Genomic DNA, 50,534 nt, shown 5'->3' with positions numbered 1-50,534 from the left:
CCCTCACCAAATTAAGCTTGATCCTGTCCTACACGAGGCCATGCGTGCGCCTCTTGAACCGACCCACCCACGTGCACCAATCAGTTCCATGCAGCAGGCGACTTTGTTTGCGACTCAATCTGTCGCAGTATCTCAGGATGGCCTGCTGCCCAGTCAGTTCCATGCAGCAGGTGACTTTGCTTGCGACTCAATCTGCGGGGGTATCTCAGGGCAACCTACCGCCCAACCAGTTCCACGCAGCGGGTGACTTTGTTTGCGACTGGCACGCACTGACGGCGTCGCTACCGCGCATTTATCACACAGGGCTCCCCCCTACTCACATCAGACGTGCGATCAATGATCCGTGAATCCTACTTTTGGTGCACGCCAACAAGCGGGCGCTCTTGAAGATTAACCCATGAAGCAAGCCGCGCTTTCATTCGTTCGTAGAATTCCTTTTGCCGTGGAGACATATCCACATCCATCTCCAGCAAGACGGCTTCCACGGTCCAGATAATTTCTTCTATTTCGCGCTCGGTTAGTTTTGTGGAATTAGACATCGGCATTACGTCTCCAGTTGTTGGTTTAGTGGGAAATCATTTGAGCTGCTCTCCGTTTTGCCCGTGGTGGGATCAAGCATCCTGCTCACTTTAGAGTGGAACAGTAAGCAACTCATTTGATTTCCCCCTGGAATTGTGAACGAACCGACTTCAGGTCACCGAAACGTAACCCTATGTTCGGATTTGTGCCCACATTCCGGCCTTATCTTATTCAGGATGCCGATCAATGGCAAGAAATTTTTTATGGTACGGTCATATTGGCTAGGCGCACCCATATTGCAAAGGCTTTAGGAGATTGCGCTTGAAGGTCCTAACCTGAAGAATGCCAGCCGGCCAGCCGGTGGCGTTCCCAAGACTTATCAAGAGTTTCTGCCCGATAGCGTTTCCGTGGCGTATCAAGAGCTTCTACTGGGCAGTTCTGAATTGTGGAGGCTCCCGTGGTTGCGTTGCAGTCTGGGTCTTTTGCCTCGGTCTGTGGCGTTTGACCCATTGACGAGCAACGAAGGGGAGCAACGCACGGCTCAGCGCAAAACGTTAACTTGTTGAAAAAGGCGATCCCAACGACGGGGCTGCACCGAGGTCCCAAAAGAGCATGTGTTGGTACACCTGTTGCCTCTTGATCTTGTCAAAGAATGGAGGTGCGCCTATGAACGAAGCCTCATTGACTCAACTGAACGAGATCCTTCGGGAACATGAGATCGTGCGCGAGATCATCTGGCAACTGGAGCGCCTGGTTGAGGAAGGCGGGCTGGTGGGCCAGAATGTGGAATGGACTCAGCGGCTATGCAATGAGTTGTCGGCGTTCTACAACCATCTGGAGCGTCATTTTGCTCTGGAAGAGCGAGACGGTTACATGCTTGATGTCGTGGCGATGCAGCCGGAGGTATCTGGGCAGGTTGAAGCATTGCGTCAGCAGCATGAACAGCTTTTGCGGATGGTCAAGGAGTTGATTCGCGACGGCGACATGATGGCGTCGGGCTTGGATGTTTCCGTTGTCGAGCTGCGGCAGCGGGTTCAACAGGTGCTGAGTCTGATTCGCCAGCATGAAACCGATGAGAACGCGCTCATTCAACGAGTTTTTTACCATCCGACGACAGCGGTGGATTAGACTCGTTCTCATAAGAGTTTGCTTGTGGGAAGCGATACTCCAATGAACTTGCCCGGCAGCAGCGGCGGCAGCGGCAAGAACGTCAACTCATTTGAAAAGAGCCTTGAAAGAGGCACCAGAGGGCGTCAGATGTGGCGCCCCACGATGATTCAAGATTGTCAGGATGAAACGTTTTTGTGTTAAGGAGGTGAGCTTATGACTTACTTTACCGCAATGGAAGAGCTTGGACATGAGCAGATCGTGTTCTGCCAGAACAAGGATGTTGGATTGCGAGCCATCATTGCCATTCATGATACGACGCTTGGGCCTGCGCTGGGCGGCACGCGCATGTGGCCGTACAAATCGGAGGAAGAGGCCTTGACGGACGCCTTGCGGCTCTCGCGTGGCATGACCTATAAATCGGCTGCCGCCGGATTGAACTTGGGTGGCGGCAAAGCGGTCATCATCGGTGACCCGCGGACGGACAAATCCGAGGCATTGTTTCGCGCATTTGGACGGTTTATCGAGAGCTTGAAAGGCCGCTTCATCACAGGTGAAGACGTGGGCATTGATGTCAATGACGTTGAGTACATGTACATGGAGACCAAGTATGTGTGTGGTCTCTCGCAAGCGCATGGCGGCGGCGGCGATCCGGGGCCGGTCACAGCCTACGGTGTGTTACAAGGCATCAAGGCATGTGTGTTGGAACGATACGGCACAGATTCGTTGAGCGGTATGGCTGTCGCCATTCAAGGGCTGGGCAGCGTCGGTATGCATCTGGCCAAACTGTTAAACGACGAGCGTGTCAAGCTATTCGGCACCGATATTGATGAGGCCAAGGTCAAACAGGCGGCTGCTCAATTGCCGATCGAGATTGTCAGCCCCGATGAGATTTACCAAGTGCCAGCGCAAATCTTTGCTCCCTGCGCGCTCGGCGCCATCATCAACGATCAAACGATCCCGCAGATGAAGTTCACGATCATAGCTGGCGCTGCCAATAATCAGCTTGATGAGCCTCGTCATGGTTTGGAATTGCATCGGCGCGAAATTCTCTACGCGCCGGATTATGTCATCAACGCGGGCGGCCTGATCAACGTGTTCGTCGAGCTGGAAGGCTACGACCGAGACCGCGCGCTGCGCATGACGCGAGGCATTTTCTACAATCTGCGGAAAGTCTTTCACATTGCTCGACGCGAGAATCTGCCTACGTATCAAGCTGCCGACAAGTTGGTTGAAGAGCGAATTGCGATGGTGCGTCATTTGAAAGGCATGTATACTGGACAGCACCTGCATCGCTATCGTTGGGAGATGCGGTGAAAGGTGGTCCTGTAGCAATCAACAATGGAGAGCTCAGATGAATATCGGGATACCCAAAGAGCGACCGGTTTTGAAAGGGCTCGATGAGAAGCGCGTTGGGCTGTCGCCGCCGGGTGTGCGCGAGTTGGTGGAATTAGGCGCCAACGTCTTGGTGGAGGTTGGGGCGGGCGCTGGCGCTGGATTTAGCGATGAAGCCTATCGTCAGGCCGGGGCGACCGTCGTTTATTCTCACGAAGAAGTGATCGGTCGAGCCGATGTGGTGGTGAAGGTCTCTCGGCCGGAGCGCGGCGAATGGGCTTTTTTCAATCGCGGCTCGACATTGATGGCGTTTATGCATCTGGCGGTGGCGCCGCGTGAGTTCCTGCAGATGCTCGTTGAGCGACACATCAGCGCCATCGGGTATGAGTTGGTGCAGGAGGCTGATGGATCACTGCCGATCCTGCGCGCATCCAGTGAAATTGCTGGACAAATGGCTGTGCAAATTGCCAGCCGTTTGCTTGAAACGACTCATGGTGGGCGCGGCATCTTGCTTGGGGGCATCCCTGGTATTCCGCCGGCGGATGTGGTCATTCTCGGAGCTGGCACGTTAGGATTTTATGCCACGCGCGCGTTTGTCGGCACCGGCGCCAGTGTCTCCGTGCTGGATCGAGACATTAAACAACTGATCAAGCTGGACGCGCAGTTCAATGGCATGGTGGTGACGGCGCTGGCGACCAAGAGCAATCTGGAAAAATTTGTGGCGTTTGCTGACGTGCTCATTGGCGCTGTGCTGATTCCAGGCCAACGCGCCCCGGTGTTGGTAACTGAAACAATGGTCAAGAGCATGCGGCCGGGCAGCATTATTATTGATTTTTCCATTGATCAAGGCGGCTGCGTCGAGACGGCCACGCTGACGCCCCATGAGAGTTTCATGTTCACGGCTCATGGCGTGACGCACTTTTGCGCTCCTAACGTCCCAGCGATGGTTGCGCGGACGTCGTCGCATGCGCTGACCAATGCATTGCTGCCATATCTTCGTGAGATCGTGGCGCACGGGCCGGTGCAGGCGTTGAAGATGGATAGCGCGTTACGGCGCGGCCTTTGCGCGTTCAATGGGTTCATCGCGGCGAACGTGTCGGTCAGTGGCGTTGCGCAGGCTGATTTGGAGCCATTGATACTGGAGCGCGCGTAGTGTGATGGATCGCTTCAATGAGGTCTAGGCCCAATCTCGTCGCTGCATTGGATGGCTCGCTGAGACCGTGAGTCTCACGTATCGTAGAGCAGAGTAGACGCCCTGGGCCAGCCGGGCGTCCATGGGTCTTCTCGTCGGGTTACGCGGAGCGAATGTATGAACTGGATGGAAGAATATAAGAAGCGTTGGACCACAGCCGAAGAGGCCGTTGGCGCGATTCGTTCAGGCAATCGGGTCTACCTGAGCGGAAATGCGGCCACGCCCTATGTGCTGATTCGCGCGTTGGCGGCGCGCAAAGATGAGCTGGAACACGTCCAGATACTAAATGCGCTGATGATCGGTGACGACCCGTTATCCAAACCGGGTATGGAAGGCCATTTTCGCTACAATTCGTTGTTCGTTGGTTCAGCCATTCGCGACGCCGTCAATGATGGTCGCGCTGATTACGTCCCGGTCTTTCTTCACGAGATTCCGCGCCTGTTTTCATCGGGCCTCATTCCTCTGGACGTGGCCATGATTCATACATCGCCGCCGGACGAACATGGGTTTATGAGTTTGGGTGTGGAATCATTGATGACGCAAGCGGCAGTCAACGCCGCCAAGATTGTCATCGCGCAAGTCAACGACAAAATGCCTCGCACGTTGGGCGATTGCTTCGTGCACATTTCGCGCATCCACAAACTGGTTGAGGTGTCGGAAGCGTTGCCGGAGCTGGAGAAATCGGGCTTCACCGAGGTTGAGAAACGGATTGGCGAATACATTGCCGAACTGGTTAGTGATGGTTCGACGTTGCAACTGGGCATTGGCGGGATTCCCGATGCTGTGCTGGCCTCGCTCACTAGCAAGCGAGACTTGGGTATTCATACCGAGATGGTTTCCGACGGAGTGATGGAAGCGGTGGAGGCAGGTATCATCACGGGCGCGCGCAAGACGCTGCATCCGCGCAAAGTGATTGCCACGTTTTCACTGGGTAGCCGTCGGCTCTATGAGTATCTGGACAACAACCCGCTCTTTGAGTTTCATCCGAGCGATTACACCAATGATCCGTTCGTGATCGCTCAGAACGAGAACATGGTGGCGGTCAATTCGGCGCTTGAGGTGGATTTAACCGGTCAAGTTTGCGCCGATTCGATTGGCACACGAATCTATTCAGGGTTCGGCGGGCAAGTTGATTTCATCCGCGGCGCAGCCCGCGCCAAAGGCGGCAAACCGATCATCGCCTTGCCGGCGACGGCGCAAGGGGGGCGCGTCTCTCGCATTGTGCCGATGCTCAAACCTGGAGCCGGCGTTGTCACGACTCGCGCCGACGTGCATTATGTCGTCACTGAATATGGCGTCGCTTATCTGCACGGAAAGAATTTGCGCGAGCGAGCCGAAGCGTTGATCCGCATTGCTCATCCGGCTTTCCGCGAGGAATTGACCCGCGCCGCCCGCGAAAGGAAATTGCTTCCAACAGTGGTGGGCTTTGGCGAACCGTGAGGCTGCGCGGTCTTGATCTGCGCGTCTAACGCTGTTAAGCGTTCTCCATCTCAGTCCGCGAAGGAGTGGGGATGACGCACATCCAGACGTTGCACGTCTAACTACCCGCTGGTGGCGGCTGCCGCCGGCGAAGTAAATGCTGCGTGAAGATCGCAGCATCGCGCCCAGTCAATTCGGTTCCGGGCATGCTTTTGGGTTTCACACGCATGGTCTTTTTCTCCACGAGTGGTGCAAGGAACGTGCAGGAGTATTAACTGAACGGGCTTCTTCAAAGGCAACTGATAAGACTTTTCCGCGCTCGGTGGCTTTGCTAAAATGGCGGGCGTCTTGTAACAGTCAATTTTTGCTCAAGGAGGAAAATAATGAAGAAAGTGGTCTTGATCGGACTTCTCGTCTTATCGTTTCTGTTGGCGAGCTGGCCTTTGCCGACCACGGCTACGGCACAAGGACCGGTGGAGTTGGAGGGAACGCTTCATGGAGCGCCTTACAAGATTCGCGTGCCGGCCAATTGGAATGGAACGCTGCTGGTCTTCGCGCACGGTTATACACGTCGGCTGGAAGCTGCGCCGGGGGGCACGCCGGTCGAAAATGCGTTACTGGCGCGTGGGTATGCGCTGGCCGGCTCAGCGTATCTGACGGACGGCTGGGCGGTCAAGGAAGGCATTGCTGACACGCTGGCGCTGGTTTCGTTCTTCAAAGGACGGATCGGCGAGCCGCAATACACGATTCTCTGGGGCACTTCGATGGGTTCAGTCGTCGCTTTCAAGAGCATCGAGGATTACCCCAATGTCTACGATGGAGTGATTCCGGGCTGCGGGCTTGGCGCCGGCACACCACGGAATTTTGACTTGACCGGAGCGATTGCGTTGGCTTATGACGTGACGTTCGGTTGGCCATCGGCGTGGGGCGCGCCTGAAGACGTGCGCGATGACCTGAATTTCCAGAGGGATGTTGTGCCTGTGCTGCTAGCTCAGGTGCGTGACCGAGCCAACTTCGGCCGTTTCGAGTTCATTCGATTGGTGCTGGGTGGACCGGCTGAGGATTTCTACACGGGTTCAAATTGGCTCTTCCAGGACTTCTTCTTCGTGACGGAAGCGCGCGCTGAGCTGGAACGACGCGCTGGCGGTCCAGTGGTTCAAAACCTCGATCATGTTTATCGGCTGACGCCTCAGGAAAAGGCCTATCTGGCCGCATTGGGCGTTGATGCGGATTCGTTGCTGGCTCAGATGAATGCCAGAAGAAATTTCAATCCCCCGCCCAAGGCGCGCCGCTATCTGGAGAACTATGCCGAGTACACCGGCCAGATCACCCGGCCCGTGCTGACGCTCCATACGAGGATTGATGGCCTTGTGCTGCCGGCCAACATGTCGGCTTACCGTGAGACCGTGCGGCAAGCTGGCCGAGAGGAGAACCTGCTGCAAGTTTATACCGATTCAGTCGGGCACTGCACTTTCACGGTTGCCCAGCTTGTTGCTGTCGCTGAAGCGATGGACTCTTGGGTTAGAACGGGCATGCGACCGTCGGCCTCAGCTTTCCCCGAAGCGCTTGGCTTTTTGCCAAACTTCGTCCCACCGCCCTGGCCACAGCCGTAGTATTTGAGAACTAACGCTGGAAGACGGAGGATCGAAGATGAGAAGAGACAATCTTCGATCCTTCAATTTCAATCCGTGTGCTCAATCTATCTTGGGATTGGACAGGGAGAGTGTGGTTGTTGGGTGCTCGATTCTTCAATTTGAATCCGTGTGCTCAATCTATCCGCCGGTGGTATTTCACAAGTCGGCAGCGACGCAGCCGCGTCAGCAACCGAATAGGTTTCGGTAGGCTTCTCAAGGTCCTGCGCGGTGATGCTGACTGAACAAGTCGGTAACCACGGAGCCACGCGAGCGATTGCCGTGGCGCGGTGTTGTGATTGGTTCGTTGAGTTTCAGGACGAGACAGCAACCATAGCCGCCTCACCGGCCTATGACTTTTAAGCAGATTGTTGCGAGCCTGCATTCCCAGATGCCACCTATTGCCAGATTGAGCGTCCGATGTTCGCCAACCTGTGTAAATCAAACTTGGCTTGCCCTCCTTGGTTTGCTAGAATCGCGCGCAAGGAGGGAAACCAGTATGTGCGAAAGTTCATTTTCTTCCATCATTGTTCGCTTCAGTCATTGCTTAGTGCTCTTGGTTATCGTGTGTTCCATGCCACTTGCGGGGCGCGCACAAAGCTCGCAGTACGGGTGTGCGCCTTCGCCGAAAGTCAAAGCTGCGTTGGATAAGCTGCCCCACGATGACGATGAGCGAATTCCTTCTCAGGAGATCCAAGAGCAGAGGTTCAGACAGTTGCGCGAGCTGCTGAAGAAATATCCTGACGACCTCTTTGTTCATCGCGAGTATCAAGACGCGCTCAGCCATGAGGAGGACCTGCCGCGTCTGATCGCTGAATATCAAGCCCGCATGGAAAAGCGCCCGAATGATCCGACCGCGCTCTATCTGTACGGACGGTTGCTTAGCCGACGCAATCCCGAAGAAGCCCTTCCGGTTGCGGAGAAAGCCTTGAAGCAATCGCCCTTGTTTCCGTGGACGCATCTGTTACTAACCAGCATTTACTTCTCTCTGGACCGGAACAAGGCACGCACACATCTGGCCGAGTTCATGAAGCTCTGCCCGGACGCGATGGAGGCCTATCGTTACGCCTCGTTGATCACTGACCAACAGCAATTGCGGGAGCTAACGGCTCGGTTGCGGGCGCGGATTCAAGGAAAGAAGGATATTGAGTCGGTGACAGCCTACGAACAGCTCTGGGAATTAGAATTTCGCGCCCGGCCGGTGCCGGAACACGCTGCGCTGCGCCAACAAGTAGCAGAAGATGTGAAACGCTTACGGGCGCTCAACCTGACTTCCGAGCGCCAGTGGTTCTGGACGCTGTATCAGGGGTACAAATATGTGAACGACACGGAAGGGCAAAACTGGGTGGAAGAGCAAATGCGGCGTCTCTATCCTTACTACAGCACAACCCGGTGGATGATTGACGAGCGTTGGCGCGCCAAGCATCCGTATCCCGAGCGGAACGCCACACCAGAAGAGAAGCAAGCGTACTTTCAAGCCCTCTTGCAGCATGCTGAGCAGAAGCTTCGCTTGCTCCCGGAGAGTGTCGCTGGCTGGCTTGATCACTTTGACGCCGTGACCAATTTACAAGGTAGCACTGATGCCGATGTGCTGGCAGCGGCAGACGGGTTACTCAATGCCTTGAAGAAAGACCCCAAGCGATTCTTGAGCACTCCACCGTTTTCCATCCGCGTGGCCAGCCAATACGTGAAGCGGAATCTGCGCATTGAGCAGGTGCCGTTGCTGATTCAGGAAGGGATCAACGAGGTTGAACAGCGAGCCGCTCGAGCTTCACACTCTAAACAGTTGAGAAAGATAGAGGAGCACAATCTGAAGTACACGCGCTGGGTGGCGTGGCCGCTGTTGGTGGATGCGTACCTGCGACTCAATCAGCATGAGAAAGCACGGGAAGTGCTCGCTCAGATGAACGCGGCGCTGGTCGAAGAAAAGCCCGATGAAAAAGCCAAGCCCGGCGAGCATCGGTTGTATGCTCAACGGCAGGCCACCGTCTGGAAATGGACCGGGCGATTGGCTGAGGCAGAAAATCGCAAGCTTGATGCGATCGCATTTTATCAACACGCGCTGCGCACGCATCCGAAGGAATGGCCACTTGACGATGAAGGCTCGGACAAGCTCCCGGAGAAGGTGCGACGGATGTGGACGGAGTTAGGCGGGACGCAAGACGGCTGGGCAGCCTGGAACGCGATGCTCGCCGCCGATCGGTCGGTCGCTGAAGCAACAGAGGTCACGAACTGGGAGAAACAAGACAAGGTTCTCCCCGACTTTGAACTAAGCGATTTGCAAGGCAAGCCGTGGCGGCTGGCCGATCTCAAAGGCAAGGTCGCCTTTATCAACGTGTGGGCCACCTGGTGCGGGCCGTGTCGCAAGGAGCTGCCCCACGTGCAAAAACTCCATGAACAGATGAAGGACCGACAAGATGTGTTGGTGTTGACCTTCAATGTAGATACGGCCATCGGATTAGTCGAGCCATTCGTCAAGAAGAATGGCTATACGTTCACGGTCATTCCCGCTCAGGCGTATGTCCAGGATTTGGTTCCCGTGCTCGCTATTCCGCGCAACTGGATCATCGGACCAGACGGCATTTTGCGGCTGGAGCAAGTCGGCTTCGGCGGTGATGGTGACAAGTGGATTGCCCAGGTCATAGAAGCGATTGCGAAGGTGCAGTCCGGCCAAGATAAGTGAAGCCGGTGCATAAATCCGCCGCGTGGGCGGTGCAGTGAATTCAGGTTCAAAGTCGGCAACGGCATAGCAACGATCACATCCCGTCGCGCGAGCGACGATTGAACGGTGCTCATCCACCACGATACCCGCTGCTGACGTGACGAACGACTGGTGATGCCGCGCTCACCGTGCACTCAAGGTCACGGCTAACGTCAATGAGCCGCTGTGCGGCCAAGCATGCTCAAGCCTAGGCCGATTGCAGGTTGAAAACCAGCGATGGCCGCTCGGTAAGGTCATCTCCTGCCATCCTCTCTGCTTCGTGAAACGTGGTCTTTTGCAGGCCAATTAGCATTTATGCATAGTTTTTAATTATCTTCGTAGGCCCTGATGTGCTGCAAGCCCATCGCCGTGTGGCGATGAGCTTGCGCCCCTGTGCTGTGATGGATCAAAATTCAAAACTGAGGAGTGGTTATGAGGATGCGAAAAATAACATGTTGGATTTTGGTGCTGTCCGTAGTAGCACTGCTGCGCGGGCCTCGGCCTACTGCAGCGCGCGCGGATGACGTTACACCTTCGCTCGAGCAGTTGGTCCAGCAATCCTACTTGCAGGTGTTGGATATCGCGCCCACACTCACGATTCGACCGGCAGAAATCGAGGCGTTCAAGAAAAAATTGGAGAGGGAAAAGAAGGCCGAACAGACGCGCCTGAAGGACCAAGAGCAAGCGCTGGACCGGCAGATCAAGCAAGCCCGACAGGAGTTGGATCGCCTGAACAAGAGCGCGTCGCGCGATGATGCCGAGATGGCCAAGCGGCGTCAGGAGCTGCAATGTCAAATTTTGAGATTTCGAAAGAAGTCTGCCCGAACCAAGGTTGAACGCGAACACGGGCTTAATGTGCTCTATGATAACAGACTGGCCAAGCTCGACCTCTTGAGAGAGTGGCCGGGCGTCAAAGCCGAAGTCGCTCAGACAATCGCTTCGGGCCGGGCGCGACAGCGTAAGCACGGCGATGTTGAGGACATCGGCTTCCGGGAGTTGGGCGAGGGGCAGGAGAAAGACATCAAACGAGGTGAGGAAGCAGTCAAAGAACTGCATCGGTATGGCCTGCTGCCGCCTGAACTGGAGGACGAAACCGTCAATACGTACATTCGCAACCTTGCTGAGAAAATTGGAAACAACTCTGACCTGAAAGTGCCACTGCGGGTCAAAGTGCTTCGCACCGACGAGATCAACGCCTTTGCCTTGCCCGGTGGGTTCCTCTACATCAATTCAGGATTGATTCTAAAAGCGGAGAACGAATCGGAGTTGGCCGGCGTGTTGGCGCACGAGATTGCCCACATTACGGCGCGCCATTCAGCCCGATTGATGACACGCGCCACCATTGCCAACATTATCTATCAAGCCGCCCAAGTCGCTGCGTTGATCTTCACGGGCGGTGTGGCCACGGTCGGCGTGTATTATGCTCTGCAATATGGGTTCTACGGGTTAGGCCTGGCATTGAGCCTCGCGTTGCTTGGTGTCAGCCGCGCGTTTGAAGTCGAAGCTGACCAGTTGGGGGCGCAGTATTTGTGGAAAGCTGGCTATGATCCCAGAGGCTTTGTGAGCTTCTTTGACAAGATGGCGAGCGAGAAGGGCTATATCCGGAGCGTGAGTTTCTTCCGCACGCATCCGCCGTTTTACGACCGGATTGTGAGCACCTTCCGCGAAATTGCCTTCTTGCCGCCGAAAGAGAACTACATCACCGACTCGCCGGAGTTCCAAGAGATCAAAAAACGACTCAAGGCTGTCGTCGAAGAAGAAAAGAAAAAAGACCCGAAAGCCCCTACGCTCAGGAAACAGCTCGAATGCCCTGAGGATGAGGAGGAACCAGCCGAAGAATCAAAGCTGTGGAGTCCACTCCCTGATTCATGCTTAGCAGGAGGGTGACGGGTTAATGCCTGCGCCTCTCGCGCCAAGAGAGCGCAGAGCCGATAGCCTTAGAGCGATTTTAATTTGCCTTTGGCCTGCAGGCCACGCATCTTGCGAGCTAATGTGCACGCTGCGAGCGGGCGCTCCCAGAGTCATTCGCAAACCGCTCTAGTCCGAGCGTTGACGCGCTTCTCATCACATGAACAAACTCAGCTTAGTGTGAGCAGGCGTAGGGCGAGCGTTGACAGCTTGAGCGTTGATGCACTTTGGCAACGGATGTTCACTCGTCACGGTGCTCGCTGGCTCGGTGAGCATTTGTTCTCTTCTTTTCGAGCGTCATAAGCGACCCTAGTGCCTCTTTAGGAATCCGAACCCCTGCGGGGAAATCCGAAGCACCAAATCCGAAACAAATTCCAATGACCAAACTCCAAATGTGATACCAAATGCCGAAGCGAAGATCGCAGGTTCGCGCTCTGTCAGCCCAGGTTCGGCCATGCTGTGCGCAAATCGCTGCGATATACGACGTTGCACGTCAAGCGTCGCGCTCTGTCAGCTCAGGTTCGGCCATGCTGTGTGACTCCACAAACGTGGTCTTTTTCGCCGCCATTGGTATAATCAAGCGCGACACATTGGCAGACTTCCACCCATTCGTCACTCAACGCGCACCAAGTATCAACCGACATTGACCTGGACTTGCACATCCATTCTGCAGCACATGCTCTGGCTCACCTCTCCGTAGTGCTCAAAGAGGCCAGGCAGTGCCGCGCGCGCCTGCTGTCGGTGGGATCAGCTTCGTAGCGATGGTCACCTGAACCTCGCGATGAAGTCGTCAACCTTCAACCTTCGTCTTATGCTCCGTCAATCTCTCCGACGCGCTGCTCGTGCTAATCACCAGGCGATCAGCACCTGATAGTTTTTCGCCACCAGGAAGATTGCTACAGCCAACACAAAAGCTGCGAATCCTTTGTTAAGCCGTTCCGCCGACGTGTTATGCGAGAATGTCACGCCCGCCAGCATACCGATAGCCGCCAGCGTTGCCACCAAAATTGTCATTCCCATGTCGAAGTCGCTGCCATGCTGCATCTGCCCCAGCAATCCGGCGGCGCAGTTAATGGCGATCACCACAAGCGATGTGCCGATGGCCTCCTTCATCGCCAGCCCACCAAAGAGCCTCATTGCCGGCACCACGAGGAAACCGCCGCCCACGCCAAGAAAACCTGTCAATGTGCCGACGCCTACGCCGGCCAAGATGGCCTTGCCAAAACTGAACTGCCGCGATCCGTTTCCGTTGACTTCGTGTGGCTTCTTTTTCAACATCAGTAGCGCGATCACTATCATCAAGGCGGCAAACAGCAGCAGCAACGCCCCCGGCGAAAACAGATGTGTCAGCCGCGCGCCGAAAAATGCCCCGAAAATCCCGGAACCGCCGAAAAGCAGACCCGTTCCCCAACGCACCGTGTCGCGCCGCGAATGAAGGACCGCACCGATCAGGCTGGTGACACCTACCACGGCAAGCGACATACCTATGGCCTGATGCGGCTCGACGCCGATCACATAAACGAGCACCGGCACCGTGATAATCGAGCCGCCGCCACCAATCAATCCCAGCGATAAACCGATGGCCGCGCTCAGTAACAATCCAAGAATCACGTTCAAACCCACCGCCATTCTTTCAACCGTCTCTTCACTGCTATGCTATGAATCCTGCCTCTCCGATGTTAGAAATGCGGATCATCAAAAGAAGATACACTATAGAGGTTTGACGTGATTCCCCACAATCTGTTTTGGAGATTCGATGTGAAAGCTTTGAGCAGCAAAGGCGCGACAGCGAGGTCAATATCGTTGGGCTTTCGATCCGTTCTGTATCCATAATGGCCTGGACCAGGCTGGTAGTTTGCTGCACATCATTGAGGCCAGCTTGAGAAAAACAGCGCCAGTGTATCCGTATCCCCGCACAATGCATTTATCACGTGTGGATCAGCGAGAGGGAGGAAGAAAAAGGATGAGCGTAGCCGCTGGACCGAGTCTACCTCGGCTGGGTGAGCCGGCTCCGGCCCTTGAGGCCGAGATAACGCACGGCCGGGTGGGGCTTGGAGACTTCAGTGGGGATTGGTTGCTATCGTTCTCGCAACTGGCGGATTTGACTCCGGTGTGTACCACCAAGTTTCTGGCGGTCGCTGAGATCACGCCACAACTGAAAGAGCACGGCGTAGAATCGCGGGGTCTGAGCAGCGACAGCGTCTACGTTGATGAGCAGGCCGGCCTGTCTTTGATCGCCTCAGCCGGACGGCTACTCAGTGAGCCTGGATAAATGATGGAGGATTTCATGTATGGCTGTTAGTGAAATGAAAGTACGCACATTTCCGGCGACAGGGAAGTCAGATGCGGCTCGCATGCCAAATTGGCTGAAATGGGGCGCGTTGATTGGGCTCGTGCAGATATTTGCCATCGCCACGGTCGCACCCCTTGGCGTCTCAACGGCCTATCCGCAGTTTGTTGGATTGGTGCTTGATCGCCTCTTCCCCGGTTTCGCCGCGCAACAGCTCTATCTACGCGAGATCGGAACTGGAGTCACCTGGGAGGTGATGCTCCTGGCGGGGTTATTTACGGGAGCATTGCTCTCTTTTCTTTTAGGCCGCATGAAGGGAGGGCTTCACAGCCAGCCGGCCGTTGCGCCCGTCTGCGTGACGGGTTTCGAGGGCAGCCGGATGCGGCGCTACGTTCGCGCCTGGCTGGGCGGGTTCCTCTTCATCTTCGGAGCGAGGCTCGCCGGAGGATGTACGACCGGGCACATGTTGAGCGGAATGGCACAGATGGCCATTAGCGGACTGGTTTTCGGAGCCGTGGCCTTTGGTACCGGGATGCTCTTCGCCAAGCTTTTGTTCCGAGAGCCGTCCCGGTAATTCGTCAAGGAGGGAATTGAGATGACCACGACGCTACTTTTAGGATTCCTCACGGGCATCGGGTTTGGATTTGCGCTGCACCGGGCCGGATTCAGCCGGTGCAATCTCGTGCATCGCGGTCTTTGGCTGAGAGATTTCACGATGCTCAAGGTGATGCTGACGGCCATCGTGGTGAGCTTGATCGGGATCGCAGCGCTCAGCGCGTTGTCGCCAGAGCTGGTTCATTGGAAGATCAAACCGTTGTACCTGTGGGGTGTAATCGCTGGCGGGTTCATTTTCGGAGTCGGCATCGCGCTCGGCGGGTATTGTCCGGGGACCGCCGTTGTGGGCCTTGGCTCTGGCATCGGCGAAGCGATCTTGGCCGTGGTGGGAGGACTGATGGGCGCATTGGCGTTCATCGTCGTCTATCCTTGGCTGAAGCCGATCCTGATCGAACCGGCAAACCTGGGGAAGATCACGATCCCTTCTGTGTTGGGGTTGCCCGTTCTGCCGGTGGCTCTGGCATTTGCCCTGATGTTAGTGGGGGTCATCTGGTGGCTCACGCGACTAGAGCGAAGGATGCGGGAGCGCGCTAAGGCGCCCGTTCAGAATTGACCTGGGCGTTCAGGCCAAACTGATGGAACACATACTGAGGGTCAAGGCGATGTCCGATCCTGCAAGATCGCCTGCCGACAGGCCTCCAAGGCCGCTCTGAGCTTTTCCTTCTCCTCTGGCGGAATTGTCATCTTTTCGTCGGCGGCATAGCTTCGACATAGTTCGATCGTTTTCCGCAGCGTATTGACAAACGCCACGCATGGGGCACAGTCTTGCAGGTGGCGCTCAATGCGCTGACACAGCTTGGGGCGGAGTTGGCCGTCTAAGTATTCGGAGAGCTTCTGGAGTATATCACGGCAGGCCGACTTGCTTTCTTGCGGAATACTAGCTCGTTTGAGTTCAATCCTTTGATCCAGCCCTTGCCTATGAGCGAGGAAGTATCCCTCCAGTTCCCGCCGCAGAGCAAGCCGGGCGCGATGCAAGCGAATCTTAACGTTGTGCTCGGAGATGCCCAATACTTTGGCTACATCTTTCGTTGAAAGCCCTTCCATATCTCTGAGCACCAGCACTTTTCGGTAGTTCGCTGGCAAGGCTTGCGTCGCCCTGTTTACGGCTTCCTTGATCTCGTTTTCGAGCAATCTCTCTTCGGGGATATTCGACCAATCGGGGATTTCAAGGGTTTTCCCATCGTCTTGGCCGCCTGGGATGAATTCGTCAAGTGAGAGTTCATGCTCGGGTTCGAACTTGCCTTTGCGTCGCATCATCAGGCAGGCATTCACGGCCACTCTGTAGAGCCACACGTTCAAGGCCTTTGGATCTTTGAAGTCGAGCTTAGGAAGCGATTTGAACATCGAAAGCAAGGTCTCCTGCAACATGTCATAAGCGTCCTCCAAGTTGCCGCAGACCCTCTTGCCGAAGGATGAAACTCGCGCCTTGATGAGCGCGAAGAATTGATCGAGAGCCTCGGAATCACCCGACTTAGCGCGGTGAAAGAGTTCCAGTAGACTGTCAGATTGCCCGCCTTCGATGTATCCTTTGGCCTGGTTTTGCATTTCTTGGAATGTGACGATAGTAGCATAGAAGGGAGGACCAAACAATGAATGAGATGAGCACAACGATACAGAACGTTCGCAGTGTCACACCAGAACAGCTCATGCGCGAACTGGCTCTGGGAGAGAAACCATTCATCCTCGATGTGCGCAACGAGGATGAATTCCAGCAATGGCGCATCGAGGGCAAGGACGCGGTGGAAACACTTCACATCCCATACTTCGATTTCTTGGAAGACCCTGAGGTCAACATCGGCAAGGTTCCCAAGGGTCGTGAGATCACGGTCGTATGCGCAAAGGGCGGGTCTTCCGAGTATGTTGCTCAGTTGCTCAGTGAGCGTGGCTATCAGGCACGGAATCTGGCGGGTGGGATGATTGCATGGGGCAATGCCCATCAATTCACTGAGGTGTCAATGGCCAAGGAAGGGCAGCCTGACATTGTGTTCTATCAGATCAACCGGTTCGGCAAGGGGTGCCTCTCGTACCTGATCGGTTCGGCGGGTGAGGCCATCGTCGTTGACCCGTCACGTCATATTGACCAGTACATCAACCTAGCCAATGAAAAGGGGCTGAAGATCAAGCATGTCTTCGATACCCACCTGCATGCCGATCACATCTCAGGTGGAGCGGCGCTGGCTGAGCGCGTGGGAGCCACTTACCACATTCGGATGGCGGATGCTGAGGGAGCCCGCTTCCCCTATGAGTCGCTCCGGGATGGTCAGCGGTTCGACGTGGGCAATGTGACGTTGCGCGTCATTGCTCTTGAGACACCGGGACACACGCCCGGCAGCACGACGTTCCTCATCAACGACAAGTTCCTGCTGACCGGCGATACGATCTTCGTTTTAGGCGCAGGCCGACCGGACCTGGGTGGTCAGGCCGAACCCTGGGCACGCGATTTGTATCGCACCCTCTTCGAGAAACTTGCCCCTCTGCCGGATGATGTGTGGGTTCTACCGGCGCATTTCTCTTCCGCGGATGAGCAGAGAGAGGATGGATTGGTGACGGAAAGGCTTGGGGAGATTCGCCGCACCAACGCGGTCATGCAAAGCAGAAGCGAGGAAGAATTCATCCGATCCGTGCTGGCCAGCCTTTCCGAGCAACCGGCCATCTACGGCAAGATCCGTAAGGCCAACCTCGGATGGATTCAGGCCGACGAAGATGAGGTGACCGAGATGGAACTCGGCAAGAATCAATGCGCGGCGAGCGCGATTCCAACTGGGAGGTGAATGAACGATGACAGCGATAAATTTTGACAGAGTGCTGGACGCGCGCGGGCTTTCTTGTCCGCTGCCCATTATCAATGCGCGTCAGGAGATAACCACCTTAGAACCCGGTCAGGTGCTCAAGGTACTTGCCACCGACCGCGGGTCAGTGAAAGACTTTCAGGGTTGGGCCAAGACGGCAAAGAACATCTCGCTGGTGAGCCAGGCGACCGAAGTCATTGACGGCAAGGAAGTCTACGTGCACTACGTGCAAAAGATTGGCTGAGGGTCAACGGCGCCCAGCGGGAGAAAGTCGGTCGTTCTCAACCATGCTTAGAGCGAGAAGGAGAACAGCCTATGGAACCGTTGGTGAAAACTGAACGAGAACAAGTAGTCGAAAGCACGCTCGACGACAATGAAGAGTCCGTTTCCTCCGGCCAGTTGCCAGCCCACATTGCCGAGAGACTGGCAGCCGTTGAGCAGAAGCTTGCTGAGCTTGAAGAGCGTCTACCGGAAGACCGGGTGTCGGTGGTCGTTTTCTCCGGCGACCTGGACAGGGTGCTCGCCGCCTTCATCATCGCCAGCGGAGCAGCCGCGCTGGGCCAGCAGGTGAGCATGTTTTTCACGTTCTGGGGACTGAATGCGCTGCGGCGCAAGAAAGTCACCGAAGGGAAAGAGCTTTTCGAGAAATTGATGGCGCTGATGTCGCCGGCCAATACGCACGAATTGCCGCTGTCGCAGATGAACTTCTTCGGCATCGGAGCGAAGATGCTGCGCGCCATGATGAAGCGGAAACAAATCAATTCGCTTGAGGAGATGATCGCCCTGGCGCGCCAGTTGGGCGTGCGCTTGGTCGCCTGCGAGATGTCGCGTGACGTGATGGGGATTAAGGATGAGGAGTTAATTGAGGGCCTAGACATAGGCGGCGTCGCCACGTTCCTAGGTGATGCCCTCAAATCGCGGGTGACCCTGTTCGTGTGAAACTAGGGAAGAGAGTCAATGAGCGCAAACGTGGAAACAAATCCTTTCGTCAAAGCCATCTTTGGCGTCAGTCGGGTGAGCGAGGTGGTGAAGCTGGTGCCCGGCGTTGCCCTGGCCGCAACCGTTATGCTGGTGGCGTTACCGCTGGCTAACATGGTCGGGAACTGGGTTTTGAGTTTTCAAGGCATTGACCCGACCGGAAAGGCCAGCCCGGTTTCCGGCGTATTGATGGCCATTGTCATCGGCATGCTTCTGCGCAATGCCATCATCTTGCCGGAATGGATCAAACCCGGTATTCAGTTCAGCGTCACCAAGATACTGCGGTTGGGCATCATCTTTGTGGGCATCAAGCTCAGCTTGGTTGATGTCCTCAGGCTGGGTGGTTGGGGAGTGCCAATTGTCTTGGTGGTGATTGCCTCAGGCCTGGTGTTCGTGAGCTGGTTCAACAAGGTGCTCCGCTTGCCGGAGCGCTTAGGAACGTTGATCGCTGCGGGCACGGGAATTTGTGGCGTGACGGCCATCGTCTCGACGGCTCCCGCCATTGAAGCAGAAGACCGCGAAGTGGCGTATGCCGTGGCCAATATCACGCTCTTCGGCCTGATGGCCATGTTCCTGTACCCGTACATTGCCCACTTGCTCCTGCACAGCTCGGAGCAAGTCGGCCTGTTTTTGGGAACTGCTGTGCATGAGACTTCGCAAGTCGTCGGCGCTGCGCTGACGTACAAAGAAGTGTTTAATGACGACACGGCATTTAAGGCCGCGACGGTGACCAAGCTGACGCGCAATCTGTTCCTCGCTGCCGTGGTGCCTGCGTTATCTTTGTATTATCTGCGCAACAACCGAAGCGGGCAGGGCCGCAGCACCCGCGTGAGCATCACCAAGCTCTTTCCGCTGTTCGTCGTTGGCTTCATCGCCATGGCGGTGCTGCGCTCGCTGGGCGACGCGGGGGTGCAAAGCGGCGCTGCGTTCGGCCTTTTTGACGCCTCGGCGTGGAAGGCCCTGACCAAAGAGATCGGCGATGTATGGGGCTCACAATATCTGCTCGGCACGGCGATGGCGGCTGTCGGGTTAGGGACCAGCTTCTCGGTGTTCAAGGGCGTAGGCCTGAAACCCTTTGCCGTGGGCCTCGCTGGAGCTTTATTCGTCGGTCTCGTTGGCCTCGCTCTGGCCCTGACGCTGGGACAGTACGTTCATCTGTGAACGCGCCCATGCCCGAATGGTGCCTACGCGTTTCCTTCGATCCTCAGAGGGTGGAAAGAAAGCGGATGAAAATGGCCATTCACATCACCAAAAGGCGATGTTCGAGCCGGGCCACGTGGATGAAAGCCGCCATTTTTTGCGCGAATATCGGCTGAGGCAGTTGATGGCTTTTCTGGGAATTGGAGGACGACGATGCCTTTGGCTTCAAAGATGTTTACCCGGCGAGAGCTTCTACGGTGGACCGGGAAGCTGCTCGGCTCAGTAGCGGCGATGAAGCTCGTGAACGTCAATCCTCATGGACATTCAGGTGAGGAGAGGCCTATGGCTTACGAAGCACGTAATTACGATCATCTACTTGGAACAGCCGGGTTCAGCGACCGGCTTTTGAAGAATCACTTCGCCCTGTATCAGGGCTATGTGGCGAACACCAACAAACTCGCTGAGGCTTTGACTGGTATGGTGAAAGAGGGGAAGACCGGGTCGCCTGAATATGCCGAGTTGAAACGCCGATTCGCGTGGGAGTTCAACGGCATGCGACTGCACGAGTACTACTTCGGCAACATGCTCAAGGCAGGAAGGACGCTCGAGAAAAATTCCCCGCTTTTCAAAAAGTTGGTCGCGGACTTCGGCTCGTACGACAATTGGGAGAAAGAGTTTAAGGCTGTGGGAGCGATTCGCGGAATCGGCTGGGTGATTCTCTGCCTCGATCCCATCGCCAACCGAACCTTCAATACCTGGATCAACGAGCATGATCTTGGCCATTTGGCAGGAGCTGTTCCACTGCTTGTGATGGATGTGTTCGAGCACGCTTATATGGTTGACTATGATCTCCGGCGCGGTGAGTACATCGAGGCCTTTTTCAAGGCCATAGATTGGACGGTGGTTCACCAAAGGTTCGAGCATGCGCCGAAGCTCACATGAGGCCGGCAGCTTGAGCAAAAAGATCAGAGTCGCCAAACTCTGGTGAGCAGGGTGAGCCACGATCAGGAGACGAAGTCTGTCGGTCGCTCCTATGTTTCTTGGTCTTAGACCTTACGCCCACAGAGCACCGAAGACCGCTACGTGTGACGTTTCGGTCCTGCTGGCCATCTACCTTCATCAGATAGGGCCTTTCTTCGGACGATTGGCCTTACCTCTATTATTTCTGATGAGCCAAACGAAGGATGCAAATGACGTCTGTAGGCGGAGTGCCCTCTCGCCATAGAGTCGTCTTCCCGATTACCGCTAGGCCCAATCCGATCGCGGTTTTGCTCGATGACGCAAAAACCTATCCGCTTCCAAAGCAGCAATCGCGCCTTCCGCCGCAGCGATCACGGCTTGTCGAATCTCTTTGCACACCACGTCACCCACAGCAAAGACGCCGGCGATGCTCGTTTGTTTGGTCTCTGGATCAGTTCGCAGACAACCCTCAGAGCTCAGCGCCAACTGACCTTTCACGAAATCGGTGACCGGTCGGTTGCCGACCAGATAAATGAACACGCCGGCGACCGGAATGCGTTCCTGCTGTCCGGCGTGCTCGACTCTCACCGCCTCGACGTGATTTGTTCCTTCAATTGCCGTCACACGCGTTCCCAGTCGCCACACCACTGTGGGGATGGCCTTTGCTGTCGCCACTGCTTCTGGACGCGCTCGCGGTTCCCGATGCGGAGAGAGTAAATACACCGTGCGAGCAAATCGAGCGACGAAAGCCAATTCGTCCAACGCTTCATCATTATCGCCCAGAACGGCCACATCTTTTCCGCCAAAGAAGGGCGCATCACACACGGCACAATAGCTCACCCCACGCCCAATCAGTTGCGCTTCGCCGGGAATCGAAGGTTTGTGTCCCATCGCTCCGGTGGCAATGATGACCGCGCGCCCGTAGAAATTTCCTTCGGTGGAAACAACCACTTTCGGATCCTTTTGAAGCTCCACGCCCGTCACCTGTGCCTGCCGATACTCTGCCCCAAACTGCGTCGCTTGTTGGCGCAAGATGTCTAATAACTCGGCGCCACTCAAGGCATACGGGATGCCAGGATAGTTTTCAATCCGGCTCGTCAATCCGAGCGCTCCCGTAAGAGGATGCTTATCGAGCACGAGCGTGCGGAGTTTGGCCCGTGCGGCGTAGATGGCTGCGCTCAATCCTGCCGGTCCGCCGCCAATGATGATGACATCGTAAGGTTCTTCCTCTTCCGGTAAGTCCAGCCGAAATTCAAGACCCATCTCCTCGGTCATATCCCTCTGCCTCCTTCATGCGGAAGAAGCTGGGTGGATCACCCGCCTTCGTATTCATCATGGTGATCGCGCATGGACTTGATCTCGATGCTGCCGCCACCGGATGAATCACTCACCTTCGTGTTCGTCATGGTGATGATGGTGCTCGTGTTCTTCCGCTTCGCTTAATTCCGACAACTGGCGCATCTGCTGCTCGACTTGAGCGAGTATGGTCGCTTCTTGGCTTGTCAGTTGGTCAGCCGCCTTGAGCAGATAAAGAGCAAAGAGGTGCTCCGGCAGCGCCCCTTCAAAACTGATCGTCTCGTTGATAACGGCCTTCGGCACGCCCAACACCTGGTAGCGTTGGGCCAGATCAGGAAACTCGTTGGCTTCCACCATGTCGGCGCGAATGTTCGGATTCTCCAAAGCGAATTTATGCGCCGTCCGCACCGCGCGAGGACAATACGGGCAGGTCGGCGTGACGAACACTTGAATGTGCGTCGGCGTGGTGATGGCGCCAATGCGCTGGCGCACCTGCGCGTCTATGTCCGTCGTCCCGCGCGACACATCCATGATGTCTTCCACCAGCGACGTGAACTCAAAACCGGCTGGAATGCCGTAGTACCGAACACCCGTCTGATCCTCACCCTGGGCCGTGACGATGAGGGCGGGGATTTTATCCACCTGATACCGCTCGGCCACCTCCTGCTCGCGATCGAAATCGTGAATCTCCGCCTGGATCAAGGGTGAGAGCTGCGAGAGCGTCTCTACCAACTCCTTCGTCTCCCGACAGAACTGGCAAGGCTGGCTCCACTCAGTCCAGAGAAGAAACTGCTCTTGCACAAATAACAGCAGTCTTACCGGACGCACCAACTTGCTGCGGAAAAAGCTCTCCAATCGCTTTTTGTCTCGTTCGCTCAGCAACATCATATTTTTTCCCTCGTTTTTTCCCTCGCATCAAGTATCAACTGACATTGACCTGGACTTGGACATCTATGCCGCGGCGCACGCTCTGGGTCACCACGCAGTAGTCCTCAAAGAGCTCCAGGCAGCGATGAACGCGCTCTCGGTCGGCCGGATCAATTTCAGGAGCGATGGCCACGCGAATGCCGCCGATACGCAATCGCCCCTGTTCATTGCGCTGAAGCGAGGTCGTCACAGTTGTTTTCATGCCTTGAACACCGATCTTCGCCTTGCGCAAACAGAAGAGTAGGCTCGCACTGAGACAGTTGCCGACCGCTGCCGCCAGCACTCTGGCTGCATCCGGCCCCTGTCCGTTTCCCAGCGGCGGTGATTCATCCATGAGCCATGTGCCGCCATCCTGTGGGTCGAATCTCACGACGAACTCATAATCTTTCTTCTGTTCAAGCGTAATAGTCAGCTCTCCATCCATACAATCTCTCCTGGTTTTGAGTCTGCGCCAGCTTGCTCGTGGCTAATCATCGTCAGAGCGTGGCAAGCGTGCCGGCGCGCGACGCGCACCGTCGTTGTCCCGCCCCCATGTCCGAGAGGCGCTATGACCATTTTTCGCTCAATTGCCTCATGCTCTTCATGTATCCTCCCGGCTTAAGCGCCAAGCTCAAATCGCGTTCGAATGACGCGCATCATCTGCTCGCGGCTGAGCAAGCCGAGCACGTGTCCATCACTGACAACAGGAACCTGATTGACGCCCTGATCATCCATCAGCCTCAGCACATCCGCCAGCTCCATGTCGGGCGGCACGGCGTGAAGCTCCGCTATCGGTATCGCGATGGAGCCAAGCGGTGTCATCGGCCACTCATCGCGTGGGATTTTTTTGATCTGATGAACCGTAACCAACCCAACAAGCCGATTCTCGTCAGTAATCACGGCACAGCGTCGGCCTGTTCGCAGCAGATGTTCCTCAACCAGCTCGGCAACGCTTTCCCCGCGAGGCATCACCAGGCAATCAGTCGTCATGACATCCTTGGCGCGAATCCCCGCCAGCATTCGCCGCACGTCCAATTGAGCGACCGTCGCTTGCGCCGCATTAAGCAGGAAAAAGCCAATGAACCCAAGCCAAAGCCCGCTGACAAAGTTGCCGGTGAAGGCGATCCAGACGCCGCCAAGGATGAACAAATAAGCGATCATCTGGCCGCTAGCTGAGGCGATGCGCGTGCCTTGCTCGTAGTTGTCGGTGTATTTCCACATGAGCGCGCGAAAGACGCGACCGCCGTCCAATGGAAATCCGGGAATCAGATTGAAGGCGGCCAGCATGAAGTTAATCCGTCCGAGCCACTGACTGAGCGTGCTGACGGCCTCGCTCATGGTCACCGTGCCGGCTGACAGCACATAAAAGAGTCCAGCCAGCAGAAAGCTCACCATCGGCCCGGCAATGGCGATGTGAAACTCATCCGTTGGGCGACTCGGCTCGCGCTCGATTTGAGCCACGCCGCCAAAAACAAACAACGTGATCGCGCGAACCGGAACACCTTTCCGCAGCGCCACAACGCTGTGACCTAGCTCGTGCAGCAGAACCGAAACGAAGAAAAGAACGGAAGTCGCAAGCCCTACAGCGTAGTGTTCGGCTCGGCTCCAGTGCGGATGGCTGGCGGCGAATTGTGTCACCAGCGAGAGCGTCACCAAGACAAACACGATAAACCAGGAATAGTGTAGTCCAACTGGAATCCCAAGCAGTTTGCCAAGTTTGATAGACTGAGTAAACATAGCGCACGTGGTCTACGTTCTGGTTCTGTGGCGTGAGCAATTACCTCTCTGGAGTGAGTGCCTCTGTTACATCCGACCCGACCGGTGACGCGCAACGCGCCGTCAAGGTGGGGCAGGGAGCGCGTGGTTGTCTCTCTCCACCACGGTCTCTGCCCCAGGCAGCATCAGTTACTCCACCACTCATTCATTCGTCATTGACTGATTCACTTCACTTCCAATAGCACTTGCTTCGGCTTGGCTTCTTCGACCTTCGGCAGATGCACTTCCAGAATGCCGTCTTTGAAGCTGGCCTCGGCTTTATCCGTTTTGACTTTCACCGGCAGCCCAATGGTCCGCGAGAACTTGCCGTAGGCTCGCTCGCAGCAATAGTAGTCAGCTTCCTTGACTTCCTCTTCGCGTTTCAGCTCACCGGAGAGCGTCAGCGTGTCTTCGGTCAGCTCCAGTTTGATGTCCTCTCTTCTCAAGCCGGGCAGCTCTGCCTTGACGACGATTTCGTCTTTCTTGTCATACATGTCAATGGCGGGCGTCAAGACGCCGGCGCGAGCGATTTCTCGAGCCGGACGCCACAGCGACCATTCCCGCCCGAAGAAATCCTCAAACAAGCGATCCATCTCCCGACGAAATGTCTCGAGCTCTTGAAATGGTCTCCATCGCACAATCGCCATAGAATCTTCTCCTCCTTATCGTGAGATTTCTTGGAACCTCATGGCTCAGGCTGTGTGCCTGGTTCCATGCGATATGATCCAAATCAACGAAAAAGGATTCAGTTACTTCTTCCTGGCCTGATGGGCTCGGCGCAGCCTTTCCCCAGATCCTCGTGATGGGCATCAAGAGGATTTGGGTGAAGGGGTCGCACTCGCTCCATGAGTTCAACCCTTTCGGGTTGGACTGGACGAGGCTGCCATTTCGGTGGAGTTGCCACCGGCTATTGAAGCGGTCTCCTTCGGGGACTTCTTCTCCACATACAATCAAGAACATCGGAGACGGTCGCGTAGGACGTTCTGCTGGCTATGTCGCTTCATTAAACCTGGTCTTTCTCTTGAGTATTCTATGGTACCAAATGCCGAAGATCGCATACCAATTGGCCTGCGAAGGGCGGCGTTCCACCAAGGAGAGAGCACGGCAGGACACGAACTTGCCGAGCGGCCGCCGCCGGTCTTCAATCCGCAATTGGGAGCAGATTCCCGCTCGGTCGCTTCGAGTCCTGCCATGCTTCTGGTCCCATGAACGTGGCCTTTTGCTCTGCGATCGGTAGTATTCTCGGGTTTTCCAGCCTGCCGGTTAAGTCTCGCCTAATGTCATTCTACCTCGGTGGCCGACCGAGCTGAGCATCTCTCACCTGCAATTTCAACCGTTGCGGACTGAGTTTCATGCCCATCGTTGGGGCAGATCACCCAGTCTGGTGCGTTGTTACACCCAATGGTCTCTCACGCCTGATGCGACGCAACACAGCAAACCCGTTGATTTCGTTGCGCAGGAGGCTGCAAAGTGGCTGGCATAAGGATTGCCTCTGTTGGCTCATAGGCAGTTTTGAGTTGAGGTGAGTTTATGAGGCAAAGTATAACAATTGACGGCAATGAAGCGGTTGCTTCCATCGCGCATCAGCTCAATGAAGTGATCGCCATCTACCCGATTACGCCCTCGTCGCCGATGGGCGAATGGTGCGACCAATGGTCGGCGGAAGGCAAAACGAACATCTGGGGCACTGTGCCGACGGTCATTGAGATGCAGAGCGAAGGCGGCGCGGCCGGCGCGGTACACGGCGCACTGCAAGCCGGCGCCCTGACCACGACATTCACGTCATCGCAGGGGTTGTTGCTGATGATTCCTAATATGTACAAAATTGCCGGCGAACTGACGCCGATGGTCATTCATGTGGCAGCGCGTTCGCTTGCCGCGCAGGCGCTCTCCATTTTCGGCGATCACAGTGATGTCATGGCCGTGCGGCAAACGGGATTTGCCATGTTGGCTTCTTGTTCGGTGCAAGAAGCGATGGACTTCGCGGCCATTGCGCAGGCAGCGACGTTGCGCGCGCGCATCCCGTTTGTCCACTTCTTCGACGGGTTTCGCACATCTCATGAGGTCGCCAAGGTTGAGCCGCTGACCCCTGATGATCTTCGCGCCTTGATTGATGAGCAGCTTGTGCATGCCCATCGCGCGCGAGCGCTTTCACCAGACCATCCATTCATTCGCGGCACTGCGCAGAACCCGGATGTTTATTTTCAGGCGCGCGAAACAGTCAATCCCTATTACCGAGCGTGTCCAACCATCGTGCAAAATGTGATGGACTTATTCGCCGAACGAACCGGGCGCCGCTATCATCTTTTCGATTACATCGGCGCGCCGGATGCCGAGCGGGTTATCGTGCTGATGGGGTCAGGCGCCGAAGCTGTGCAAGAAACGGTTGATTATTTGGTCGCGCGTGGCGAAAAAGTGGGCGCAGTGAAAGTGCGACTCTACCGGCCATTTTCTGCTGAATCGTTCGTTGCAGCGTTACCCAGCACAGCGCGCGCCATCGCCGTATTGGATCGCACAAAAGAACCCGGCAGCGCCGGCGAGCCGCTCTATCTGGACGTTGTCGCCGCCGTGTATGAAGCGATGGAGCGCGGCGCGGCTCCGCTTGTGACAACGCCGCGCATCGTCGGTGGACGTTATGGCCTCTCGTCAAAGGAATTCACGCCGGCGATGATCAAGCGCATATTCGATGAGTTGGCCAAAGAGAAACCGAAGAATCATTTCACCATCGGCATCCATGACGACGTGACGCACACAAGCCTCGATTATGATCCGACCTTCTCGACCGAAGACCCAGCGACGGTGCGAGCCATTTTCTATGGCCTCGGCGCTGATGGCACCGTCGGCGCCAATAAGAATTCGATTAAGATCATCGGCGAGGAGACCGACAACTTCGCTCAAGGTTACTTCGTCTACGATTCGAAGAAATCCGGCTCAGTCACCATCTCTCATTTGCGTTTCGGCCCCAAGCCGATTCACTCGACATATTTGATCAGTCAAGCGAATTTCGTCGCCTGCCATCAATTCACATTTCTGGAGCGCATGGATGTGCTGAAAGCAGCCGAGCCGGGCGCGACCTTTTTGCTTAACAGCCCGTATGGGCCGGAACAAGTGTGGGACCATTTGCCGCGCAAAGTGCAACAGCAGATCATCGAGAAGAAATTGCGCTTCTTCGTCATAGACGCCTACAAAGTCGCGCGGGAAACTGGCATGGGCGGGCGCATCAACACCATCATGCAAACCTGCTTCTTTGCCATCAGCGGCGTGTTGCCGCGCGAAGAAGCGATTGAGGCGATCAAGACATCCATCGAGAAGACGTATGGTCGGCGCGGCGAAGCCGTTGTGCAGAAGAACATCGCTGCCGTTGATAGCACGTTGGATCATCTTTATGAAGTGACCGTTCCCGACCGTGTCACCAGCACGTTCGATCTGTGTTCACCTGTGCCGCCGCAGGCGCCGGAGTTCGTTCAACGTGTCATTGCCCCGATCATCGCTGGCGAAGGCGACCGATTGCCGGTCAGCGCGTTTCCCGTTGACGGCACATACCCGTGTGGCACGACGCAGTGGGAAAAGCGCAACATTGCTCAAGAGATTCCCGTCTGGGATGAGAACATCTGCATCCAGTGTGGCAAATGCGTGCTTGTGTGTCCGCATGCTGTCATTCGCGCCAAAATCTATGATCCGGCGCTGTTGCAACAGGCGCCTGCGACGTTCAAAGCGGCTCGCGCGCGCTGGGTCGAATTTCAGGATCGAGTCTACACGTTGCAAGTGGCGCCGGAAGATTGCACCGGCTGCGCGTTGTGCGTTGAAGTCTGCCCGGTGAAAAACAAAAAAGAAGTTCGCCTCAAGGCGATCAACATGATGCCACAGGCGCCGCTGCGCGAGCAGGAACGCCAGAATTGGGACTTCTTCCTGACCATTCCGGAGACTGACCGTCGCCACTTGAATCTGAGTCATGTCAAAGACTCGCAACTGCTGCTGCCTCTGTTTGAGTTCTCGGGCGCCTGCGCTGGCTGCGGCGAAACGCCCTACATCAAGTTGCTGACGCAACTGTTTGGTGACCGCGCGCTGATTGCCAATGCGACCGGGTGTTCGTCTATCTACGGCGGTAACTTGCCGACGACGCCATACACCTGTAATCAGGAAGGACGTGGTCCGGCGTGGTCCAATTCGTTGTTTGAAGATAACGCAGAGTTTGGGCTGGGCATGCGATTGGCGCTGGACAAGCAGGCCGAGTATGCGCGTGAGCTGGTGATGCGATTCTCGTCAGTTGTGGGTGAGGAATTGGCAGAGGCGTTGCTTAACGCCGATCAATCAACGGAGGTCGGCATTCAAGAACAACGTGAGCGTGTGCGGCGACTCGTTGAGAAACTACAAGGCGTAGACACACCTGAAGCGCGCGATTTGCTCAGTGTGGCCGATACGCTGGTCAAAAAGAGCGTATGGATCGTCGGCGGCGACGGCTGGGCGTATGACATCGGCTATGGCGGACTCGATCACGTGCTTGCTTCGGGGCGCAATGTCAACATCCTTGTGCTCGACACGGAGGTGTATTCGAACACCGGTGGGCAAATGTCCAAAGCCACGCCTCGCGGCGCTGTGGCGAAGTTCGCCGCAGGTGGCAAGCCAACGCCGAAAAAAGACCTGGCCATGCTGGCCATGACGTATGGGAACGTCTATGTGGCGCGCGTAGCGATGGGCGGCAACGATGCGCATACGATCAAAGCGTTCCTCGAAGCAGAAGCCTACGATGGACCATCGCTGATCATCGCCTATTCGCATTGCATCGCGCATGGTTACGATATGGTGCACGGCATGGATCAGCAGAAGCTCGCCGTGCAGACAGGCTATTGGCCGCTATTGCGTTACAATCCTGAGTTGATCAAACAAGGCAAGAATCCGCTCCAACTCGACTCGAAGCCACCGTCGCTGCCGCTGCACAAATACATTTACAACGAAACGCGCTATACGATGTTGGCGCACAGCCATCCACAGGCGGCGCAAGAGCTGCTGGAACAAGCGCAGGAGGACGTTTGGAAACGCTGGCGATTCTATGAACAATGGGCGGCGATGCCGGCTGCCGAGACCAAGAAGGAGGATGAGCATGATTGATCTGACAACAACCTATCTCGGGATGACGTTGAAGAACCCACTGGTCGCATCTCCGTCGCCGCTGTGTGAAGATATTGGCAACATTCGTCGTATGGAAGACGCCGGCGCGGCTGCCGTCGTGCTTCACTCGTTGTTTGAGGAGCAGATTAACCTGGAGAGCGAAGTGCTGGATCGGTATCTTTCATACGGCGCGGAGAGCTATGCCGAGGCGCTCTCCTATTTTCCTGACCTGAGCGCATACAAGTTGGGGCCGGAGGGGTATCTGGAGCACATTCGTAAGGCCAAAGAGGCCGTCAGTATTCCCATCATCGGCAGCCTCAACGGTGTTTCGACCGGTGGGTGGATCAAATACGCCAAAAAAATTGAAGAGGCCGGGGCCGACGCGCTCGAATTGAATGTCTACTACATCCCGACCGACCCGCAGTTGAGCGGCCTGGAGGTCCGGCAGATGTATCTGGATTTGGTGCGTGATGTCAAAGCGTCGGTCAACATTCCGGTGGCTGTAAAGCTCGGCCATTTCTTCAGCGCATTTGCCAATATGGCCTATCTGCTCGATCAAGTCGGCGCTGACGCGCTGGTGATGTTCAATCGTTTCTATCAACCCGATTTTGATCTGGAAAATCTGGAGGTCGTGCCGACGCTGACGTTGAGCAATTCCTACGAATTATTGCTACGCATTCGATGGGTGGCCATTTTGTACGGACGTATCAAGGCTGACATGGCCGTCACGGGTGGCGTTCACACGGCGCAAGACGTGCTCAAAGCGATGATGGCCGGCGCGAAGGTGGCGATGATGACCTCGGCCTTGCTCAAACATGGAATTGATCATCTGCGCGTCGTGGAAGCCGATTTGCGGCGCTGGATGGAAGAGCACGAGTACGAATCCATTCAGCAAATGCAAGGCAGCATGAGTCAACGCGCCGTTGCTGAACCGGCGGCGTTCGAGCGAGCCAATTATTTGAAGGTGCTCAGTTCCTATGCCGCGCGCAGGTTGCGACGGTGAATGCGCTGACAACTATCGGCCGGCGGCGTTCCATTAACGGGCATGATAGTTGTTACGCGCTTTGACCGTTGATAAGCTGAGGTTGTTCATTTCAAAACTGAGGGAGGCGTGTTTATGCGGAGATTCTTCAAAGTCTCGACGTTGGTGGTCTCTTTTTTTGTTTTGGCGATTGTGCCCGGCGGTCCCAACCGAATTGATCAGGCGGCGGACAAGCCGGAAGTGGCCGGAGGCGTTGTGCTCGCCTCAAGCGCCAAAGGCCCGGCCTGCATCGCCTGCCATCGAACGGTGACGCCCGGCATTGTTTCAGATTGGCAGTTAAGCAAACACAGTCAGAATGGCGTTGATTGCGCCATCTGTCATGGCGACGGGCACATGTCTGCCGATGACGTGGCCAAAGTGCAAATTCCTACACCGGATACTTGCGCGATGTGCCACGAAACGCAGGTGCAGCAGTTCAAAAGCGGCAAACATGCGTTCGCGTGGGCGGCGATGAAGGCAATGCCGACCACCCATGCGTTGCCTGTAGCGATGCGAGAGGGATTGAAGGGATGCGGCGGATGCCATAAGATCGGATTAAAGACAGAGGCTGAGCTGAAAGAACTGAAGGCAGCAGGCGGTGGATTCGGCGTGGCTTCCTGCGATGCGTGCCACACCCGCCATCTGTTCTCGGTGAAGGAGGCTAAGCAACCGCAAGCCTGCCAGACTTGCCACATGGGATTCGATCATCCGCAGTGGGAAATGTATTCATCGTCCAAGCACGGCGTGCGATATTTGCTCAAGCAGAATGGAACGCTGCCGGAAAGCGTCGCCGCCCCGACCTGTCAGACTTGCCACATGCAGGACGGCAATCATGCTGTCAAAACGGCTTGGGGATTCTTGGCTGTGCGTCTGCCGCTGCCAGAAGATAAACAGTGGGCGCAGGATCAGACGACGATTCTTCAGGCGCTCGGCGTGCTCGATCCTGCCGGCAAACCGACAGCACGACTTGATGTCGTCAAAGCCGCTGATGTCGCCCGACTCACACAACAGGAGTGGCAGAAAGAGCGCGACAAGATGGTAAAAACGTGTAGTCAGTGCCACTCGGCCAATTTTGCTCGCGGTGAATTGGAGAAAGGCGACCAGATGATCAGAGAGACGGATCGGCTGCTGGCCGAAGCCATTCGCATCGTGGCCGGGTTGTACAAAGATGGTGTTTTGCAGAAGCCCGCGTCTTACGCGCATCCATTTCCCGACCTGCTGACCTTCCACGATGCGCCGACACCGATTGAGCAGAAGCTGTTTGTAATGCATCTGGAGCACCGAATGCGGGCGTTTCAGGGCACGTTTCATGCGAACCCGGATTACGCGCTCTGGTACGGCTGGAGCGAAATGAAGCGGGACCTGGCCGAGATCAAAGCGATGGCTGAAGAGCTGCGCCGAGCCCATCAGGCCAGGAAGAAGTAACTGAAGACTGCGCAAAAATCATAAGCGTGATCATGCTCTGGCCGCGTAACGGCTCGCTGACTTTAGGCGGGTCTTTCATGGCCTGCGCCGTCGGCCACACTGCATGCCCCGCGCGTCAGCGACGTTGAAATCAGCGTTCAGTCGTCGCTGACGCGACGTCAGAGTCGCTCTGTTGACGTGACTGCGGGACTTGCGAAAGACCTCGGCTAAATTCACCGATCGCTGGCGCGATCAAAAGTGTGGATACTAGGCACCCGCAGGATGCGTCTCAGAAACCGACGGCGCCCCCGCATGCTGGCTCATGCCTGGTGGAATCATCCATGAACTCCGCGCACGCCACGGAAAAAGAAACTCTTTCGCTGGGTTGATCAACTCGACCGCGGGCGCCTGATTTGTTATCATCGTCCTCGGCTTGAAGAGCGAGAGGTGATCATCAGAATCAAACATCACTTCGCAGCGACCTGTGGCTTGGCTTTTGGTAGCGACTTGTGGCTTCGTTGTGGAGGGCATTTTTGAAGGGATCGTCCATGGGAGACGTCACGAGATGAACGAAGAAAACCTGGGAGCGTGTTCTCAACAATCATCCGAAGGGCGCGCGTTCCTAAGCATTTTTTAAGGAGGGAATAATATGAGTCAGCATAAGCGTGAAGTTGTCATCATCGGTGCTGCCCGCACGCCGGTGGGTTCGTTTCTGGGTTCGCTCAGTGCGCTGCCGGCTCCCAAGCTCGGCGCAGCGGCGATTCAGGAGGCACTTAAGCGAGCCGGTGTGGCCCCGGCAGATGTAGATGAAGTGATCATGGGCAATGTGCTGCAAGGCGGCGTAGGACAAGCTCCGGCGCGGCAGGCGGCCATCTTTGCCGGCCTGCCCACAAAGGTCGAATGTATGACCATCAATAAAGTCTGTGGCTCCGGGCTTAAGTCGGTCATGTTGGCAGCGCAGGCCATCGCGCTCGGTGACGCTGATGTGGTTGTGGCCGGCGGCATGGAGAGCATGAGCAACGCGCCGTACCTGCTGGAGCGAGCGCGGCAAGGTTACCGGCTTGGTCATGGCGAAGTTGTTGACAGCATGATCAAAGATGGGCTGTGGGATGTCTATAACAATTTTCACATGGGCCATGCCGGTGAGTTGTGCGCTCGAAATCTCAATATCTCGCGTCAGGAGCAAGATGCCTTCGCTGCTGAGAGTTATCGGCGGGCGCTGCGAGCGCAAGAGCAAGGCTGGCTGGCCGAAGAGATCGTCGCGGTGGAAGTGCCTCAGGCCAAGGGCACTGCGCTGGTCAGCGAAGACGAAGAACCCAAGCGCGTCAATTTCGACAAGATGTTGACGCTGAAGCCGGCGTTTCAGGAAGGCGGTACGATCACACCCGCCAATGCTTCCAAGATCAATGACGGCGCCGCGGCCGTGGTCGTCATGGCCAGAGAACGGGCCGAGCGGCTAGGGTTACAACCGATGGCTCGGATTGTCGGCGCAGTGGCAGCCGCGCGCGCCCCTGAAGAGTTCACGGTCGCGCCGGTTGACGCGATCAAGAAAGTGCTCAGCAAAACTGAACTGACGCTCGGCGCCATTGATCTGTTTGAAATCAACGAAGCGTTTGCAGTAGTAGCATTGGCTGCGATCAAACAGCTCGAACTCGATCCGCAGAAGGTCAACGTCAACGGCGGCGCGGTTGCGTTTGGTCATCCGATTGGAGCCAGCGGCGCTCGATTGCTGACGACGCTGCTATACGAGATGAAACGGCGGCAGGCGCAGCGCGGATTGGTGACGCTCTGCATTGGCGGCGGCGAGGCCGTAGCCATGGTGGTGGAGCGGGCATCCTGAAGAGCAGTTGAACGGCTGGTCTGCATCATGCAGGCGCTCTGCGCCCCATACGTAATCGGCAGCGCCAGCGCCGTCGCGTTGAACGGCCGGTCTCCATTGTGCAGTCGTTTTGTCAACGAGCGACATTGGTCGAGCCGAGACAGTGTGTGGCATGCGCGTGGAGTGCCCGATGCGAGCGTATCAGCAGGGATCATCCACGCGAGTCATGACGACACGCCGTGGCACGGCTGGCGCGACATGTAACGAGATTTAACGAAAGCAAGACCGGAGCGGAGGCCATTCAGAAGGCATCTCAGGCCAGTAGTCAAGTCGTGTTGTTCTGTTTCTCCTGACTAAGGCGCACCGGATGCGGTCAGCTCAACGAGCCGTCGGTTACTGTCTCGATATAACTAATCCCTATGACGACGGCTACCGGATGTCGTCGGCTTCTGTGGTTCATCGGTGGATGGTGTGGACCGATCCTCGGTCTCACATACAGGTGAGGCTCAGGTCGGCACGCCCAGCTTGGGCAGCACGACGCGCATGAGCACCACGTAAGCGACCGCCACTAAAATCATCAGGAGAGCATCGTTCATCATCTCCTCCTATTATCATTGCCGGCTCATGCCGCTTGTTGCGTCTCGGCGACGCGGATGTCAGGTTGAACCCGCACCGTCGTCTTAATTGAATTGGAGATCAGGCAATGTTTCTCGGCCTTTTCCAAAATTCGCAGCGCGCGCTCCCGGTCGCTCTCGCGCGCGATGGTGAGCTGTGGCTCAATGACGATGTTGGTGATTTGAAATCCCTGACCTTCGACCTTATCCAGTTGCCCGCGAGCTTGCGAGCGGAACTTGACAAACTCCAGCTTTGACATCTGGGCGATTGCTAGGAATGTCGTCATCAAGCAGGAATTGACAGAGGCGACGTAGAGGTGCTCCGGTGACCAAATCCCCTCGTGGCCTTGAAATTCAGGTGGCGTGGCGACCGTCAATGTCGGCAGGTTCGATGCGCTGAGCAGCCCCTTGCGCTCGCCCGTCCACTCAACGATTGTGTCATAGTAGTATGGCAGTTGTTGCGTCATCGTATGTTCTCCTACTGTATGATTGTCATCCATCCTTCTTGATCCAAGATCGCCGAAAAGGGTTCACGGCTTGCTCAAATCACCGACACACCATAGACTGTAGCCGCGTATGGACGAACGTGAGCGCATGCTGGTCGAGGCATTGAAGTCCGGCAAGCAGGAAGCTTTTGAGGAATTATTCAACACCTACGGAGCTCGTCTATACAGTTTTGCCGCGCGGATGTGTAAGAATGAGGAAGACGCCAAAGACGTCGTTCAAGAGACGCTCATCAGCGTGTTTCGATCCCTGAAGGATTTTCGCGGCCAAGGGTCGTTTCGCGCGTGGTTCTTCACGATTGCCGCCAACGCCTGCCGCAAAATGAAGCGGAAGGGGAAATTTGAGCCTGAGCATGAACTCTCGTTGGATGAACTGATCCCAACGCCTGCCAGTGAAGGCCAGAAACCGGACATTGCTGATTGGTCGCAGAATCCTGACCAGTTGTTTCAACGCGCTGAACTCAAGACGCAGGTGGAGCAGGCCATCGCCGATCTACCTCCCCCCTATCGTGTTGTGCTGATCTTGCGGGACATCGAACAACTGAGCACGCAGGAAACAGCCCAATCGCTTCATCTGTCGCCGGAGGCCGTTAAATCACGGCTGCACCGCGCTCGATTGTTTGTGCGCGACCGCCTGACGCAATACTGGCAGACCGAGGCTGAATCCTTTGTCGGGAAAATGGGTCTATGAATCATGAGGCATTTGACATGATGGAATGCAAGCAGTTGGTGACATTGCTTTCAGAATTCATTGATGGCCAGCTTCCTGCCCATCTCTGTCAGGAGATTCAAGCCCATATCGCTGATTGCGCGCCCTGCGTCGCGTTTGTCAATACACTGCGAAAGACTATCCAGATGTGCCAAGAGCTTCCCCACCATCCCTTACCCGATGAGATGAAAAATCATCTCAAAGAAGTTCTGCAAAACGAATGGAGCAACTGGAAGCCGCATGCTTCATAATGTGTTGCTCGATCGAATGCGCGAGAGCGCGGTCGGCACACTCATCATTTTGAAATGATCGCTCATGCGTTAAGAACCCCCAGAAGTTAACTTCCGAGACGCTTTCGCTGTGGGGACGACGGGCCTGCGTTGCGCAAAACCGCTACATGGAAACAGACCAAAGACGGGTGGTGAATCCTTTTCGTTCGATTTGGATCGTACAGGTGCAGAACAACGATGAAGGAGGATCACGACATGACAGTTGAGCGATACTTACGACTGATTGCAGGCAGTTTTGTATTGGCCAGTGTGTTGCTTGGTTACTATCACAGTCCATACTGGTTTTGGTTTACCGGATTTGTGGCCGTCAATTTGATTCAGTCGGCGTTCACGAACTGGTGTCCGATGATGACGATTCTGCGCCGATTGGGCGTCGGCTGTGAGGAAGCGGCCACGGTCGCGCGACATGCCTGAGAGGGCCAGCGAGCGTGACGGCTCGATGCCGCCAAAGGAGTGGTGATGCAACTGTTTCAATCGAACTTGTTTCTCGTGCCGACTGACTTCAGCGAGATTGCCACCGGGGCGTTGCAGTATGCCGGGAGTCTGGCTGCCCGTTGTGGCGCGCGATTGCAGGTCATTTTTGCTGACCCGTTTCTGCCGCCGCCTTATTTTTCGACGCGGCAGGCTGAAGACATTGCCGCTGTCTTAGAGCAGTCCAAACGCCTTGCTCGCGAGCAACTGGATCGTTACGTGCACGAGCACATCGCTCAGACTGTGCCGGCGGAAGCGCGTGTCGTCGAAGACTATCCCGTTCGCGCGATTATGACCACGGCTGACCAATACAACGCGGACATGATTATCATGGGCACGCATGGGCGGAGCGGCTGGAGCCGGCTGATGCTTGGTTCGGTCACCGAGAAAGTGCTGCGTGAGACGCGCCGGCCTGTGCTGACGGTGCGCCCACAATCAACCGTCGCCCCGTCATCTGGCCTGACGATTCAACGCCTGCTCTGTCCCGTCAACTTCACCGACACGTCAGCGCGGTCGCTCGAGCATGCCAGCGCGCTGGCTGCTTGTTTAGGCGCGGAGCTATGGGTCTTACACGTGATCGAATCGCCGAGCAGTCCGCCCAGCGAAGAAGAAGAGGTGGATCGTCTTTGTGAATGGGTTGCGCCAGATATTCGCGCGCGCTGTCGCCTCCAGGAGACCGTGGCGCGGGGTGAAGCAGCCGAGCAGATTCTCACAACCGCGAGTTCACTCGGTTGCGACATGATCGTCATGGCCGCTCAACATCGGCGTTTCTTGAACACGACCGTGCTGGGCACGACGACCGTGCGTGTGAATCGGCACGCGCCTTGTCCGGTGCTGACGGTGGTCAGCGAGTCAGCGTCGTGAGGCCGGTCATGAATAATCGGCGTTGAAATCCGCCAGTGAAATCAGCTCGTCTTTTCAGCGCCGTGAGGCCGGTCATGAACAATGGGCAGGTGTTCCTCTTCCGCCGTTTGTTATGGGCGTTGGCGTTTGTATTTTCCCATCAGCTCGCCCTGTGCCAGGATGTGTCCCTTGATGGCATCCATCAGTTGCTGCTTACTCAAGCCCGGTTCAAAGGTGGTGGGAATCGCCACGGCATAGAGTTTGAAGAAGTACCGGTGCGGCGCGCCCGGCGGCGGGCAGGGGCCGCCGTAGCCGATTCGGCGAAAATCATTGATGCCCTGCCGAGCCTGGCCCAGCACTATTTTGTCTGGAGGAATGCCTTCGGGCAAAGATGTCGTCTCCGGGGGCAATCCATAGAGCACCCAGTGCACCCATGTGCCGGCGGGCGCGTCAGGGTCGTCGCAGATCAACACCAAACTTTTGGTATCGCGCGGCGGGGCTGTCCATGCCAAGGGCGGCGAGAGGTCCATGCCGTCGCAGGTGTGTTTGATCGGGATTGTCCCGCCATATTGAAATGCGTTGCTACTGAGTTGCAGGTCCATATCCACTGCCTCCTGTGGTGAAGTGGGCGGCGTTGGCGACGAGCGTTCTGGTTGGCAACCGGTGAGGATGACCAGAACCGCGAGCGCCAAAGATAAGTGCAACCATCGTCGCATGGTTACATCCTTACTTGTGAGAAACAACCTCACCCCGTGGGGCGAGAGCAGACATGATACACCAAATCGGTGACACATCTCCAAGAGATAACATTGGCTGAATCTTTTGGCGTGAAATTGAATCATAGTTGCTTGGTGAGTGATGAGAGGTGGGTTGATGACCGGGAATAACTGGCTCGATATGCTAAGCGCATCAAGCGGGCAAGACATAATAGGTGTGTAGGAGAAGCACTATGGACGATGCACTAGCCATTGACAGATTCCAATTTGCTTTCACCGTCACGTTTCACTACCTGTTTCCTCAATTAACGATGGGATTGGCGCTGCTGATCGTGATCCTGAAGACGATAGCGATCCGTCGCAATGATGAGCGATATAATCAGGCAGCGCGTTTCTGGGGGAAGATTTTTGCTATTTCCTTTGTCTTCGGTGTTGTGACCGGCATTCCAATGGAGTTTCAATTCGGGACCAACTGGGCGAAGTTCTCCCGTTTTGCCGGCGGCGTGATTGGCCAGACGCTGGCCATGGAGGGCGTGTTTGCTTTCTTCCTGGAGTCATCGTTTCTTGGTCTGTTTTTATTCGGAGAGAAGCGGCTTGGGCCGCGTGGGCACTGGTTGGCGGCCTTCCTTGTGTTTGCCGGCTCATGGTTGTCCGGCTACTTCATCATTGCGACCAATGCGTGGATGCAGCATCCGGTCGGTTATACGATCGCTGCTGATGGCTCGGTCCATTTGAGCAGCTTCTGGGCGCTCTTGTTGAACCCGTGGGCGATCTGGCAATACCTACACACCATGGGTGGTTCGGTCATCACAGCTTCGTTCGTGATGGCGGCGGTGGGCGCTTTTTACGTGTTGACCAACAGAGAGCCGGAGCACGGACGACTGTTTCTCAAGCTCGGCGTGAGCGTCGCTGTTGTGGCCAGTGTGTTGCAGTTGTTCCCAACAGGAGACAAGCAGGGGCGCATGGTGGCGCTGCATCAGCCGGCGACGCTGGCGGCGATGGAAGGATTGTTTAAGACGGAAGCGGGCGCGCCGTTGGTGATTATTGGCCAGCCGAATACGGCCGAGCAGAAATTGGATAACCCGATCATTATCCCGCGACTGTTAAGCTTTCTGACCTACCGTCGCTGGAATGTGGAAGTCAAAGGCTTGGATGCCTTCCCCAAGGATCAATGGCCGGACAACATCCCGCTGCTATATTACAGCTATCACATCATGGTTGGATTAGGGACCATCTTCATTGCCATCACGCTGGCTGCCGCCTGGTTGCTCTGGCGGGGCCGGCTTTATGAGTCAAAGTGGATGTTGTGGATTTTGATGTTGAGCTTTCCATTCCCTTACATTGCCAACACGGCCGGTTGGATGACCGCTGAGCTGGGTCGTCAGCCTTGGTTGGTATATGGCTTGATGCGCACCAGTGAAGGGTTCTCACCGACCGTATCGGCGGGCAATGTCATGTTCACGCTGCTTGGCTTCATGGGCATGTATACAGTGTTGGCCATTTTGTACCTGCTGCTGATGTGGCGCGAGATCGAGCATGGCCCGAAACTGCTGGCGGCTGAAGCGTCGAGCATGAAGACCGGCCAAGTTGTCGCCGGCGTTGGCGCTCACTAAATGAGGAGTTGTTCATGTCGTTAGCCACGACGCGAGAGAAACGATGAAAACGCCACAGGCGGGAACGCCTGTGCCACTTTTTCTGAGCAATCGCCCATGAACTTACGTTCACCGCGAAGCATGAAAATGGCGCACAGGTGGGAACGCCTGTGCCACTTTTTGAGGAGGAATCCAGATGGAGACGCTATGGTTCGTGCTGGTTGCTTTTATGCTGACTGCTTACGTCGTGCTGGACGGGTTTGATCTGGGGGCAGGCAGCTTGCATTTGCTGCTGGCCAAAACGAACGATGAGCGGCGGGCGATTCTGCGCGCGATCGGTCCGGTATGGGATGGCAATGAAGTCTGGTTGTTGGCGGCGGGCGGCACGCTTTATTTCGCCTTTCCGGCGCTCTATGCATCCAGCTTCAGCGGTTTTTATCTGCCGTTGATGATTGTGTTGTGGTTGCTGATGCTGCGCGGCATCGGCATTGAGCTGAGGTCGCATGTGGATGATCCGCACTGGCGCGCCTTCTTCGATGTGGTGTTTTCGGTATCCAGCTTGTTGCTCACTCTCTTCTTCGGGGCTGCGTTGGGCAACGTGATTCGTGGCGTGCCGTTGAATGCGGAAGGCTATTTCTTCCAGCCATTGTGGACAAACTTCCGAGTGGGCGCGCATCCGGGCATCCTCGACTGGTACACGGTGCTGACCGGCGTGATGGCGCTGGCCACGTTAAGTTCGCACGGCGCGCTCTACATCGCCGCGAAAACGGAAGGGGACCTGAACGCGCGCGCCCGCCGCCTCGCTGGCCGGATGTGGTGGCTTGTCGCCGCGTTGACAATCATCGGCTTGATCGCAACCTTGAGCGTGCGTCCGCAGATGCTGCATAACTATCGGCATCCGGCTGGCCTCATTTTTCCCGTGATTGTGTCAGCAAGTTTGATCGGGATGTTCTATTTTCGCGCGAAAGCGCGGGACCATGCCGCTTTTCTTTCATCGTGCGCATACATTGTTGGGATGTTTGGTGGCATCGCCTTCGGGATGTATCCCACCGTGCTGCCGGCCAGCACAAACCCAGACTACAGCCTCACCGTGCACAATACCGTGACGGGTCGTTATGGTTTGTCGGTGGGCGTCGTGTGGTGGAGCATAGGAATTGTCTTAGCTCTGGGCTACTTCATCTATCTCTACCGCTCGTTTCGCGGGAAAGTGCGTCTGGATGAGCAGGAAGGCTATTGATGCGCTGCCAGCACTGGCTCAGGTATGATCCCGGGCGATTTGTAGAAACACGGAGGAAGGCATGATGAAACATCGGTCATCACATATCGGTGTGAAGCTGAGTGTTGCTCTCGTTTTTCTTGCAGCACTCGGTTGGGTGACAACGGCATCACCGTTGCCACAACAGCCGACCGGCGAAGATGCACCTGTGCAGCAGGCGCTGCAACAGGCGCGTCGGGTAGCTAATGAGTTAACAGAGAAAGTTCGCGGCCTGTTGTTCAAGGAGCTGGAGAAAGGCGGCTATGTTGGCGCAGTGCGCGTCTGTTCAGAGGTCGCGCAAGAGATTCCACGCGAATTTACCGCGCGCACAGGCCACTATGTTCGCCGCGTCAGCTTGGGATATCGCCATCCCAAGGACGTGCCCGATGAATATGAACGGCAGAAGCTCGAGCTGTTTGATCGCCTCAATCGCGAAGGTAAGTTGGAGAGTGAGTATTACGAAGTGGTTACCGAGCAAGGAGGCCGGTATCTACGCTATCTGAGGCCACTGCTCACTGGGCCAATGTGCCTGACTTGTCATGGCGAGAAACAGCAGATACCCGCTGACGTCAGAGCGATTTTGGAAGAAAAGTATCCTGACGATCGCGCCACCGGCTATCACACCGGTGACGTGCGCGGGGCCGTCAGCGTGAAAATTGCTTTGCCGTCACCATCGGAGCCGAAGTAGAGTTGCCTGCCGATGTGCAGAGTTTGAATCAGGAGGCGGGCAATGCTTCGCTTGGATTGAACAAGTCATGACCTGTTGAGACTATTAGGTCTCACGAAGTAAATGACAAGCCAGGGTGCTTACTTTGGCAAGGCAAAGCTCACAAGTAGGAGCGTTGTCCGGTTGGCGATCCGGCCACAAGCCCGTCAACATGCTTCTCGGTGCGTACATTCTGTTCGCAGTAGTTCCGACATTCGGAATGCTGATTCTGGTGGCTGTATGAGACCAATGGGCTGACAGTTGCTACGCTTGAGTTTCAAAGGTGGCTCAAAAGTGGCAAAAGCGGGCTAGTCAGCGCATGCACCCGACACGCTTCGCCTTGCTGCGCTCGGCTCGCCTCAATGTCTGGTCTGTAACAGTCACCCGTGGCCATTGCGCTTTGGGTGTTCTAAGTAGGTGGTTTGCCGGTCAGGCTCTTGTGGCCGCCTCGTGGAGTGATCAATCGGTGTGGAAAGTAGGTTGATGTAGGTTTGGTTTGGATTTTGACACGATGAGTACCCTAGCCCAACTCAATGCGCGCCCTAGCTCAACTCATCCAGACTGGCGTGGTCCGAGAGATAGCTCAGTTGGTATGGAAGGCGCGTTGAGCTGGGTTTGATTTGGAGTTTAACAAGATGAGTACCCTGGCTCAACTCATCCAGGTTGGCGTGGTTCGATGTGAGGTGAGGGATCGTCAGCTCATGCCGACGTTTGGCGTGCCGGCCATGATTGAGATACTTGAGCCTTACAGAGAAGGGCTGCGCCACCTGGAAAAACACAGCCACGTTTGGATTCTGGCCTGGTTGCATGAAGCAGATCGCGAGCGAGTGCTAGTGACGCCGCGTGGCGTCGCTGACACCAGTGAGGCGGCCATGCACGGCGTCTTTGCTGTTCGCTCGCCGACGCGTCCCAATCCGATTGCGATGACGGTGGCGCGGATTGTAAGCCTGCAAGGGAATTGCCTCCACGTGGATCGCCTTGACTTGATTGACGGGACGCCTGTCATTGATCTGAAGCCGTATTTTCGCAGTCGGGATATGATCTTTTCCGCGCGGAATGAGCAGATCGGCAAACCGGCCAGCCGCGCGGCGATGCTTGAATCATTGCTCTATCAAGCTGAACAGTTCCACGGTGAGCGGTGCGCCGGCGTGGCCCTCGGCGCGCGCGTGATCGAGCACTGGCGGTCGAGTTATTTTGAGTTTGCCGAAGTGATCGGCGCGACGGCTCATGTGCCGGAAGATGCCGGCTGCTTGATTGACGCAATCATGGCGCTGGTTGGCGCAACGCCGGGCCGCGCGACGTTGCAAATGCACAAAGGCAACGCGATCGTGCTTATCAAAGATGGTGCGCGGTATGACTATGCGCTGTGCGAACCGGAGCGTGAGCAACCAAGCTGGCGCCAGATGCAGTTCGAGCACATCCTGGCGCTGCCGGACTCGGCGCTGTTTCATGTGTCCCGGCATGAATGACGGCCGCATCGGAGCATCCCGCTGGGATGAGGCTGACGCTTAGCAACCTGTTAGCTCACCTTCTCGGTACAGACGCTGCTGCACGGTGACGTGCGCTCTTTCTCTGATCGTCAAGTGTTACGGATGTGGTGACAATGGGGCTGGTTTTACCGCGACGGCGCCGTCAAAGAAGGGCTTGAGAATGACGGATGAGCAGAGATTCTGAATCCTTTTGTTTTGTGTTGGATCATAGGGGTTCAGCGAACAACGTTTGGAGGTTGCATGCAAGACAAAGGCGGTGGTGTGAGGAGCAAACTGGTGATCTGGCTCGTTGTGCTGAGCGTGTCCGTCAGCGTGATGCCAACTTCTTCTGTTCACGCTCAAACTGACACGACCCAAGGATTGACGTTGCCGCTGGCAGTGGAGCTGGCGCTGCGCAACAATCCGATGATGCGCGCTGCCGCGTCAGGGCGCCAGCAGGCCGATGCTCAACTGGATGAAGCGCGCGCTGGCCGATTGCCGGTGGTGCAGTTCACCGAGACGTATACCAACAGTAATAATCCCGTGTTCGTGTTTGGTTCTTTACTGGAGCAAGGACGGTTCGGCCCGCAGAATTTTGACCTGAATGCGTTGAATAGCCCTGACCCGCTCAACAATTTTCGGACAGCACTGACAGTTCGGTTGCCGGTGTTTGATCAATGGCAGACAAGCTCACGCATTGAGCAGGCCCGACTCGGTCAGCAACAGGCTGATAAACAGAAGGAATTTGTCCAGCAGCAAATCCGGTTTGAGGTGCTGCGAGCTTACTATGGCGTATTGGTCGCGAACGCGCGCAAAGACGTAGCCGATGAAGCCGTCAAGACGGCGTCGGCTGATGTCAAGCGGATTCGCGATTTGTACGAAGCCGGCGTCGTTGTGCAATCTGATTTGTTGGCCGCTGAAGTGCAATTGGCCGAGTTTCGTCAACAGCAGATTGAAGCGGCTGGCGCCATTGTCGTGGCTCAGGCGGCGCTCAATACAGCCATTGGGCTGCCCGTCAACACGCCGCATCGAGTGGAAGGCGCATTGGTCGAAAAAAGGTTTGACGCGGTTGATGCAGAGGAATTATTGAAGTTGGCGTTGCTTCATCGTCCCGATTATGCGCGCGCGCAACTGGCCGTGCGTTCGAGTGAGCAGGGGGTGCGCCGCGCGCGTGGCCAATGGTTGCCGCGATTTGATGTATTCGCCTCGGTTGGTGGTAGCCATCGCGGGTTCAATGGCAGCGCCGATTACGCAGTTGGCGCAACTGTGACGTTTGATCTGCTCGATTTCGGTCGCAGCGCCAGGATCAAGCAAGCGGAGGCCGCAGAATCGTTGACAGACGCTGAGCAGGCGCGGCTGGCCGATCAAATCCGCTTTGAAGTGATCCGGGCGCATCAGCAATTTGTCTCGGCTCAGGCGCGGTTGGAAGTTGCCGCCCGCACTGTGGATCAGGCTGCGGAAGTGTTGCGCATCGTCCAAGACCGCCATCAGGAGGGATTGACAACGATCACGGAAGTGCTCCGGGCGGGGACGGCGTTGGTGCGGGCGCGGCTGAACCTGCTGGCGGCCCGCTATGATTACTATGTCGGCTACGCGCAGGTCTTGCTAGCCAGCGGGCGATTGAATGATGTTCATCCGTTTGTGTCATGAAAGAGACGACCATCAAGACGCCAGCCATACCACGCGCGATGACCAAACGGCGCTGCACTCAATGGTGGCTTGGTGGCGGCTGTTTGAGGGAATGGCTATGAAGAGGACAATCGGTTTGATTCTCATCAGCGTGCTCGCCGCCGGCATGACAGCCGCTTGCGGGAGGCAGCAGAAGGCGGCCCAGACGCGACCCGTTGTGACCGGCGTCAAACTTGAAGTGATCAGCCCGTCGCCGGTTGACGAGTACTACGAAGCCGTTGGCACCGTCCGGTCAAAGACGAGCAGTGTACTGTCGGCGAAGGTTGTTGGCAGCGTGACGGCTGTGCACGTGCGTGAAGGCGACCGCGTGCGACCCGGTCAGGTGCTGGTGGAGATTGACAACCGCGACACGACCGCGCAATTGAGAAGAGCGCAGGCCGGAACGAGCGAAGCAGAAAACGCCTTGCAGGAAGTGGAGAGCGCCATTCGCGCGGCCGAATCAGCCGTGGCAGCCGCCGAAGCAAACAAGGCCCTGGCCACATCAACCTACAATCGGTTTCAGGCATTGCTGGAACGCCGATCGGTCAGCCAACAGGAATTCGACGAAGCGCAGGCCAAATATCAGGCGGCTGTGGCCGAGGTCGAGCGGCTCCGTCAAGTGCATCAATCATTGCTCGCCAAAAAGAATCAGGCGCTGGCCAAGATTGAACAGGCCAAAGCCGAAGTGACAACAGCGCAGGTCATGGTTGGTTACGCTCGTGTGACAGCGCCGATAGCCGGCATCGTCGTCGCCAAGCACGTTGACGTTGGCATGCTGGCGGCGCCGGGCGTGCCGTTGCTGACCATTGAAGATGGCGCTCAATATCGCCTGGAAACGATCGTGGACGAATCACAACTCGACAAGATTCGTTCAGGCGATCGCGCGGATGTGCGAATTGACGCCCTTGGCGATAAGGAACTGGATGGCAGAGTTGTGGAAATCGTGCCGGCCGCCGACCCGCGTAGTCGCACTTATACGGTCAAGATTGATTTGCCGATGCAGTCCGGGACGCTTCGCTCAGGGCTTTACGGTCGAGCGCGATTTAAGATTGGTCAACGCTCGGCGATCACCATTCAGTCATCGGCGATTGTCCGGCGTGGTCAACTGGTCGGCGTCTATGTCGTGGACTCATCGGGGATCGCCCGTCTGCGACTGATTCAACTGGGCAAGTCCTATGGCGAACGGGTGGAAGTGCTGGCCGGGTTGAACGAAGGGGAGCGCATTGTGGTGGAGAACGTCGCGGCTGTCACGGATGGGTCGCAGGTCCAGTGAGCCGGCCGTGCCGTGTGAACGAATGCGCGTATGATGCACGAGGAGAAAGCAATGACTCATCAACGAGGCTTAGCGGGCAAGCTGGCGCAGGCGTTTATTGACTCAAAATTGACGCCGCTGATCATCACGGCTTCAATTCTGTTGGGTCTGGGAGCCGTGCTCATGCTGCCGCGTGAGGAGGAGCCGCAAATCATCGTCCCGATGATTGACATCTTTGTGCAGATGCCCGGCGCGTCTGCGCAGGAAGTCCAGGAGCGCGTCACCAAACCGATGGAAAAACTGCTCTGGGAGATTCCCGGCGTCGAATACATTTATTCGACCTCCTCGCCCGGTTACGCCATGGCTGTTGTCCGGTTCTACGTGGGTCAGGACGAAGAAAACAGCATCGTCCGGCTCAATCAAAAGATGTTTGCCAACTTCGATCTGATTCCTCCCGGAGCCAGTCCGCCGCTGATTAAACCGCGCTCGATTGACGATGTGCCGATTCTGGCGCTCACGTTGTCGAGCGACCGCTACGATCACTTCGCGCTACGGCGCATCGCGGCGCAAGTTCATGACCAGATCAAACAAGTTCACAACGTTTCCGAGGTCACCATCATTGGCGGTCAGCGGCGACAGGTGCGCGTAACCCTTGATGCCGGGCGCATGGCGGCCTATCACGTCGCGCCGGCGCTGATTGTGCCGATGCTGGAGCAGGCCAATCGGCAATTGCAATCGGGAAGTTTTTCCGCCGGCAATCGCGAATTCTTAGTGGAGACCGGCGGCTTCTTGCAAACGGCTGAAGATGTGGGCAACGTCGTGGTCGGCGTGTTTGATGGCCGGCCTGTGTACCTGCGCGACGTGGCCACGATCGAAGACGGCCCAGAGGAGCCGGCCAATTATGTGCTGTTTGGCACAGGTCCAGCTCACGCAGACCATCAGGCCGCCGGCGCGTCTGGGTTGTTGCCGGCCGTGACCATTGCGGTCGCCAAACGCAAGGGCGCCAACGCAATTGACATCGCGGAGCAGGTTATCGAAAAGGTCCATGCGCTGAAGGGATCGTTGATTCCCGCCGATGTACAGCTCACCATCACGCGCAATTACGGAGAAACAGCCGAGGAAAAATCCAACGAGCTGCTCTTTCACATGCTGATCGCCATTGTGTCGGTTTCGGCGCTGATCTGGTTGACGCTCGGATGGCGCGAATCGGGCATTGTCGCCATCGCTATCCCTGTCACATTGGCGTTGACGTTGACGGTGTTTTACCTGTATGGGTACACACTGAATCGCATCACGCTGTTTGCGCTGATATTTTCCATCGGCATTCTGGTGGATGACGCCATTGTCGTGGTCGAAAACATCGTGCGTCATTATCGCTTGCCGGGCAATCGCGGGCGTTCCATCGTGGAGATTGCCGTGGAGGCCGTTGACGAAGTTGGCAACCCGACGATCTTGGCGACGTTCACGGTGATTGCCGCCATTATTCCAATGGCGTTTGTCAGCGGCTTGATGGGGCCGTATATGCGCCCCATTCCGATTGGCGCGTCGGCGGCGATGGTCTTTTCATTGTTGGTCGCCTTCATTGTCACGCCGTGGGCCAGCTTGCGATTGCTCAAGCGCAACGGTGAGAGCCACCATGCCGAGGAAGGCTGGTCAACCAAACTCTATCGTCGCGTGATGTCGCAATTGATTCATCAGCGGCGTTGGCGACATGCGTTTTTAATCGGCGTGGTGCTGTTGTTGCTCCTCTCCGTCTCGCTGTTTGCCATCAAAGCGGTTCGGGTGAAGATGCTGCCGTTTGACAACAAGAGCGAGTTTCAAGTCGTGATTGATATGCCTGAAGGCTCCACGTTGGAGCAGACAGCGGCAGTGACACGCGAGATCGGCGATTACCTGGCAACCGTGCCGGAGGTCACCGATTATCAACTCTACATCGGGACGGCATCGCCGTATAACTTCAACGGGCTGGTGCGTCACTACTTTTTGCGACGTGGGCCGCACGTGGCCGATATTCAGGTGAATCTGGTTGGCAAAGGTGAGCGGGACGCACAAAGTCATGACATCGCCAAGCGTGTGCGCCCGCCGATTCAGGCCATCGCTGCGAAATACCAAGCGCGAGTGAAGATCGCCGAAGTGCCGCCGGGACCGCCGGTGTTGCAAACATTGGTCGCCGAAGTCTACGGTCCCGACTATGCCCGTCAGATTGAAGTGGCGCGTCAACTGCGTGACATCTTTGATCGAACCGATGGCGTCGTGGATGTGGATTGGTACGTGGAAGACGATCAACCGATCTATCGCTTCGTTGTGGACAAACAGAAAGCGGCTCTGCACGGCATCTCGGCCGAGCAGGTCGCTGCGACGCTGCGCATTGCCGTCGAAGGCATGAGCGTCGGCTTGTTGCATCAGCCGCAGGAGAAGGAAGACGTGCCGATCATGCTGCGCTTGCCGCGCCAGCAGCGTTCGAGCGTAGAAGATTTGAATCAGATCAAACTGATGGGGCAGAACGGGCAGTTAGTGCCGCTGGGTGAGCTGGTGCAGGTCGAGCAGCGGATCGCTGACAAAAGCATCTACCATAAGAATCTGATGCCCGTCGTTTACGTCACCGCTGATGTCGCTGGTCGTGAAGAGAGTCCGGTCTATGCGATTCTCAAGCTCAACCAGGCGATTGATCAAATCGAGTTGCCTGAAGGTTACCGCTTGGAACGCTACGTCGCGCAACAACCGCCGCTCACTGACAAGCTGGCCATGAAATGGGATGGCGAGTGGCATATCACCTACGAAGTGTTTCGTGATCTGGGATTGGCCTTTGCTGCTGTGTTGATCTTGATCTACATATTGGTGGTTGGTTGGTTCCAGTCGTTCAAGACGCCGATCACCATCATGGCGGCGATCCCGTTTTCGCTGGTCGGGATTCTGCCGGCTCATGCGGCGATGGGGGCGTTTTTCACGGCGACCTCGATGATCGGTTTTATCGCCGGCGCGGGGATTGTTGTGCGCAATTCAATTATCTTGGTTGACTTCATCGAGCTTCGATTGAAGCAGGGCATGCCGCTGGCTGAAGCGGTGGTGGATGCCGGCGCCGTGCGATTTCGTCCGATGATGTTGACCGCGGCTGCCGTCATTGTTGGCTCGGCGGTGATCCTGTTCGACCCGATCTTTCAAGGCCTGGCCATTTCACTGATGGCTGGCGAAGTCGCTTCGCTGCTGCTCTCACGCATGACCGTGCCGATTCTTTACTATTTGAGTGAACGTCGCCATCATGAGCCGCCCCGTGAGACTGGTATTGCCCCGACCTTGCGCCAGCCCGAACATCAAATCGGATCGTGAAGGCAACTGCTAACCGATCGGCGCTCCCCGGCGCTGTGTTGATCTTGGCTCTTGGTTGATTTGACCCATCTGGGTGATTTAGCCGCATCGTGATGTGTTGATTGGCTGAGCATCAGTCAGCTTACGAATTGTTGTCGCGCAAGATAACTCGCCCCTGGGAAAGGCTCAGTGATGGTATGGTGTTTGCACCGATCATTGTTCGGCTCATTGCACACAGTGGAAAAATTCTACGAGCCGGAAAGGAGGTAGCGGTATGTTTCCGTTCAAAAAGATTCTCTGTCCCACGGATTTCAGCGAGCCGTCTTATGAAGGCCTGAAGTGGGCACTTCAATTGGCGCAACATTTCGGCGCTGAGTTGTCCATCATACACGTCATACCGATCTCTCCCGCCCTTGGTGAAGCCGCTGTGACGTTCCACGTGGCCGAGTATGAGACATCCGCGCGCGCTGATGTCGAGCATCGCTTCCAGGAATTATTTCAGCAACGCATTCCCGCCGGGATGCAGGTGCGTCGGATCATCAGTCATGGCGATGCTGCCACTGAGATTGTGCGCGTAGCCAGTGAGGAGCAGATGGATGTGATTGTGATCGCCACACACGGGTTGACCGGCTGGCGGCATCTGGTCTTTGGCTCGGTTGCTGAGAAGGTCGTGCGATTGGCCACGTGTCCGGTGCTGACGGTGCGGGCACCGCAGCCGCAGTGACGCCGGGCGCGGGGGACAGGAAACGGACATCGTCCGGTCTTCGGTCTGCCGTTTCGGAGCTATTTTCGTAAGCATTCGTCCATGAGCTGATGCTCGTCACGAACGCTGAAGTCGAAATTCTTTCGCGTCATTGGCATGTTTCATGAGCTAAGCAACGTGACAAAAGTTCGTGGCGTTTTTGGAGTGCTGCGACGTGTCGCAGCTTTGGCCAGAAACCGGTGACGCGTCACTCCAAAACTTCCGTCCCAAGCGGTGCTCTCCGATTCTCTGTGGGCATTTATGACGTCGTCATGATGTGGGTCACGCTCCAGAGGCCGCGCAAGCGGCGGGTAAGAAGATAGCCAGAGGTGAAACGTCTGGAGCGGAAAACGTGCAAGGTCAGCTTGCGCTGGAGGCGCAATCAGCAGGTACCCAGACGTGAAACGTCTGGAAGCGCAGATCAAATGATCGCGTTGCCGGGGGCCGCGCAAGCGGCGCGTAAGAAGGTAGCCAGAGGTGAAACGTCTGGAAGCGCAGATCAAA

The 50,534-nt window shown here is 56.3% G+C and carries 41 protein-coding genes; 31 read left to right on the top strand and 10 right to left on the bottom strand.

The features are described 5' to 3' along the window. Window positions 1-350: 350 nt before the first annotated feature. Complete coding sequence (locus NZ823_17490; protein MCS6806922.1) at window positions 351-539, bottom strand: hypothetical protein; 189 nt, start codon at window positions 537-539, stop codon at window positions 351-353. A gap of 646 nt (window positions 540-1,185) precedes the next feature. Between NZ823_17490 and NZ823_17485 the strand changes: the two genes are divergently transcribed. From NZ823_17485 to NZ823_17455, 7 genes are all read left to right on the top strand, one after another. After that, complete coding sequence (locus NZ823_17485; GenBank protein MCS6806921.1) at window positions 1,186-1,647, top strand: hemerythrin domain-containing protein; 462 nt, start codon at window positions 1,186-1,188, stop codon at window positions 1,645-1,647. A gap of 195 nt (window positions 1,648-1,842) precedes the next feature. Then, window positions 1,843-2,943 carry a leucine dehydrogenase gene (locus NZ823_17480; protein ID MCS6806920.1) on the top strand — a complete coding sequence of 367 codons (1,101 nt, stop codon included), beginning with the start codon at window positions 1,843-1,845 and terminating at the stop codon, window positions 2,941-2,943. A gap of 37 nt (window positions 2,944-2,980) precedes the next feature. Then, window positions 2,981-4,114 carry an alanine dehydrogenase gene (locus tag NZ823_17475; GenBank protein MCS6806919.1) on the top strand — a complete coding sequence of 378 codons (1,134 nt, stop codon included), beginning with the start codon at window positions 2,981-2,983 and terminating at the stop codon, window positions 4,112-4,114. A gap of 165 nt (window positions 4,115-4,279) precedes the next feature. Further along, window positions 4,280-5,593 (top strand): 4-hydroxybutyrate CoA-transferase, encoded by a 1,314-nt coding sequence (locus tag NZ823_17470; protein ID MCS6806918.1) that lies wholly within the window; start codon window positions 4,280-4,282, stop codon window positions 5,591-5,593. Between the two features lie 362 nt (window positions 5,594-5,955). After that, window positions 5,956-7,185 carry a DUF6351 family protein gene (locus NZ823_17465; GenBank protein ID MCS6806917.1) on the top strand — a complete coding sequence of 410 codons (1,230 nt, stop codon included), beginning with the start codon at window positions 5,956-5,958 and terminating at the stop codon, window positions 7,183-7,185. Between the two features lie 517 nt (window positions 7,186-7,702). Next, on the top strand, window positions 7,703-9,886 hold the full coding sequence (locus tag NZ823_17460; protein ID MCS6806916.1) for a redoxin domain-containing protein: 2,184 nt from the start codon (window positions 7,703-7,705) through the stop codon (window positions 9,884-9,886). Window positions 9,887-10,342: 456 nt separating this feature from the next. Further along, the gene (locus NZ823_17455; GenBank protein ID MCS6806915.1) at window positions 10,343-11,791 is read left to right on the top strand and encodes a M48 family metalloprotease; all 1,449 of its coding nucleotides are present in this window, start codon (window positions 10,343-10,345) and stop codon (window positions 11,789-11,791) included. 870 nt (window positions 11,792-12,661) lie between these two features. Here NZ823_17455 and NZ823_17450 read toward each other — a convergent pair. Further along, window positions 12,662-13,441, bottom strand: a complete 780-nt coding sequence (locus NZ823_17450) for a sulfite exporter TauE/SafE family protein (protein MCS6806914.1) — start codon at window positions 13,439-13,441, stop codon at window positions 12,662-12,664. 334 nt (window positions 13,442-13,775) lie between these two features. Here NZ823_17450 and NZ823_17445 point away from each other — a divergent pair, with 334 nt between their 5' ends. From NZ823_17445 to NZ823_17435, 3 genes are read left to right on the top strand one after another with little or no spacing between them, the layout of a single operon-like run. Then, complete coding sequence (locus NZ823_17445; GenBank protein ID MCS6806913.1) at window positions 13,776-14,084, top strand: redoxin domain-containing protein; 309 nt, start codon at window positions 13,776-13,778, stop codon at window positions 14,082-14,084. 19 nt (window positions 14,085-14,103) lie between these two features. Continuing rightward, window positions 14,104-14,676 carry a YeeE/YedE family protein gene (locus NZ823_17440; GenBank protein ID MCS6806912.1) on the top strand — a complete coding sequence of 191 codons (573 nt, stop codon included), beginning with the start codon at window positions 14,104-14,106 and terminating at the stop codon, window positions 14,674-14,676. 21 nt (window positions 14,677-14,697) lie between these two features. After that, complete coding sequence (locus NZ823_17435) at window positions 14,698-15,270, top strand: YeeE/YedE family protein (GenBank protein ID MCS6806911.1); 573 nt, start codon at window positions 14,698-14,700, stop codon at window positions 15,268-15,270. Between the two features lie 41 nt (window positions 15,271-15,311). Here NZ823_17435 and NZ823_17430 read toward each other — a convergent pair whose 3' ends face one another. Continuing rightward, window positions 15,312-16,262: a sigma-70 family RNA polymerase sigma factor gene (locus tag NZ823_17430; GenBank protein MCS6806910.1), complete on the bottom strand. Its 951-nt coding sequence runs from the start codon at window positions 16,260-16,262 to the stop codon at window positions 15,312-15,314. Window positions 16,263-16,306: 44 nt separating this feature from the next. On the opposite strand from NZ823_17430, the gene NZ823_17425 reads away from it, so the two are divergent. The 5 genes from NZ823_17425 to NZ823_17405 all read left to right on the top strand — a co-directional run bounded on the left by NZ823_17425 (window position 16,307) and on the right by NZ823_17405 (window position 20,566). Further along, window positions 16,307-17,488, top strand: coding sequence for an MBL fold metallo-hydrolase (locus NZ823_17425; protein MCS6806909.1), 1,182 nt, complete (start codon window positions 16,307-16,309; stop codon window positions 17,486-17,488). Between the two features lie 7 nt (window positions 17,489-17,495). Further along, window positions 17,496-17,750: a sulfurtransferase TusA family protein gene (locus NZ823_17420; GenBank protein MCS6806908.1), complete on the top strand. Its 255-nt coding sequence runs from the start codon at window positions 17,496-17,498 to the stop codon at window positions 17,748-17,750. A 71-nt stretch (window positions 17,751-17,821) separates the two neighbouring features. Next, window positions 17,822-18,445, top strand: a complete 624-nt coding sequence (locus NZ823_17415; GenBank protein MCS6806907.1) for a DsrE/DsrF/DrsH-like family protein — start codon at window positions 17,822-17,824, stop codon at window positions 18,443-18,445. Window positions 18,446-18,463: 18 nt separating this feature from the next. Next, window positions 18,464-19,645 (top strand): putative sulfate exporter family transporter, encoded by a 1,182-nt coding sequence (locus NZ823_17410; protein MCS6806906.1) that lies wholly within the window; start codon window positions 18,464-18,466, stop codon window positions 19,643-19,645. A 321-nt stretch (window positions 19,646-19,966) separates the two neighbouring features. Then, window positions 19,967-20,566 (top strand): Fe-Mn family superoxide dismutase, encoded by a 600-nt coding sequence (locus NZ823_17405; GenBank protein MCS6806905.1) that lies wholly within the window; start codon window positions 19,967-19,969, stop codon window positions 20,564-20,566. A 303-nt stretch (window positions 20,567-20,869) separates the two neighbouring features. Here the strand turns inward: NZ823_17405 and NZ823_17400 are convergent, their stop codons facing one another. The 5 genes from NZ823_17400 to NZ823_17380 all read right to left on the bottom strand — a co-directional run bounded on the left by NZ823_17400 (window position 20,870) and on the right by NZ823_17380 (window position 25,188). After that, window positions 20,870-21,859, bottom strand: a complete 990-nt coding sequence (locus NZ823_17400) for an FAD-dependent oxidoreductase (GenBank protein MCS6806904.1) — start codon at window positions 21,857-21,859, stop codon at window positions 20,870-20,872. Window positions 21,860-21,967: 108 nt separating this feature from the next. Further along, a complete protein-coding gene (locus NZ823_17395; GenBank protein MCS6806903.1) occupies window positions 21,968-22,768 on the bottom strand; it encodes a thioredoxin family protein in 801 nt (266 codons plus the stop codon). A 34-nt stretch (window positions 22,769-22,802) separates the two neighbouring features. Beyond that, the gene (locus tag NZ823_17390) at window positions 22,803-23,231 is read right to left on the bottom strand and encodes an OsmC family protein (protein ID MCS6806902.1); all 429 of its coding nucleotides are present in this window, start codon (window positions 23,229-23,231) and stop codon (window positions 22,803-22,805) included. 173 nt (window positions 23,232-23,404) lie between these two features. Further along, on the bottom strand, window positions 23,405-24,523 hold the full coding sequence (locus NZ823_17385; protein ID MCS6806901.1) for a site-2 protease family protein: 1,119 nt from the start codon (window positions 24,521-24,523) through the stop codon (window positions 23,405-23,407). A gap of 203 nt (window positions 24,524-24,726) precedes the next feature. Further along, window positions 24,727-25,188, bottom strand: a complete 462-nt coding sequence (locus NZ823_17380) for an Hsp20/alpha crystallin family protein (GenBank protein MCS6806900.1) — start codon at window positions 25,186-25,188, stop codon at window positions 24,727-24,729. A gap of 883 nt (window positions 25,189-26,071) precedes the next feature. On the opposite strand from NZ823_17380, the gene nifJ reads away from it, so the two are divergent. From nifJ to NZ823_17360, 4 genes are all read left to right on the top strand, one after another. Next, on the top strand, window positions 26,072-29,650 hold the full coding sequence (gene nifJ, locus NZ823_17375) for a pyruvate:ferredoxin (flavodoxin) oxidoreductase (protein ID MCS6806899.1): 3,579 nt from the start codon (window positions 26,072-26,074) through the stop codon (window positions 29,648-29,650). Beyond that, window positions 29,643-30,653 (top strand): dihydroorotate dehydrogenase-like protein, encoded by a 1,011-nt coding sequence (locus NZ823_17370; protein MCS6806898.1) that lies wholly within the window; start codon window positions 29,643-29,645, stop codon window positions 30,651-30,653. The genes nifJ and NZ823_17370 overlap by 8 nt, the downstream gene beginning before the upstream one ends. 114 nt (window positions 30,654-30,767) lie before the next feature. After that, window positions 30,768-32,096, top strand: a complete 1,329-nt coding sequence (locus NZ823_17365) for a cytochrome C (GenBank protein MCS6806897.1) — start codon at window positions 30,768-30,770, stop codon at window positions 32,094-32,096. 628 nt (window positions 32,097-32,724) lie between these two features. Next, window positions 32,725-33,915 carry a thiolase family protein gene (locus NZ823_17360; protein ID MCS6806896.1) on the top strand — a complete coding sequence of 397 codons (1,191 nt, stop codon included), beginning with the start codon at window positions 32,725-32,727 and terminating at the stop codon, window positions 33,913-33,915. Between the two features lie 601 nt (window positions 33,916-34,516). Here the strand turns inward: NZ823_17360 and NZ823_17355 are convergent. Then, window positions 34,517-34,975, bottom strand: coding sequence for an OsmC family protein (locus tag NZ823_17355; GenBank protein ID MCS6806895.1), 459 nt, complete (start codon window positions 34,973-34,975; stop codon window positions 34,517-34,519). A gap of 109 nt (window positions 34,976-35,084) precedes the next feature. Here NZ823_17355 and NZ823_17350 point away from each other — a divergent pair, with 109 nt between their 5' ends. The 4 genes from NZ823_17350 (at window position 35,085) to NZ823_17335 (ending at window position 37,345) form a co-directional block, all read left to right on the top strand. Next, on the top strand, window positions 35,085-35,702 hold the full coding sequence (locus tag NZ823_17350; protein MCS6806894.1) for a sigma-70 family RNA polymerase sigma factor: 618 nt from the start codon (window positions 35,085-35,087) through the stop codon (window positions 35,700-35,702). Window positions 35,703-35,719: 17 nt separating this feature from the next. Continuing rightward, entirely contained in the window at window positions 35,720-35,971 is a 252-nt protein-coding gene (locus NZ823_17345; GenBank protein ID MCS6806893.1) for a zf-HC2 domain-containing protein, read from the top strand. A gap of 234 nt (window positions 35,972-36,205) precedes the next feature. Next, window positions 36,206-36,424 (top strand): DUF2892 domain-containing protein, encoded by a 219-nt coding sequence (locus NZ823_17340; protein MCS6806892.1) that lies wholly within the window; start codon window positions 36,206-36,208, stop codon window positions 36,422-36,424. Window positions 36,425-36,469: 45 nt separating this feature from the next. Beyond that, window positions 36,470-37,345, top strand: coding sequence for a universal stress protein (locus tag NZ823_17335; GenBank protein MCS6806891.1), 876 nt, complete (start codon window positions 36,470-36,472; stop codon window positions 37,343-37,345). Between the two features lie 110 nt (window positions 37,346-37,455). Here NZ823_17335 and NZ823_17330 read toward each other — a convergent pair whose 3' ends face one another. After that, window positions 37,456-38,040 (bottom strand): YbhB/YbcL family Raf kinase inhibitor-like protein, encoded by a 585-nt coding sequence (locus NZ823_17330; GenBank protein MCS6806890.1) that lies wholly within the window; start codon window positions 38,038-38,040, stop codon window positions 37,456-37,458. Between the two features lie 233 nt (window positions 38,041-38,273). Between NZ823_17330 and NZ823_17325 the strand changes: the two genes are divergently transcribed. From NZ823_17325 to NZ823_17290, 8 genes are all read left to right on the top strand, one after another. Then, on the top strand, window positions 38,274-39,653 hold the full coding sequence (locus NZ823_17325) for a cytochrome ubiquinol oxidase subunit I (protein ID MCS6806889.1): 1,380 nt from the start codon (window positions 38,274-38,276) through the stop codon (window positions 39,651-39,653). 175 nt (window positions 39,654-39,828) lie between these two features. Further along, window positions 39,829-40,869, top strand: coding sequence for a cytochrome d ubiquinol oxidase subunit II (cydB, locus tag NZ823_17320; GenBank protein ID MCS6806888.1), 1,041 nt, complete (start codon window positions 39,829-39,831; stop codon window positions 40,867-40,869). Between the two features lie 61 nt (window positions 40,870-40,930). Then, window positions 40,931-41,575 (top strand): DUF3365 domain-containing protein, encoded by a 645-nt coding sequence (locus tag NZ823_17315; GenBank protein MCS6806887.1) that lies wholly within the window; start codon window positions 40,931-40,933, stop codon window positions 41,573-41,575. Between the two features lie 653 nt (window positions 41,576-42,228). Beyond that, entirely contained in the window at window positions 42,229-43,062 is an 834-nt protein-coding gene (gene tsaA, locus NZ823_17310; GenBank protein ID MCS6806886.1) for a tRNA (N6-threonylcarbamoyladenosine(37)-N6)-methyltransferase TrmO, read from the top strand. Window positions 43,063-43,323: 261 nt separating this feature from the next. After that, complete coding sequence (locus NZ823_17305) at window positions 43,324-44,712, top strand: TolC family protein (protein MCS6806885.1); 1,389 nt, start codon at window positions 43,324-43,326, stop codon at window positions 44,710-44,712. 97 nt (window positions 44,713-44,809) lie between these two features. Next, complete coding sequence (locus NZ823_17300; protein MCS6806884.1) at window positions 44,810-46,003, top strand: efflux RND transporter periplasmic adaptor subunit; 1,194 nt, start codon at window positions 44,810-44,812, stop codon at window positions 46,001-46,003. Window positions 46,004-46,054: 51 nt separating this feature from the next. Further along, on the top strand, window positions 46,055-49,309 hold the full coding sequence (locus tag NZ823_17295) for an efflux RND transporter permease subunit (protein MCS6806883.1): 3,255 nt from the start codon (window positions 46,055-46,057) through the stop codon (window positions 49,307-49,309). Window positions 49,310-49,562: 253 nt separating this feature from the next. Further along, on the top strand, window positions 49,563-50,012 hold the full coding sequence (locus tag NZ823_17290) for a universal stress protein (protein ID MCS6806882.1): 450 nt from the start codon (window positions 49,563-49,565) through the stop codon (window positions 50,010-50,012). The last annotated feature ends 522 nt before the right edge of the window (window positions 50,013-50,534 follow it).

This window comes from Blastocatellia bacterium (assembly GCA_025054955.1).
Lineage (GTDB): Bacteria > Acidobacteriota > Blastocatellia > HR10 > J050 > JANWZE01.
The sequence above is the reverse complement of the archived record's forward strand: the minus strand, read 5'-3'. Positions and strand labels throughout refer to the sequence as shown.

Bases quoted from the DNA above. Each gene is read 5' to 3' on its own strand.
- NZ823_17490 (MCS6806922.1), bottom strand. From the start codon at position 539: ATGTCTAATTCCACAAAACTAACCGAGCGCGAAATAGAAGAAATTATC.
- NZ823_17485 (MCS6806921.1), top strand. From the start codon at position 1,186: ATGAACGAAGCCTCATTGACTCAACTGAACGAGATCCTTCGGGAACAT.
- NZ823_17480 (MCS6806920.1), top strand. From the start codon at position 1,843: ATGACTTACTTTACCGCAATGGAAGAGCTTGGACATGAGCAGATCGTG.
- NZ823_17475 (MCS6806919.1), top strand. From the start codon at position 2,981: ATGAATATCGGGATACCCAAAGAGCGACCGGTTTTGAAAGGGCTCGAT.
- NZ823_17470 (MCS6806918.1), top strand. From the start codon at position 4,280: ATGGAAGAATATAAGAAGCGTTGGACCACAGCCGAAGAGGCCGTTGGC.
- NZ823_17465 (MCS6806917.1), top strand. From the start codon at position 5,956: ATGAAGAAAGTGGTCTTGATCGGACTTCTCGTCTTATCGTTTCTGTTG.
- NZ823_17460 (MCS6806916.1), top strand. From the start codon at position 7,703: ATGTGCGAAAGTTCATTTTCTTCCATCATTGTTCGCTTCAGTCATTGC.
- NZ823_17455 (MCS6806915.1), top strand. From the start codon at position 10,343: ATGCGAAAAATAACATGTTGGATTTTGGTGCTGTCCGTAGTAGCACTG.
- NZ823_17450 (MCS6806914.1), bottom strand. From the start codon at position 13,441: ATGGCGGTGGGTTTGAACGTGATTCTTGGATTGTTACTGAGCGCGGCC.
- NZ823_17445 (MCS6806913.1), top strand. From the start codon at position 13,776: ATGAGCGTAGCCGCTGGACCGAGTCTACCTCGGCTGGGTGAGCCGGCT.
- NZ823_17440 (MCS6806912.1), top strand. From the start codon at position 14,104: ATGGCTGTTAGTGAAATGAAAGTACGCACATTTCCGGCGACAGGGAAG.
- NZ823_17435 (MCS6806911.1), top strand. From the start codon at position 14,698: ATGACCACGACGCTACTTTTAGGATTCCTCACGGGCATCGGGTTTGGA.
- NZ823_17430 (MCS6806910.1), bottom strand. From the start codon at position 16,262: ATGCAAAACCAGGCCAAAGGATACATCGAAGGCGGGCAATCTGACAGT.
- NZ823_17425 (MCS6806909.1), top strand. From the start codon at position 16,307: ATGAATGAGATGAGCACAACGATACAGAACGTTCGCAGTGTCACACCA.
- NZ823_17420 (MCS6806908.1), top strand. From the start codon at position 17,496: ATGACAGCGATAAATTTTGACAGAGTGCTGGACGCGCGCGGGCTTTCT.
- NZ823_17415 (MCS6806907.1), top strand. From the start codon at position 17,822: ATGGAACCGTTGGTGAAAACTGAACGAGAACAAGTAGTCGAAAGCACG.
- NZ823_17410 (MCS6806906.1), top strand. From the start codon at position 18,464: ATGAGCGCAAACGTGGAAACAAATCCTTTCGTCAAAGCCATCTTTGGC.
- NZ823_17405 (MCS6806905.1), top strand. From the start codon at position 19,967: ATGGCTTACGAAGCACGTAATTACGATCATCTACTTGGAACAGCCGGG.
- NZ823_17400 (MCS6806904.1), bottom strand. From the start codon at position 21,859: ATGACCGAGGAGATGGGTCTTGAATTTCGGCTGGACTTACCGGAAGAG.
- NZ823_17395 (MCS6806903.1), bottom strand. From the start codon at position 22,768: ATGATGTTGCTGAGCGAACGAGACAAAAAGCGATTGGAGAGCTTTTTC.
- NZ823_17390 (MCS6806902.1), bottom strand. From the start codon at position 23,231: ATGGATGGAGAGCTGACTATTACGCTTGAACAGAAGAAAGATTATGAG.
- NZ823_17385 (MCS6806901.1), bottom strand. From the start codon at position 24,523: ATGTTTACTCAGTCTATCAAACTTGGCAAACTGCTTGGGATTCCAGTT.
- NZ823_17380 (MCS6806900.1), bottom strand. From the start codon at position 25,188: ATGGCGATTGTGCGATGGAGACCATTTCAAGAGCTCGAGACATTTCGT.
- nifJ (MCS6806899.1), top strand. From the start codon at position 26,072: ATGAGGCAAAGTATAACAATTGACGGCAATGAAGCGGTTGCTTCCATC.
- NZ823_17370 (MCS6806898.1), top strand. From the start codon at position 29,643: ATGATTGATCTGACAACAACCTATCTCGGGATGACGTTGAAGAACCCA.
- NZ823_17365 (MCS6806897.1), top strand. From the start codon at position 30,768: ATGCGGAGATTCTTCAAAGTCTCGACGTTGGTGGTCTCTTTTTTTGTT.
- NZ823_17360 (MCS6806896.1), top strand. From the start codon at position 32,725: ATGAGTCAGCATAAGCGTGAAGTTGTCATCATCGGTGCTGCCCGCACG.
- NZ823_17355 (MCS6806895.1), bottom strand. From the start codon at position 34,975: ATGACGCAACAACTGCCATACTACTATGACACAATCGTTGAGTGGACG.
- NZ823_17350 (MCS6806894.1), top strand. From the start codon at position 35,085: ATGGACGAACGTGAGCGCATGCTGGTCGAGGCATTGAAGTCCGGCAAG.
- NZ823_17345 (MCS6806893.1), top strand. From the start codon at position 35,720: ATGATGGAATGCAAGCAGTTGGTGACATTGCTTTCAGAATTCATTGAT.
- NZ823_17340 (MCS6806892.1), top strand. From the start codon at position 36,206: ATGACAGTTGAGCGATACTTACGACTGATTGCAGGCAGTTTTGTATTG.
- NZ823_17335 (MCS6806891.1), top strand. From the start codon at position 36,470: ATGCAACTGTTTCAATCGAACTTGTTTCTCGTGCCGACTGACTTCAGC.
- NZ823_17330 (MCS6806890.1), bottom strand. From the start codon at position 38,040: ATGCGACGATGGTTGCACTTATCTTTGGCGCTCGCGGTTCTGGTCATC.
- NZ823_17325 (MCS6806889.1), top strand. From the start codon at position 38,274: ATGGACGATGCACTAGCCATTGACAGATTCCAATTTGCTTTCACCGTC.
- cydB (MCS6806888.1), top strand. From the start codon at position 39,829: ATGGAGACGCTATGGTTCGTGCTGGTTGCTTTTATGCTGACTGCTTAC.
- NZ823_17315 (MCS6806887.1), top strand. From the start codon at position 40,931: ATGATGAAACATCGGTCATCACATATCGGTGTGAAGCTGAGTGTTGCT.
- tsaA (MCS6806886.1), top strand. From the start codon at position 42,229: ATGAGTACCCTGGCTCAACTCATCCAGGTTGGCGTGGTTCGATGTGAG.
- NZ823_17305 (MCS6806885.1), top strand. From the start codon at position 43,324: ATGCAAGACAAAGGCGGTGGTGTGAGGAGCAAACTGGTGATCTGGCTC.
- NZ823_17300 (MCS6806884.1), top strand. From the start codon at position 44,810: ATGAAGAGGACAATCGGTTTGATTCTCATCAGCGTGCTCGCCGCCGGC.
- NZ823_17295 (MCS6806883.1), top strand. From the start codon at position 46,055: ATGACTCATCAACGAGGCTTAGCGGGCAAGCTGGCGCAGGCGTTTATT.
- NZ823_17290 (MCS6806882.1), top strand. From the start codon at position 49,563: ATGTTTCCGTTCAAAAAGATTCTCTGTCCCACGGATTTCAGCGAGCCG.